Origin of the sequence: Pontibacterium sp. (genome assembly GCF_964228735.1) — a bacterium.
Taxonomy (GTDB): domain Bacteria; phylum Pseudomonadota; class Gammaproteobacteria; order Pseudomonadales; family Balneatricaceae; genus Pontibacterium.
The window spans coordinates 1-48,091 of the sequence record NZ_CAXRBQ010000038.1 but is presented as its reverse complement, the minus strand read 5'-3'; the positions used below and the strand labels follow the sequence as shown (position 1 = coordinate 48,091).

At 53.6% G+C, this 48,091-nt stretch carries 40 protein-coding genes; 17 read left to right on the top strand and 23 right to left on the bottom strand.

Going from position 1 to position 48,091, the window contains the following annotated elements:
- The 5 genes from ACEQ15_RS03930 to ACEQ15_RS03910 form a co-directional block, all read left to right on the top strand.
- The coding region (locus tag ACEQ15_RS03930; protein WP_370277746.1) for a hypothetical protein at positions 1–190 on the top strand (190 nt) is incomplete at its 5' end.
- 737 nt (positions 191–927) lie between these two features.
- Entirely contained in the window at positions 928–2,196 is a 1,269-nt protein-coding gene (locus ACEQ15_RS03925) for an NAD(P)/FAD-dependent oxidoreductase (protein WP_370277745.1), read from the top strand.
- A gap of 13 nt (positions 2,197–2,209) precedes the next feature.
- Positions 2,210–4,705 carry a nitrite reductase large subunit NirB gene (gene nirB / locus ACEQ15_RS03920; protein WP_370277744.1) on the top strand — a complete coding sequence of 832 codons (2,496 nt, stop codon included), beginning with the start codon at positions 2,210–2,212 and terminating at the stop codon, positions 4,703–4,705.
- A gap of 34 nt (positions 4,706–4,739) precedes the next feature.
- A complete protein-coding gene (gene nirD / locus ACEQ15_RS03915) occupies positions 4,740–5,087 on the top strand; it encodes a nitrite reductase small subunit NirD (protein WP_370277743.1) in 348 nt (115 codons plus the stop codon).
- A 310-nt stretch (positions 5,088–5,397) separates the two neighbouring features.
- Entirely contained in the window at positions 5,398–5,871 is a 474-nt protein-coding gene (locus tag ACEQ15_RS03910) for a hypothetical protein (RefSeq protein ID WP_370277741.1), read from the top strand.
- On the opposite strand, the gene ACEQ15_RS03905 is transcribed toward ACEQ15_RS03910, so the two are convergent.
- Both ACEQ15_RS03905 and ACEQ15_RS03900 read right to left on the bottom strand, forming a co-directional pair.
- Positions 5,868–6,440: a type II secretion system protein gene (locus ACEQ15_RS03905; protein ID WP_370277740.1), complete on the bottom strand. Its 573-nt coding sequence runs from the start codon at positions 6,438–6,440 to the stop codon at positions 5,868–5,870. The genes ACEQ15_RS03910 and ACEQ15_RS03905 overlap by 4 nt on opposite strands.
- Positions 6,441–6,839: 399 nt before the next feature.
- A complete protein-coding gene (locus ACEQ15_RS03900) occupies positions 6,840–8,621 on the bottom strand; it encodes a TolC family outer membrane protein (RefSeq protein WP_370277739.1) in 1,782 nt (593 codons plus the stop codon).
- Between the two features lie 313 nt (positions 8,622–8,934).
- Between ACEQ15_RS03900 and ACEQ15_RS03895 the strand changes: the two genes are divergently transcribed.
- Positions 8,935–9,624, top strand: a complete 690-nt coding sequence (locus tag ACEQ15_RS03895; protein WP_370277738.1) for a transglutaminase-like cysteine peptidase — start codon at positions 8,935–8,937, stop codon at positions 9,622–9,624.
- A 45-nt stretch (positions 9,625–9,669) separates the two neighbouring features.
- On the opposite strand, the gene ACEQ15_RS03890 is transcribed toward ACEQ15_RS03895, so the two are convergent.
- The 5 genes from ACEQ15_RS03890 to ACEQ15_RS03870 form a co-directional block, all read right to left on the bottom strand.
- Entirely contained in the window at positions 9,670–13,764 is a 4,095-nt protein-coding gene (locus ACEQ15_RS03890; protein WP_370277737.1) for a retention module-containing protein, read from the bottom strand.
- Positions 13,765–14,185: 421 nt separating this feature from the next.
- Positions 14,186–18,097, bottom strand: coding sequence for a retention module-containing protein (locus ACEQ15_RS03885; protein WP_370277736.1), 3,912 nt, complete (start codon positions 18,095–18,097; stop codon positions 14,186–14,188).
- A 254-nt stretch (positions 18,098–18,351) separates the two neighbouring features.
- Positions 18,352–18,975, bottom strand: a complete 624-nt coding sequence (locus ACEQ15_RS03880; protein WP_370277735.1) for a response regulator transcription factor — start codon at positions 18,973–18,975, stop codon at positions 18,352–18,354.
- 3 nt (positions 18,976–18,978) lie between these two features.
- Positions 18,979–20,355, bottom strand: a complete 1,377-nt coding sequence (locus ACEQ15_RS03875; protein ID WP_370277734.1) for an HlyD family type I secretion periplasmic adaptor subunit — start codon at positions 20,353–20,355, stop codon at positions 18,979–18,981.
- Complete coding sequence (locus ACEQ15_RS03870) at positions 20,352–22,481, bottom strand: type I secretion system permease/ATPase (RefSeq protein WP_370277733.1); 2,130 nt, start codon at positions 22,479–22,481, stop codon at positions 20,352–20,354. Before ACEQ15_RS03870 ends, ACEQ15_RS03875 begins: the two co-directional genes overlap by 4 nt.
- A gap of 308 nt (positions 22,482–22,789) precedes the next feature.
- Here ACEQ15_RS03870 and ACEQ15_RS03865 point away from each other — a divergent pair, with 308 nt between their 5' ends.
- Positions 22,790–23,530 (top strand): glutathione peroxidase, encoded by a 741-nt coding sequence (locus ACEQ15_RS03865; protein ID WP_370277732.1) that lies wholly within the window; start codon positions 22,790–22,792, stop codon positions 23,528–23,530.
- Positions 23,531–23,608: 78 nt separating this feature from the next.
- Here ACEQ15_RS03865 and ACEQ15_RS03860 read toward each other — a convergent pair whose 3' ends face one another.
- A complete protein-coding gene (locus ACEQ15_RS03860) occupies positions 23,609–24,277 on the bottom strand; it encodes an endonuclease (protein WP_370277731.1) in 669 nt (222 codons plus the stop codon).
- A gap of 179 nt (positions 24,278–24,456) precedes the next feature.
- Between ACEQ15_RS03860 and ACEQ15_RS03855 the strand changes: the two genes are divergently transcribed.
- Positions 24,457–24,864 carry a YacL family protein gene (locus ACEQ15_RS03855; RefSeq protein ID WP_370277730.1) on the top strand — a complete coding sequence of 136 codons (408 nt, stop codon included), beginning with the start codon at positions 24,457–24,459 and terminating at the stop codon, positions 24,862–24,864.
- 12 nt (positions 24,865–24,876) lie between these two features.
- Here the strand turns inward: ACEQ15_RS03855 and ACEQ15_RS03850 are convergent, their stop codons facing one another.
- Positions 24,877–25,425: a DUF1285 domain-containing protein gene (locus ACEQ15_RS03850; RefSeq protein ID WP_370277748.1), complete on the bottom strand. Its 549-nt coding sequence runs from the start codon at positions 25,423–25,425 to the stop codon at positions 24,877–24,879.
- Between the two features lie 205 nt (positions 25,426–25,630).
- Here ACEQ15_RS03850 and ACEQ15_RS03845 point away from each other — a divergent pair, with 205 nt between their 5' ends.
- On the top strand, positions 25,631–26,584 hold the full coding sequence (locus ACEQ15_RS03845; RefSeq protein ID WP_370277729.1) for a methylenetetrahydrofolate reductase: 954 nt from the start codon (positions 25,631–25,633) through the stop codon (positions 26,582–26,584).
- A 71-nt stretch (positions 26,585–26,655) separates the two neighbouring features.
- Here ACEQ15_RS03845 and ACEQ15_RS03840 read toward each other — a convergent pair whose 3' ends face one another.
- The 4 genes from ACEQ15_RS03840 to ACEQ15_RS03825 all read right to left on the bottom strand — a co-directional run bounded on the left by ACEQ15_RS03840 (position 26,656) and on the right by ACEQ15_RS03825 (position 29,414).
- A complete protein-coding gene (locus tag ACEQ15_RS03840) occupies positions 26,656–27,390 on the bottom strand; it encodes a TIGR02281 family clan AA aspartic protease (protein ID WP_370277728.1) in 735 nt (244 codons plus the stop codon).
- 164 nt (positions 27,391–27,554) lie between these two features.
- The gene (locus ACEQ15_RS03835) at positions 27,555–27,683 is read right to left on the bottom strand and encodes a hypothetical protein (RefSeq protein WP_370277727.1); all 129 of its coding nucleotides are present in this window, start codon (positions 27,681–27,683) and stop codon (positions 27,555–27,557) included.
- 3 nt (positions 27,684–27,686) lie between these two features.
- Complete coding sequence (locus tag ACEQ15_RS03830) at positions 27,687–28,061, bottom strand: translation initiation factor Sui1 (protein WP_370277726.1); 375 nt, start codon at positions 28,059–28,061, stop codon at positions 27,687–27,689.
- A 33-nt stretch (positions 28,062–28,094) separates the two neighbouring features.
- Complete coding sequence (locus ACEQ15_RS03825; RefSeq protein ID WP_370277724.1) at positions 28,095–29,414, bottom strand: deoxyguanosinetriphosphate triphosphohydrolase; 1,320 nt, start codon at positions 29,412–29,414, stop codon at positions 28,095–28,097.
- A gap of 260 nt (positions 29,415–29,674) precedes the next feature.
- Here ACEQ15_RS03825 and ACEQ15_RS03820 point away from each other — a divergent pair, with 260 nt between their 5' ends.
- The 3 genes from ACEQ15_RS03820 (at position 29,675) to ACEQ15_RS03810 (ending at position 33,037) form a co-directional block, all read left to right on the top strand.
- Positions 29,675–30,346 carry a hypothetical protein gene (locus ACEQ15_RS03820; protein WP_370277723.1) on the top strand — a complete coding sequence of 224 codons (672 nt, stop codon included), beginning with the start codon at positions 29,675–29,677 and terminating at the stop codon, positions 30,344–30,346.
- 7 nt (positions 30,347–30,353) lie between these two features.
- Positions 30,354–30,572: a GDCCVxC domain-containing (seleno)protein gene (locus tag ACEQ15_RS03815; RefSeq protein ID WP_370277722.1), complete on the top strand. Its 219-nt coding sequence runs from the start codon at positions 30,354–30,356 to the stop codon at positions 30,570–30,572.
- Positions 30,573–30,637: 65 nt separating this feature from the next.
- Entirely contained in the window at positions 30,638–33,037 is a 2,400-nt protein-coding gene (locus tag ACEQ15_RS03810) for a thioredoxin domain-containing protein (RefSeq protein ID WP_370277721.1), read from the top strand.
- Positions 33,038–33,050: 13 nt separating this feature from the next.
- Here the strand turns inward: ACEQ15_RS03810 and ACEQ15_RS03805 are convergent, their stop codons facing one another.
- Together ACEQ15_RS03805 and ACEQ15_RS03800 are read right to left on the bottom strand one after the other, a co-directional pair.
- A complete protein-coding gene (locus ACEQ15_RS03805) occupies positions 33,051–34,739 on the bottom strand; it encodes a methyl-accepting chemotaxis protein (RefSeq protein WP_370277720.1) in 1,689 nt (562 codons plus the stop codon).
- Positions 34,740–34,807: 68 nt separating this feature from the next.
- A complete protein-coding gene (locus ACEQ15_RS03800; protein WP_370277719.1) occupies positions 34,808–35,194 on the bottom strand; it encodes a VOC family protein in 387 nt (128 codons plus the stop codon).
- A 192-nt stretch (positions 35,195–35,386) separates the two neighbouring features.
- Here ACEQ15_RS03800 and ACEQ15_RS03795 point away from each other — a divergent pair, with 192 nt between their 5' ends.
- Complete coding sequence (locus ACEQ15_RS03795) at positions 35,387–35,953, top strand: peptidylprolyl isomerase (protein WP_370277718.1); 567 nt, start codon at positions 35,387–35,389, stop codon at positions 35,951–35,953.
- Positions 35,954–36,170: 217 nt separating this feature from the next.
- On the opposite strand, the gene ACEQ15_RS03790 is transcribed toward ACEQ15_RS03795, so the two are convergent.
- The 5 genes from ACEQ15_RS03790 to ACEQ15_RS03770 are packed head-to-tail and all read right to left on the bottom strand — an operon-like array spanning position 36,171 to position 39,754.
- A complete protein-coding gene (locus ACEQ15_RS03790; RefSeq protein WP_370277717.1) occupies positions 36,171–36,635 on the bottom strand; it encodes a YiiD C-terminal domain-containing protein in 465 nt (154 codons plus the stop codon).
- Between the two features lies 1 nt (position 36,636).
- Positions 36,637–37,194, bottom strand: coding sequence for a nitroreductase family protein (locus ACEQ15_RS03785; protein WP_370277716.1), 558 nt, complete (start codon positions 37,192–37,194; stop codon positions 36,637–36,639).
- 33 nt (positions 37,195–37,227) lie between these two features.
- A complete protein-coding gene (queF, locus tag ACEQ15_RS03780) occupies positions 37,228–38,052 on the bottom strand; it encodes an NADPH-dependent 7-cyano-7-deazaguanine reductase QueF (RefSeq protein WP_370277715.1) in 825 nt (274 codons plus the stop codon).
- Positions 38,052–38,825, bottom strand: coding sequence for an ABC transporter permease (locus tag ACEQ15_RS03775; protein ID WP_370277714.1), 774 nt, complete (start codon positions 38,823–38,825; stop codon positions 38,052–38,054). Before ACEQ15_RS03775 ends, queF begins: the two co-directional genes overlap by 1 nt.
- Complete coding sequence (locus tag ACEQ15_RS03770) at positions 38,822–39,754, bottom strand: ABC transporter ATP-binding protein (RefSeq protein ID WP_370277713.1); 933 nt, start codon at positions 39,752–39,754, stop codon at positions 38,822–38,824. Before ACEQ15_RS03770 ends, ACEQ15_RS03775 begins: the two co-directional genes overlap by 4 nt.
- A gap of 265 nt (positions 39,755–40,019) precedes the next feature.
- On the opposite strand from ACEQ15_RS03770, the gene ACEQ15_RS03765 reads away from it, so the two are divergent.
- The 4 genes from ACEQ15_RS03765 to ACEQ15_RS03750 all read left to right on the top strand — a co-directional run bounded on the left by ACEQ15_RS03765 (position 40,020) and on the right by ACEQ15_RS03750 (position 43,277).
- A complete protein-coding gene (locus ACEQ15_RS03765) occupies positions 40,020–40,415 on the top strand; it encodes a PA2817 family protein (RefSeq protein WP_370277712.1) in 396 nt (131 codons plus the stop codon).
- Between the two features lie 156 nt (positions 40,416–40,571).
- On the top strand, positions 40,572–41,153 hold the full coding sequence (locus ACEQ15_RS03760; RefSeq protein ID WP_370277711.1) for a PepSY domain-containing protein: 582 nt from the start codon (positions 40,572–40,574) through the stop codon (positions 41,151–41,153).
- Between the two features lie 70 nt (positions 41,154–41,223).
- Positions 41,224–41,907, top strand: a complete 684-nt coding sequence (locus ACEQ15_RS03755) for a response regulator transcription factor (RefSeq protein WP_370277710.1) — start codon at positions 41,224–41,226, stop codon at positions 41,905–41,907.
- A gap of 5 nt (positions 41,908–41,912) precedes the next feature.
- On the top strand, positions 41,913–43,277 hold the full coding sequence (locus ACEQ15_RS03750; protein WP_370277747.1) for a sensor histidine kinase: 1,365 nt from the start codon (positions 41,913–41,915) through the stop codon (positions 43,275–43,277).
- A gap of 68 nt (positions 43,278–43,345) precedes the next feature.
- On the opposite strand, the gene ACEQ15_RS03745 is transcribed toward ACEQ15_RS03750, so the two are convergent.
- From ACEQ15_RS03745 to ACEQ15_RS03735, 3 genes are read right to left on the bottom strand one after another with little or no spacing between them, the layout of a single operon-like run.
- Positions 43,346–46,219: an EAL domain-containing protein gene (locus ACEQ15_RS03745; RefSeq protein ID WP_370277709.1), complete on the bottom strand. Its 2,874-nt coding sequence runs from the start codon at positions 46,217–46,219 to the stop codon at positions 43,346–43,348.
- Positions 46,220–46,224: 5 nt separating this feature from the next.
- Positions 46,225–47,454 carry a hypothetical protein gene (locus ACEQ15_RS03740; protein WP_370277707.1) on the bottom strand — a complete coding sequence of 410 codons (1,230 nt, stop codon included), beginning with the start codon at positions 47,452–47,454 and terminating at the stop codon, positions 46,225–46,227.
- Complete coding sequence (locus ACEQ15_RS03735) at positions 47,420–47,842, bottom strand: hypothetical protein (protein WP_370277706.1); 423 nt, start codon at positions 47,840–47,842, stop codon at positions 47,420–47,422. The genes ACEQ15_RS03740 and ACEQ15_RS03735 overlap by 35 nt, the downstream gene beginning before the upstream one ends.
- Between the last annotated feature and the right edge of the window lie 249 nt (positions 47,843–48,091).

Below are 48,091 nucleotides of genomic sequence, written 5' to 3'. Positions count from 1 at the left end.
TACGAGTCGGTCTGATCCACTCGGCTTAACTCACCTCGTTCAACCGCCAAGCCACAAAGCGCCATGCATGGCAGGATGTTTTGTGGTTCCCGATAGCATTCAGAGCAAAAAAACGTCGGAGAAGACGGTGAATGATGCTGCTGTAGCGCAGATGCGGCGGCAGAATCCGGATAAGATCGAGCGGTGTTAAAGAATGTGGTTATATTCAATGCGGTGGCACGGCAATAGCAGATGAATTCACTGATTCAGGTTAAAAGCATTACAAAAACTACAAACTTTCGCATGCTGATGCAGCGTATTTCGACAAAATGGGCACGTTTGCATTACTTAACTATTCCTTGTTTTTCCTGCGATTACTAACTTCTAACCTTGCAAGTTGCGTATTGGGCTTGTCTTAGAACTGTCGGGGAGATAACCAATAAGCCAATCCATCGCCTAATGAAACGCATCCCAAAGCAACACAAGGCTATTGTGGCAATAACCTATCAGCAATGCTACGAACAGACAATAAGGATTAGCTGTGGCAGCTTTGTGCCGAAAGCGGACGTTACCGAGCCCGCTTAAACACTCCCCACCACCTTCGCACAATCTGGTGCATCCCCTCCATAACAGTGCACACTTTTAGTTCACCCCGCTCCTCCCTCACTGACTAAAATCCATCCCAAAACACGACACAAAACAAAATACACATTTAATTTCAATAACTTAAAAAAGTTGGCACCACTTCTGCTAACTACCTAAGCAAAAATAAAAACAAGAACACCCGGTTAAGACAGTTAGCGCTACTCCCGCTGACCCTTAAGCCAAAAATAAAAATAAAATCTCACTCACTCATGAACAACGGCGTTCATCCACCCCCGGCTTTCCCGACCGGTAGGTAGATGAGCGCCTTTTTTTTGGCCGCAAACAGAAGGTTTGAGCGAATCAATGAAAAAAGAGCATCTGGTAATTATCGGCAACGGCATGGCGACCGGGCGACTGCTCAGCGAAATTACAGCGCTGGATGCAGACCGTTACGCCATCACGGTGTTCGATCAGGAACCACACGGAAGTTATAACCGGATCATGCTCTCGCCTGTTCTCGCCGAGGAGATGACGGCCAAGGAAATTGTGATCCACCCAACGGCTTGGTTTGCGCGCAATAACATCACACTGCATACGGACGATCCGGTAATCAGCATTGATCGTGACCACCAGTGTGTGACCAGCCTGCGCGGTGAAGTGGCCTATTACGACAAATTGGTTATCGCGACCGGATCGGAACCTGCACTACCAGCTGCGGCACGCGACTGCGAGCTTGAGGGCATTCTCAGCTTCCGCAATATGCGCGATGTAAAACGTATCAAAGAGCAGGCCAATACCAGTGAACATGCCCTGGTGATTGGCGGTGGTTTGCTGGGGTTGGAAGCAGCATACGGTCTGCGCAAACAGGGTATCGAGGTGACCGTTCTGCATCGCGGCGAATGGTTACTGAACCGCCAGCTGGACGAAGCGGCAGGCAAACTGCTGCAGGCAGAGCTGGAGAGCCGTGGTATCCACGTGCTTCTGGACAAGGAGGCATTGGCATTTAAGGGTGACAGTCATATCTCTTCTGTCCTGCTATCTGATGGCAGCGAACTGCAGGTTCAACAGGTGGTGATCGCCATCGGCATCGTGCCACATGCCGAACTGGCGGAGGCTGCGGGCCTGGATTGTCAGCGTGGTGTGCATGTGAACAACCGTATGCAGACCAGCGACCCGTTGATCTACGCACTGGGTGAATGCTGCCAGTACGGCGACGACACCTTCGGCCTGGTCGCACCGATCTGGGATCAGGTGCAGGTATTAGGCAACGTGCTCTGCGACGACGGCAGCCACCGATTCGCGGTCAATCCGACCGCTACCAAACTCAAGATCTCCGGCATCGATCTTTACTCTGCCGGGGAGTATCTGGACAGCGACGACACCGATGCAGTGGTCTTCAAGGACCGCTTCAACGGGACCTACAAGAAACTCCTGTTCCGCAAAGACCGCATGGTAGGCGCGGTGATGTACGGCGACGTGCAGGACGGTAACTGGTACTTCGACCTGATCCAGGAACAACAGACTATCCGGGCAATCCGCCCACATATCATTTTTGGCCGCGCTTTCTGCGAAAAAAAGAGTGCCGACGCAGGCACCGAAACAGAGCGCACAACCATTGCGGCAGCATCTTAAGAGGACCTCTCCCATGAGCAAACAGAAATTAGTTGTTATCGGTAACGGAATGGTGGGTCACCACTATCTGGAAAATCTGGTGGAGTCCGGTTTCGCCGAGCAGTACGAAATCACCGTGTTCTGTGAAGAACCCCGTCTGGCCTACGACCGTGTGCACCTGAGCGCCTACTTTGATGGCTCCAGTGCTGACGATCTGGCAATGGGCACGCCAGCCCAGTACGAGAGCTGGGGCCTGAACGTACGGGTTGGCGAAAAAGCCGTCGCAATTGACCGCGACAACAAAACTGTCACCGCCGCAAACGGTGACCTGCTGAGTTACGACAAACTGGTACTGTCCACCGGATCTTACCCGTTTGTCCCACCGGTTCCTGGCCATGATCGGGAAAACTGCCTTGTCTACCGCACCATCGAGGATTTAGAGGCTATTGAAGCCGCTGCCAAGGGATCCAAAGTGGGCGTAGTAGTCGGTGGCGGTTTGCTTGGCCTGGAAGCGGCAAAAGCCCTGCGTGATCTTGGAATGGAAACCCACGTAGTGGAGTTTGCCCCCCGTCTGATGGCTGTACAGCTGGATGAAGACGGTGGTCAGCTTCTGCGCAGCAAGATCGAAGGCCTGGGTGTAAAAGTACATACCAATAAAAATACCCAGCTGATCGATGATGGCGAATCCGCAATGCACCGTATGAATTTCGCGGACGGTGAAAAGCTGGAGACGGACCTGATCCTGTTCTCCGCCGGTATTCGCCCCCAGGACGAACTTGCCCGTCAGAGTGGACTCGAGATAGGCGAGCGCGGCGGTATCGTAGTGAACAATCACTGCCAGACCTCCGATGAAAACATCTACGCCATCGGCGAGTGCGCCCTGTGGAATAATCGAATCTTCGGTCTTGTTGCGCCGGGCTATACCATGGCCAAGACAGCTGTCTCCCACATGCTGGGTGGCACTGAAGAATTTACCGGTGCTGATATGAGCACCAAGCTGAAACTACTGGGTGTGGACGTAGGCTCCATCGGTGATGCCCACGGTATGACCCCTGGCGCAATCAGCTACAAATACGCTGACGATGCAGCGGAAAGCTACAAGCGCATCATCGTTTCTGAAGACAAGAAACACCTGCTGGGTGCGGTACTGGTCGGCGATTGCAGCGAGTACGACACCCTGCTGCAGTACGCGCTGAACGGTATCGAGCTGCCAGCTCACCCGGAAAGCCTGATCCTGCCATCCCTGGACGGTGCAGCTGCTCCGGCACTGGGCCCGGATGCACTGCCGGAAACCGCCACCATCTGTTCGTGCCTGAACGTGACCAAGGGCCAGATCTGCTGCTCCATTGATGAAGGCGCAACTGATGTCGGCATGGTGAAGGATGCCACCAAAGCAGCATCCGGTTGTGGTGGTTGTGCCGCCCTACTGAAGAGCGTGGTGGACAACGAGCTGGAGAAGCGTGGTGTTGAAGTCAGCACCGATATCTGTGAGCACTTCCCGCATACCCGAGAAGAGATCTACCACATCATCCGCGTGGAAGGGATCCGCAGCTTCGGTGAACTGCTGAAGAAACACGGTAAAGGTCTGGGCTGTGACATCTGTAAGCCTACAGTGGGCAACATGCTGGCGTCCTGCTGGAACGAACTGATCACCAAGGAAGAGCACGTTCACCTGCAGGACACCAACGACACCTTCATGGCGAACATGCAGAAGAACGGCACCTACTCCATCGTGCCACGTATCGCCGGTGGTGAGATCACCCCTGACAAGCTGATCGTACTGGGTGAAGTGGCGAAGAAATACAACCTCTACACCAAGATCACCGGTGGTCAGCGTGTCGACCTGTTCGGCGCACAGCTGCACGAACTGCCGCTGATCTGGGAAGAGCTGATCGCTGCAGGCTTCGAAACCGGTCACGCCTACGGTAAGTCAGTACGTACCGTGAAATCCTGTGTCGGCAGCACCTGGTGCCGCTATGGCGTGAAGGACAGTGTGGGCATGGCGATCAACATCGAAAACCGCTACAAGGGCCTGCGTTCACCGCACAAACTGAAGTTCGCCGTGTCCGGTTGTACCCGTGAGTGTGCCGAAGCCCAGAGTAAGGATATCGGCGTCATCGCCACTGAAAACGGCTGGAACCTCTACGTGTGTGGTAACGGCGGTATGAAACCACGTCACGCTGACCTGTTCGCCACCGACCTGGATGACGAAACCCTGATCAAGTACATCGACCGCGTGCTGATGTTCTACATCAAAACCGGTGACCGCCTGCAGCGTACCTCCGTCTGGATGGACAACATGGAAGGCGGCCTGGACTACCTGCGCGATGTAGTGATCAACGACTCCCTGGGACTGGCCGAAGAGCTGGAAAATCAGATGGCCCACATCGTGGAAACCTACGAGTGTGAATGGAAAGCCACCATCAGCGACGAAGAGAAACTGAAGCGTTTCCGCACCTTCGTTAACGAAGAGGGCGGCGACCCACAGATCATCAACATCATTGAACGTGATCAGATCCGTCCGGCCTGATCCGGACTGAGCAAACTTTAGAAGGAGATTTCAGATGAACAGTGCAACTCATATCGATTGGAAAACCCTCTGCTCCCTTAGCGATCTGGTGCCGTTCTCCGGTGTCGCGGCCAAGATGGGTGAAGCGCAGATTGCCCTCTTCTACCTGCCGGGTCAGGAGAAGAGCCTGTTTGCGGTGTGCAACCACGACCCGGTCAGCAACGCCAACGTCATCGCACGTGGCATCATCGGCGACCTGAACGGCGAACCGGTGGTGGCCTCCCCCCTGTATAAGCAGCACTATGCCCTGAAAAGCGGCGTGTGTCTGGAAGACGAGTCCCTCTCACTGCGCACCTTCCCAGTGCGCTTGAATGGCGAACATGTGGAAATCATGAACGCCTGACAATAACAAATAGCAATGTCCCCCATTTTTCACGGCCGTCTTTTGACGGCTCTTTTTTGTGTGTCACCAACAGAGTGACGCAGTTGTAGGTTGGCCATCGCAGAGCGATGCCCAACATGTCGTCTCAAAATGGCCACTGAAGTGTTGGGCATCGCTTCGCGATGGCCAACCTACGTATTTTCTATGTAATTCGGATCGCTCGGCAGCCCGTCGTTAAACCGAGAAGAGATACCCTCTCGACCCATTGCACCTCAAACACCCAGACCGCTACCATACCCACCAACAGTAAACGCGTCAGGAGTAGAAGCACGTGATCAAAACCATGGGCGCCGCCAGCGCTTCGCTAACCTTGTACCTGCCTAATCCACCCACTGAGATTCCACCGGGAATGGATCTGGCCCTGCCTGACATCGCCCAGCTTACCGACCTGAATGGAAACCATTGGCGCAAGATTTTCACCATTCTGGCCAAGCTTGCCGCACCCGACGACAACTGGCGTGAATATCGCGACCAGCAACTACTGCAGCACGCAGAACAGATCAGTTTTGCAGACACACTGGCAGAGCGTGAGGGGTGGCATCTAGTGGCAGGGAAAGCAAGCTGGCAACGACTGGGCTTTGCTGACGAAGCGGGAGTGCCGCATCAGATGCACCCCGTCGATGAAGAAGGAAGAGTGTTTATTAAGGATCAGATTGTATTGGTGCCCTACCCTGACTATCGCCAGTTTCCCAATCAGCTGATTGAGAAGCTTAGACAGCGGCTACACAGGTCAGACATGGTCTAACAACCGGTAAGTACGCTGCCCACCGTCGGGTCGTCTCCGTTGGCGGGGTTATAGTAATACGCGTAGCAGAGATCAGAGAGTTTCATCCCTTCAGGCCATACCAATACCAGCCCTCGACCGGACACGGTGATCGGTAATCCGGGGGCGCTACGTTGATTGCCCACACCACAAAATGCATTTGCGGTGCAGGTACTGTTGGTGCGGGTATATCCGATCTCTTTGCCAATATTCATAGCGTAACGCCAAGCCTTGTTCCAATGGCCGGTTATATAGCCACTGGATACCGATATGTTCTGCCCATCCACCACTATGTTTCCAGTATCAATGCCTTGCGTGATCGCTTGAGCTGCCACCATGGTGGAAGTCGAAGCCATTGCGGCTTCGACGCCTTTGATGGAGGCACGGCGGGCATCATCCGCGAGATCTAAAAAACGGGGTAAGGCGACAGCGGCCAGAATGCCGAGTAAGGCGATCACAATCACCAGCTCGACCAATGTGAAACCCCGACCAGCGGAGAACTCTGCGTTGGAAATCGGACGGTTAAAGCGTGAAAGGCTCTCGGTTCGCATACTGACATTCCTGTTACTTCAAGGAAGCTCGTACATTGCACGTACAATGACGAATCGATAGCTCTAGATAATAAAAGACCCTCTGTTAAAAAATCAGATTCAAACATCCGTTTTAAAGCAGTATTTCACCTTAAAGGCCAAATCTGGTGAAAACCGGGAAGAAGCGATCCTATTTTTTATAGACGAAACACATCACTGGTTTTGTGAATAGAGAAGCGTAGGTTGGTCTTCGCAACGCGAAGCCCAACAGCTAAGGGGCAACTGTATGTCAACGTGTTGGGCATCGCTTCGCGATGGCCAACCAACAATCAACTCACACTGTCGGCACTGACGATGAAGCATAAAAAAGCCCGCCTTGATATCAAGACGGGCAGTACAGGAGAGCCATGTTCCCTAACGCTATTTAGGCTTGTCTACCACCATATCTACACGGCGGTTGAGTCGCCTGCCATCCGATGTTTTGTTGCTCGCCATTGGCTGGCTTTCACCGTAACCAACTACTTTCAAGCGAGACGGATCCACACCATGATTGTTAACCAGACGATCATGCACTGCCTTGGCACGTCGTTCAGACAGCCACTGGTTGTACTCATCAGTGCCGGTTGAATCGGTATGGCCCGCAATCACTGCATCGGTTTCTGGATTATCAGCCAGATACTGCGCCGCATCTTCAATGTCTTTGTCATAGGTGTTGACCAGTTCCGAAGAGTTCAGCGCAAACTTCACATCCATACGGAAAGCGAGCTTGTTACCTTCGATTTCACGGAAGCGGGTATCCTTCTCAAGCAGACCGGCGATCAGGGCGTCCTTATCGATAGTGTGCTGAACTGGAACTTCTGGCGGGCAGCGACCAAAGGCATCAGCTTCCGGATCACGCTCCATCATTACGTTGGCACCGTCTGTACCAGACACATCAAAGGATGAAACCAGCTGTCCCATTGCGGCCAGGGTACGCGCCTGCGCCAGCTTGAGGTTGTGTACGGTATTCACATAGGTGCGCTGTACTTCGAAGTATTCGTTTTCGGTATCCAGCAAATCCAACAGGGTGCGCTGACCGATATCAAACTGCTTACGGTAAGCATCCCGCGCCTTGCCGATCGACGCCTGGTTACGATTCAGGTACTGCTCCTGCTCGGTCAGAGTTCGGATATCGTTGTGCGCAATAACAACCTGCTGACGCACGTCCCGGCACACTTTACGACGCTGGTGATAAGCGGAATCGATCAGGCGATCAAACTGGCGCTGGCGAGCACTGTCTGAACCACCGTTATAGAGGTTGTAACGCAAGAGCAGCTCGATCGCTTCTTCGTCACGCTCAACATTGACACCGTCGGTGTAATCCTCGATCTCTTTGCGCAAACGCAGATCCAGGCGTGGCAACATCGCCGCGTCTTTGTTTTTACGTGCCGCATGGGCGGCCAGCATATTTTCCTCGGCCGCGCTGATGTCAGGATGCGTGACGTAAGCGGTATTCAGTGCATCGATGCGGGTAGCCGGAATCAGCTCCAGGTTAAGGGCCGGATCTTGCAGCTGTTCCATCGGCAACACACCGATAACACGCTGGAAACGTGCAGTCACATCGTGCAGGTTGGTCGCTTCCGTCAGCAGGTTTGATTCTGCCAGGGCCAGGCGTGCGGTCGCCTGCTCAAAATCGACACGACGTCCTATACCTGCATCGGTACGGCGCTTGATGTCGTCATACACATCGCGGTGTTCGACGTAGTTTTGTTTCGCCAGCTCCACCAGCCTCTGGTAGCGCAATACATCGAGATACGCGCGGGTGGTTTCGAGCGCAACGTCTTCGGATGTTTTTCGGAATTCGTAGAACCGGACCTTGCTGATGTGGTCCAGACGATCCACTTCGTTCTTGGTGGCAAACCCATCAAACAACATCTGGGTTAAGCTCAAGCGGACGTTCCATGGGTCGTAAGAAAATGCGGGCTGATCATCCCTGTCCAAGCGCTCATGTCCGATCTGTCCTTCCAGATCTACACGAGGATAGTAGCCGCCCTTACCGACGCGCTTTTCTTCTTTTGATGCTTCAAAGTTATACCAGCTGGCTTTCACCTCAGGGTTACTTTCAACCGAACGCTGAATAGCCTCGTTGAGAGAACCGATAGGCTCCGCCCATGCTGGGGCTGCGACTACTACCAATGCAGCCAGAAAGAGACGATAGTTCATTTTCCAACCTGCCTTTAAGTATCAACTCCCCAACAACTGTTCACAGATTGAACAGATGATCGTATTTATCAAGGTAGTCGACAGCTGACTGTAAAGATAGGTTTACACCTAAATAATTGAGGACTATTTATTCAAGAACCGCTAGAATCGGCCGATAAATGAACAGCAGTTACACCAAGGCCGTATACTGATTGTTTAAAAGCAAAGAAACTAATGTTTGTTTTTTAAACGATTTTTCATTCAGTTTTGTAGTCAGTACCACAATTTCGACTGTTTCAGCTTGCTGAAGGAATTTAAGTCAGGGGTAGTATTTGTGCGTCAGAAAATCGGACGATGGGCCGCGGTTCTTTTTATTCCGCTGTTAGGGTTCTGCACGAGCGGATCTGTTTTAGCTACACAAACTCACAGTGCGTTAAGCCAACTTTTAAATCTACAAGAAATTGCAGAAACCCGTTACGGACTACCGGCTGCGGATTCTGTATATCGCTGGCGCAGTCTGCTGGATGCCAGCTCCGGCCTGCCTGAGCAGGAAAAACTCAAGCGTATCAACCAGTTCTTCAACCTTCACGTTTATTACGATGAAGACAAGCGTATCTGGCAAAAAGCCGATTATTGGGCGACACCGCTGGAAACCCTCGTGCAGGCACGGGGAGATTGCGAAGACTATACAATCGCCAAATATATCTCCCTGCGCTTATTGGATATTCCGGAAGATAAACTCAAACTGACCTACGTAAATCTGTATCCGGTGATCGGAGATAACAGCACAAAACAGGCACACATGGTTTTGGCCTATTATCCGGACGAACAATCCGAACCGTTGTATCTCGATAATTTGCAGGGGCAGATTTTACCGGCATCAAAACGCCCGGAGTTAAAACCGGTGTTCAGTTTTAATGACAGCGCAATGTGGGTAAATGGCGAAAAAACCAATGTAAAGCCATCTGTACAACTCAGCCGTTGGCGTGATGTATTAAATCGAATGCACAATGACGGCATGTAAGGCACATGCCGTCATTGTTTTCCTGCACTCACTCAGCTATCCCTGTTACACATCGGTTATCAACGTACCGTTAGTCACCAGATCCTGGATCAGTGATGATTGATCAACCACATTGTTCACGGTGTAGGCACTCACCAGGTCCACGTTTTCCATCACGATCACCTGCTCCACGTCACCGGCATTGTAGCCTCCGGCAAAATCACCGTCCGTGCTGATATGCAGTTCGGTATCGCCATCCCCGTTTAGCTCGAAATGAAGGAAGTGGGTCAGGTCGCCGCCATCCTCACCAACAAGCAGCTCACTAAGATCCAGTACGTCACCGCCGCTGGCAGGCAGGCTGGAATCAAAATCAGTGATCACATCGTTGGCCGGTGTGCCCGCAGCACCACCGTCATTGAGCATCCAGACAAAGGTATCTGAGCCCAAACCACCGATCAGCGTGTCGTTGCCTGTGCCGCCAATCAGCGTATCATCGCCGTCGTTACCGGACAGTTGGTCATCGCCGGCCAGACCACTGAGGGTGTTGGCGTCTTCATTGCCACCCAATGCATTGTTATCACCGTCACCGGTCAGATCATCCAGGGTACCGCTCACGTTGATATTGATGGTATCGGTGGCCGTATCCTGATCGCTGTCGGTCACGTTGAATTCACTGCTGATACTGAAGTCCTGCGCCTCTGTCAGGTAGTCGACCGTCAGCTGTTCCGGTATCAACTTGTATTCGCCACTGTCCGCTTCGAACACGATGAAGGTGAACTCGTCCAATCCCAGATCCGAGGCGTTGATCTCCAGGGTGTCATTATTGGACATGGTCACAACATTGCTGATGCCACCTGCCGGCAATGAGGTATAGGTAAAGCCATCCATACCAAGATCTGCCAGTTCAGACGGTTTCAGGCTGTACACCGTGTAGCGCAGATCTGCCGTACCATTACCTGTGATGGCGACCTGCAGACTCAGGCTGGTCACGTTCTGATCAAAGTGCAGCAGCAGTTGGTCCTCTTCGTTGGTATCCGAGTCAACATCCTGACCGGTACCCACACCCATGCTGTTTGCGCTGGTATTTACCGTGCTGCGCACGTAAGCACCGACGCCATCGTCATATTCATAGCCGTAGAATAGAGTCTGGATCGGGTCTTCCAGCGCACCATTGGAGGAGAGACGGAAGCTGCTGGTATTACCACCGGTCAAGTTGGCGGTGATACCGACATCATTCACCTCGGTCTGTACCGCCATGTACTGGTGATAGGTATAGGTCGTCAGATCATCGTTCAGGGTCAGGGTGAAGACGGTTGTATCGTCTGCCAGTTTACCGGTCACCGTTTTCGTCGCGTCATCGGAGGTGATGATGATCGGCTCGCCATTGGCAAACAACTCAACGCTGGTGCCGACGGCCCCCCAACTGAAGCTTTCCGGGCTATCCGCAGATGAATCCACACTGATCGCACCGAGTATCTGCCCTACGCCGTTCAGGCCGGAGCCATCAGAGACAGACAGAATCTCTGGCTTATCATCGATCTGGCTGATGGTCAGTGAACCCGGTGCCGATACGTCACCATCGGTATCGGTTGCGGTCACGACGAAGGATACGCTGTCGATATCACTGCCCGGGTCATGGTCAACGGGGTTCAGCAAGGAATAGCTGTAGGACACATCCCCGGTACCGGCGTTGTAACCGGTGAGCACCAGCTCTTCATTTGCGTTGCTAACCACCGTCAGCGGTGAGATTACGGACGCCGCAGCCAACTGAGCGGCGGTAAAGGTCACACCTGCAATGGTCAGCGATGCCAAGCCATCCTGGGCAATCACTTTGAAGCTACCGTTCGCGGTTTCACTGGTATCCGCGACGGAAAGCAGGCCTACATCGTAGACAGTGCCTTCACTGCCGGTGAAGTCCAGCGTCACGCCAAAGTCTTCATCAACACCAATGGTCACAGTGGCGACGTTGGATTCCAGGCCAGTCGCGTCTTTAACGGTGTAGGTAAAGCTATCAGGACCGAAGTAGTCCGCATCCGGGGTGTAACGAACTTCGCCCGTTACCGGATCCACACTCACGGAACCGTTACTTGGACCGGACTGGATAACCACGGTGGTCGGATCGATATCGTTTTCCGGATCGCTATCGTTGCTCAGGACATCGATATCAACAAAGCTGTTTCCCTTAACATTGGCGCTATCATCAGCAGCAACAGGCGGATCAGCCACCGGATCAACGGTGATATTTACCGTTGCCACATTGGATTCAAGGCCTGTGGCATCTTTTACGGTATAGGTGAAGCTATCCGGCCCGTTGTAGTTCAGATCAGGTGTATAGGTCACTTCACCGGTGACCGGATCCACGGCCACAGAGCCGTTGCTAGGACCGGACTGGATCACCACAGTGGTCGGATCGATATCGTTTTCCGGATCGGTATCGTTTGCCAGCACATCAATGGCGATTGCCACGTCTTCATCGGTGATCACGTTGTCATCCGCGGCAACCGGTTTGTCGGCTACCGGTTCAACAGTGATATTCACCGTCGCCACGTTGGACTCAAGTCCGGTGGCATCTTTCACAGTGTAAGTGAAGCTGTCCGGACCGTTGTAATCACCATCCGGGGTGTAGGTTACTTCGCCGGTGACCGGATCTACAGAAACCGACCCGTTGGATGGACCAGACTGGATCATCACCGTAGTCGGATCGATATCGTTTTCTGGATCGGTATCGTTCGCCAGCACGTCGATGGTAATCGCCACGTCTTCATCGGTGGTCACATTGTCATCAGCCGCCACCGGTTTGTCCGCTACCGGTTCGACGGTGATATTGACGGTCGCCACGTTGGACTCAAGACCGGTGGCATCTTTCACTGTGTAGGTAAAGCTATCTGGACCGTTGTAGTCACCATCGGGGGTGTAGGTCACTTCACCGGTAACCGGATCGACAGCCACGGAACCTTTGGATGGACCGGACTGGATCATCACCGTAGTCGGATCAATATCGTTGTCCGGATCGGAGTCATTCGCCAGCACATCGATGGTGATCGCCACGTCTTCATCGGTAGTTACATTGTCATCCGCGGCAACCGGCGTATCTGCGACAGGTTCAACGTTGATACTCACGGTGGCAGGTGCGGATGTATTACCTTCATCATCCTGCACGGTGTACTGGAAGCTGTCTGGCCCGTTGTAATCCGGGTCAGGGGTGTAGGTCACCACACCGGTAATTGGATCAACAGTTACAGAGCCATTTTCCGGTGGATCGGTGATGGTCACGGTGGTTGGATCGATCTCCCCGTCCGGATCTTCATCATTGGCCAGTACATCTATCTCAACGGCATTGTCCTCGTTGGTGCTGACTTCATCGTCCAACGCAATCGGTGGTTCAGCCACGGGGTTAACATCAATGGATACACTTGCCGGCTCGGACGTATTCCCCTCTTCATCCTGCACGGTGTATTCAAAGCTGTCCGGACCGTTGTAGTTTTCATTCGGTGTATAAGTAACCGCACCGGTCACCGGATCAACAGTCACTGTGCCATTGGATGGCGGAGATACGATAGTGACAGTGGATGGATCCAGGTCGCCATCAGGATCGCTGTCATTCGCCAGGACATCGATCACAACGCTACTGTCTTCATCCACACTGACAGAATCAGGCAAGGCAACGGGAGGGCCCGGTTCATCCTGTTCCAGCAGATCTGGTGTTACAAAATTAAGCTGAATGGCATCAAACCCTGCGCCACCGAACTCAACGCCCTCTACCGATTCCACGATCCTCGCCAGGCGCACAAAGCTATGCCCTTCGTCCGCTGCTCCGGCACCGGCTGCCGGTGCTGGCAAAACTTGCGTTGGATCCTGACCTGCTTCCAATGCACTTAACACTGCCGCCACTGAGGGATCTGAAATGCTTTCCTCTTCCGCCAGGACTGTCTGGTCTGTAAGCATCTCCCGTGTCAGAGTTACTTCTACCGGATCATCGAAGCTCATCGGTGTGCCGTCAGCCATCACCAGATCGACGCTGCCGGTGGATGAAGGCAGTATGACATCACCTTCCATCAGTTGATCACCCACTTCCAGTTGCCGTAAACGACCGTCGCTGTCACGGACTGTCACTTCACCCGTAACGGCTGAAACTGTTGCTATGGGGGTATGGTTTGCCATGGTGTCGCACTCCCCTATCACGCGTAATTAACCTTAACCCAAAGGCCTGAAAACGCTGCGGAATGCGCGTATGAAAGGTGCTCTACTCAATACAAAAACTGAAAGTATCCATCGTCCCTAATCCCTGTAGATTGTTCGCTAAATCAGTGAATGGCTAAGCGGTGGCCTGGCATTCCGAGATCTGATTCCAGTAGCATTAACAGGCATAGTCATCTTAGAAACGGGGCAATTTTGATGCATTGTACCTGCGGTACAATATGATCATTTTTCATACATCAGTACACTGACTCATCGCGATCAAATTAAAGGCCAAAAGTCAGGGAGTTAGATGAAGCGAGGGGTTATTAGGCAGGCTGGTCGACTACAAAAAACATTTGCGATGGGAATAAACAGCAGACAACGGATCAGTTAGCTGATGCGCTCAGACATCGGTGACTAAGGTACCATTGGTCACCAAGTCTGAAATCAATGCAGACTGATCAACCACACCACCTGAGGTGTAAGCGGTTACCAGATCCACGCCTTCCTGCACGATAACCTGCTCAACATCGCTTTCGCTGAAACCACCGGCAAAGTCCCCATCGGTGCTGATCTTGATCACTGTGTCACCGCTGCCGTCGAGTTCAAAGTGCAGGAAGTGGGTCAGATCCCCGCCGTCTTCGCCAACAAGGAGACTGCTGAGATCGAGTTTATCGCCACCACTGGCGGGGGCGGTGCTATCAAAATCGGTGATGGTATCGGTGGCGGGAGTACCTGCGGCGCCACCGTCATTCAGCTGCCACACGAAGGTGTCCGACCCCAGTCCACCCACGAGGGTATCGTCACCGCTACCACCAATCAGCGTATCGTCTCCGGCATTACCGGAAAGCTGATCGTCACCGGCCTGACCGTCAAGGGTGTTGGCCAGTTCATCACCGCCCAGCGCATTACCGTTGACATCCCCGGTCAGGTCAGAGAGCGTCGCACTGATATTGATGTCGATGGAGTCGGAATCAACATCCTGGTCATTGTCCGTCACATTGATTCCGGCGCTGATGCTGAAATCCTGACTATCGGACTCATAATCCACCGTCAGTTGATCAGCAACCAGCTTGTAGTCACCGTCATCCGCTTCAAACACAATGAAGGTAAAGGCCCCAAGTCCAAAGTCGGAAGCGTTAATTGTCAGCGTATCGTCACCGGAAACTGTTACGACATTGGAGTGACCACCCGCTGGCAGCGCAGTATAGGTAAAGCCATCCACGCCCAGATTGGCCAGCTCGGCAGGTCGGTCGGTATACACGGTGTATCTCAGGTCAGCCGTACCCACACCGCTGATATCCACCTGCAGGCTTAAGCTTTTGACGTTCTTGTCAAAATCGAGCAGCAGCTGGTCTTCCTTGTTGTTGTCTGCATCAATATCCTGACCTGTACCTACCCCCAACTTGTTTGCACTCATGCTCACAGTACTGCGGGCATAGGCGCTATCACCCGAACTGTACTCATAGCCATAAAACAGAGTCTGAATTGGGTCGCCCGCCAGACCATTAGAAGATTCACGATAGTCGCTGTTGTTGTTGCCAGTCATACCAGCGGTAATGCCTATATCCTCGGCATTTGTATCGATCGCCATAAACTGCTGGTAGGTGTAGGTGCTCAGGTTGGCATCCAGCGTCAGCGTGAAAACGGTGGTGTCGTCGGCCAGCTTACCAGTCACGGTTTTGCTCGCGTCATCGGTGCTGATAATGACCGCTTCCCCACCCACATACAGATTCACACTGGTGGTCACCGAACCCCAGCTGAAACTCTCAGCGGTATCGGCGGAGGAATCCAGATCGATCGCCCCCAGAATCTGCCCTACGCCGTTGAGACCAGAAGCGCCAGCAACTGACAGGATTTCCGGCGCATCATCTTCCTGACTGATAATCAGTGATCCAGCCGCTGAGGTATCACCGTCGGTGTCGGTGGCAGTAACTACAAAGGAAACACTGTCGGTATCACTGCCCACCGCGTGATCAACGGGATTCAACAGGGTGTAGCTGTAGGACACATTGCCGGTACCAGCATCATAACCGGTGATCACCAGCTCCTCGTCGGCATTGCTTACAACGGTCAGCGGTGAAATGCCCGTTGCGGCTGCCAATTGCGCTGCGGTAAACGTGATACCGGCAATCGTCAGGGAGGCCAATCCGTCCTGGGCAACCACCTTAAAGCTGCTGTTGACAGTTTCACTGGTATCCCCAACTGACAACAGGCCCACATCGTAAACCGTAGCGCCACTGCTGGCAGTGAAGTCCAGGGTTACCCCGTGATCTTCGGTCACATCGATGATGACGGTTGCCGTATTAGAGACTTCGCCGGAGTCATCCTTGATGGTGTAGGTAAAGCTGTCCTGCCCGATAAAGGTGCCGTTTGGCGTGTATACAAAGGTGCCATCCAGAGTCTGGGTCACGGTGCCCTGGGCAGGTTGGGTAAATCCATCAATATCAATCGGATCACTTTCCGGATCTGAGTCGTTTGCCATTACGTCGATAGTAATCGCCGTATTCTGATCCGTTGTTTCACTGTCGTTCACCGCCACTGGTGCATCATTTACCGGATTGACGGTCAGGCTGACGGTGGCCGGGCTGGAGGTGTTGCCCGCCAGGTCATCGACGGTGTAGCTGAAGCTGTCGGCGCCGTGGTAGTCGGCATCCGGGGTGTAGGTCACCACGCCGGTGGTCGGATTCACCGACACCGACCCGTGGCTCGGCCCGGCGGTAATCACCACCGAGGTCGGGTCCAGATCGCCGTCCACGTCGCTGTCGTTGGCCAAGACATCGATCGCCACCGCCACGTCTTCGTTGGTGCTGGCGCTGTCGTTCACCGTCACCGGATCGTCCGCCACCGGATTGACGGTCAGGCTGACGGTGGCCGGACTGGAGGTGTTGCCGGCCAGGTCATCCACGGTGTAGCTGAAGCTGTCGGCGCCGTTGTAGTCAGCATCCGGGGTGTAGGTCACCACACCGGTGGTCGGGTTGACGGCGACGGAGCCGTTGCTTGGGCCGGAGGTGATCACCACAGAGGTCGGATCCAGGTCGCCGTCGACGTCGCTGTCGTTGGCCAGCACATCAATGGCCACCGCCACGTCCTCGTTGGTGCTGGCGGCATCATTCACGCTGACCGGATCGTCCGCCACCGGATTGACGGTCAGGATGACGATGGCCGGGCTGGACGTATTGCCCGCCAGATCATCCACGGTGTAGCTGAAGCTGTCGGCGCCGTTGTAGTCGGCGTCCGGGGTGTAGGTCACCACACCGGTGGTCGGGTTCACCGACACTGAACCGTTGCTTGGATCAGCCGTAATCACCACAGAGGTTGGATCCAGGTCACCGTCCACGTCGCTGTCGTTGGCCAAGACATCGATCGCCACCGCCACGTCCTCGTTGGTGCTGTCGCTGTCGTTCACGCTGACCGGGTCGTCCGCCACCGGATTGACGGTCAGGCTGACGCTGGCCGGACTGGAGGTGTTGCCGGCCAGGTCATCGACGGTGTAAGTGAAGCTGTCGGCCCCGTGGTAGTCGGCATCCGGGGTGTAGGTCACCACGCCCGTGGTCGGGTTGACGGAGACTGAACCGTTGCTCGGGCCGCTGGTGATGGTGACGCTGGTCGGATCCAGATCACCGTCGACGTCGCTGTCGTTGACCAAGACATCGATCGCCACCGCCACGTCTTCGTTGGTGCTGTCTGAATCGTTTGCCACAAAAGGTGCACTGGCTACAGGTTCGGGATCGGGCGCTGAAGTACTTTGTTGAGCTGCAGCGGCATTCTCTTCACTACTGCTATCACTCTGCAAAAACAGCTCTGTTAAATCAAAGCTCAGCTCACTGCGTACCTGTTTCAGGAGTTCGTGGATTTCAGCTCTCAACGGATCAAAAAAGCTGGTGATTCCTTGTGCATCAAAAGTCAGTTCATTGATGCTTTCTTCTATTCGGTTCAACACCGTAAAACTGCGACCGCCATGTCCTTCAGGACCGGCTGCGGGAGGCTGTATAACGTCGAAAGGATCCTGGCCTGATTCCAGAGCCTGCAAAACGGCTGTGACGGTGGAGTCCACGATGCTGTTGTCTTCCACAACAGTAAACCGATCTACGAGCATGTCTTGGTTCAATGCGATCTCTACAGGATCGGTGAAAGCCAGTTCAGCCCCGTCTGTCATCACCAAATCGACACGCCCACCTTCTGAAGGCAGGATTGCATCCCCCTCCTGTAGGTGCTGCCCCACATCCAGTGCGCGCAATTGATCCGAACTGTCACGGATAAATGCCTCACCGGTAATTGCAGCTACTGTAGCGATAGGTGTTTGATCAGCCATGTGCTCTTCCCTTCAAGACAGAATGAATAATCTCTCGAGGGCCGATAGCACGATATGAATGTGCTCTATGGACTGCTTAACTCAAAAAACACGTATTTGCGGTAACTCCCTGTAGCGTCCTAGCTTGCTCGATTTTTGATTTATCGAGCGGCATCCGTTCAAAAGAACAAATACTTATGTGCTAACAGGCTTGTAGAAGATTAGGAGGGGTGGCAATCAGAAGTACTGTACCCAAAGTACAATATGATTATTATTCATACAGTTGACGAGGCGATGTGATTTAGCCTCAAGACCAGCTGAATCCGATCACGTGCGCCCGTCTTCGCAAAGATCGATGCCAGATGCGCCTTCACCGTGCGTTCAGTGATCTCCAGCGAACTTGCGATCTCTTTGTTGGTGGCTCCACGCGCAACCTCGCGCGCGACCATCATTTCACGCTCGGTCAGCAGCTCGGAATAGGGGCACTCTTCTGGTGCAGGCACCTGAGAGAGTTTGTCGGCACTTAGCTGCAGGACTTTTTCGATGAAGGACGAACCCACCCAGTAGCCACCGTGCTCAACCACCAGTGCAACCTCTTGCAACTGCTGTGCTGCAGCCAACACGTGACAGTACCCACAGGCACCAGCGCTGAACACATGCACCGCTTCGTCATCATTGGGTACATTAGACAGCACCACCACCGGGCATTTGAGTGCTTTGGCCTGCTCCAGCCACAGCTGCCGGTCTACCGGTTTCAGGCAGGTAAAATCCAGCCAGACACATCCCTTGCCCCGTGCCACAGCAGAGGCCTCATCCGGCGTCCGTACTGTGATCGCATCGGGAAAAGCCTGATGCCAACGCACAGGCGACAGTGGTTTCTGGCTTACAAATACATGCATAGTCTATCGCTCCGTCAACGCGTACTCTTTGGCTCTAAGTACCGGTTTCAGCAGATAACTAAGGATGCTCTTTTTCCCCGTCAGGATATCCACCTGGGCAACCATCCCCGGAATAATCGGTTTCCCCTCGCCCAGACTGGATTTTAAAGTGCGTACCCTAACGATATAGAACGGATTGCCCTTATCATCCAGTACGGTATCAGCACTGATATGCTCCACCGTCGCGTCCAACCCGCCGTAAATAACGAAGTCATAGGCGGTGAATTTCACCAGTGCATCCTGACCGGGACGCAGGAATGCGATGTCGCGGTGGCTTACTTTTGCCTCCAGCAACAAGGCATCATCGAGTGGCACCACTTCCACAATTTCACGCCCCGGCAGCACCACCCCACCAATGGTGTTGTAGTACAGGCGCTTGACCGTACCTTTCACGGGAGAGCGCACCGCGGTTTGCTCAACCCGGTCAGAAAGACCCCGCCCACTTTCCGTCAGCGTATTGATGCGGGCCGTGGTACGTGACAGCTCTTCGCGAATTGTGTTCTTAAAATCCAGCTCCACTTCCGACAGCTTGTCTTTGGCCTCGGCGATCGCTGCGTTGATTCGCTGAATCTTGGCACTCGCTTGCTGGCGTTCTCCGCGAAGACGCGACACTTCACGTCGCAGTTTCAGCAGATCAATGGGTGATACGGCACCGGAATCAAGCAATGGCTCGCTGGCATTCAATTCCTCGACGGCAAAATCGTAACCCCGGTCCAGCTGCGCTTTCAGCGCCCGGGTTTCCTGTCGTTCCTGCTCCCGCTGACGCAACTGTTTGACGGCAATATTCTTCGCGGCTTCCAGCTCGGCCTGACTGGATTGGTAGAGTGTCATCTCCTGCTGCACCACACGCGGCGCTTCCCGGCGCAACTCTTCGGACGGATCAAATACAGTTTCTTCCGCCACCGCACGTAATCGCACCGCTTTGATCTGCAATGCGGTCAGCTCCGCGCGGTTCTCACGAAAACTCGCCACGGAACGGGTCGCGTCCAGCTTCACCAGCAGCTGCCCTGGTTCCACGGTCTGACCTTCTACCACCGCCAACTCCGTCACCACACCGCCATCCTGAGACTGGATGATCTGAACCTGTTTGGAAGGAATCACTTTGCCTTCCCCGCGCGTGACCTCATCAATCTTGGCATAGGCCGACCAGGCAATCAGCACCGCAACAACCAACCCGATCATGTAAAGCAGCAGTCTGGCCTTGAGTGGGTTCTGCTCCAGCATGGCGCGATCGGCGTCCTCCAGCCAATCCAGGCTGGCCTGATCATCCACCGGCACACCCTGTTCAAACTCCCGTACCAGGTGCAACGTTTGCGGTTTCTGAGGGGTCTGTTCTCTCATAGCGCCCTCCCGATCCGGCCTTTACGCAACGCATCCATCACTTTGTCTTTTGGCCCATCGGCGACCACCTGACCACGATCCAGCACGATAATCCGATCGACCAGCTCCAGCAGTGAGGTACGGTGGGTGGTCAACAGCATGGTTTTGCCTTGAGCGTATTCACGCAACTGCGCCTGGATCACTGCTTCCGAGGTGTGATCCATCGATCCGGTTGCTTCATCCAGCAACAGCAACGGAGGATCATGAATCACGGCCCTGGCCAAGGCGACGGCTTTACGCTGCCCTCCCGACAGAAACTCGCCACGTTCACCGACGTTCATGTCATACCCCTGCGGATGCCCATTGATGAACTCGCTCAGATCCGCAAGCTGAACGGCCTGATCTATCTCGTGTTGTGTCGCCTGGGGTTTTGCCAGAATCAGATTCTCACGCAGGGTGCCATAGAAGAGGTTGGCCTCCTGTGGCACATAACCTATCTGGTGGCGTAGCTCTGCCGGATCGATCTGACGAATGTCTATGCCATCCACCAGCACCGCGCCGTCACTCGGTTGGTACAAGCCCATCAACAGACGGTTCAGGGTCGTTTTACCGGAACCAATCCGCCCCAGTATTGCGACCCGCTCCCCAGGCTGCAGGGCAAAACTCACATCGTTGAGCGTGGGTACCTCTGAGCCTGGATAGGTGAAAGAGACATGCTTGAACTCCACACCTCCCTGCAATGCAGAACGGGGGGAGAAGCGTTTATCAGCCGGACGCTCCACCGGCAGATCCATGATTTCGTTTAAAGCCGTCAATGCTGTGCGGGCGTTGTGATATTGTGTCAGCAGACCTGCGACCTGACTGATCGGCGCCATCGCCCGGTTACAAAGCATGGTTGCGGCAATGAGCCCCCCCAGGGTCAGCTCGCCAGCGGTGATCAGATACACCCCCAAAACAATGATGCTCACGCTGACCGACTGCTGCGCCCACAGGGCAACATTGAGGTTGGTTGACGCCAGCAAGCGCAGCTTGACGCCAACGCGATCCAGGAATGCAGCGGCTTTCTCCCAGCGACGCTGCATCATCCCTTCAGCGCCCATCGATTTCAGAGTATCCAGGCCCACCAGACTCTCAATCAGTACCGAGTTGCGCATCGAACTGGCGCGGTACATGGTTTCTGTCAACTGCCGCATCTTGCGCTGAGTAGTCAGTGCATAGAGCAGTACCACAACAATCCCCACCAACAACGGCACCACCATATAAGGGGCAATCCAGCCGATCACCAATACAAAGATCAGCGTAAACGGCAGATCGATGAGTGCGGTCAGGGATGCTGATGTGGTGAAGTCACGTACCGATTCATAGGATCTCAGGTTGGCGGCAAAGGCCCCCACCGACTGCGGCCGGTGCTCCATTTTCAGCCCCAGCACCTGCTCCATGATCCGCACGGAGAGCAGCAGATCGACCCGTTTGCCTGCCAGATCCAGAAAATAGCCACGCATTGTGCGTAACAACAGGTCGGCCAGCAAAACGATGCCGATACCAACCGCAAGCATCCACAGGGTTTCGATCGCATGGTTGGGCACCACACGGTCGTAAACATTCATCGCAAAGAGTGGCAGCGCCAAGGCAAAGAGGTTGATAAAGAACGCAGCCAACAGCACATCGCGGTAAAGACCAAGGTTCTCCCCCATTGCGCTCCAGAACCAGTGGCCACGCTTGGCGGTACTTACATTCTGGGTACGGGTATCGAAGAAGAAACGAGGTCGGGCGTAGATAAGTAAACCGGTGTAGCTCTCCTTTAACTGCGAGATTGGGATCTCTTCCACAGTTTCAGACAGCTCGGGAAAGATAACCTGGGCATGGCGTTTATCGGCACTCCATCCCATCAGGACACAGGCTTCATCGCCTTCCAGCAGCAGAATTGCAGGTAGTGCACGTTTGCGTACACGGCCCAGCGGCTTGCTCAGCACTTTAGTGACAAGCCCGGCACGTGCAGCCGCCCGCCCAAACAGAGAGGGCGTTAGGTGCGCTTGCTCGAGGGGTAAACCAGATACCAGAGACTCACGGTTTACGTTTTCACCGTGAAATGCGCTCAGGACCAGCAGACACTCGAGCAAAGGATCAATATCCGTCTTCGCGTCCATAGCCACTCCTGTTTCAGTGGCTGCGTTTCCTGTACCCCTCTATTGCAGCCACTTTCTTCAATCTAGTTGAAAAACCACGAAATAAAAGATGGTGGCGAAAGAAACTGCCCGTTTGGAATTGCATCCTCAACCGCGCCGAACTTCAACCAGCACAAAGACCGATCAGCCCACACCTGTTTGAAATCCTGCTCCACACGAAATCATAGCTTTAAACAATCAAAAGCATATTTTTGTTTAATTTTATCAAAAACACCTCTTTTATTAGTATTTCCCTATCGAAACGAACAACACCACGGAGATCAAAAAACATGTTCCAGAATCGCGAAGGTCAGGCAGTCCCACAGGTAAGTTTTCCGGTACGTGAAGGCAATGATTGGAAAACCCTCACCACCGACCAGCTGTTCAAAGGCAAAACAGTGATCGTTTTTGCCCTGCCAGGTGCGTTCACCCCAACCTGTTCCAGCACCCACCTGCCACGTTACAACGAACTGGCAGCGGTATTTAAAGCGAACGGTGTAGACGACATCATCTGTCTGTCAGTGAACGATACCTTCGTCATGAACGCTTGGGCGGAAGACCAGAACGCTGAGAACATCACCTTCCTGCCAGACGGCAACGGTGACTTCAGCGAAGGCATGGGCATGCTGGTCGAGAAAAACGACCTGGGTTTCGGCAAGCGTAGCTGGCGTTATTCCATGCTGGTGAAAGACGGCGTGATCGAGAAGCAATTTATCGAGCCAGACCTGCCGGGCGACCCGTTTGAAGTATCCGATGCAGATACCATGCTGGAGTACATCAACCCGAACGCCGAGCAGCCAAAGCGTATCACCATGATCACCAAACCAGGTTGCGGACATTGCACCCGTGCCAAGAACGCACTGAACGCACGTGGCCTGAAATTTGAAGAGATCGAATTGGGCACCAATGGTGTGAGCTACAGCACGCTGACCGCGATCTCCGGTCAGGGCACCACACCACAAGTCTTCATCGACGGTAGCCACGTGGGTGGCGCTGATGAGCTGGAAGACTGGTTGGCAGCAAGCGCGTAAACCGTTTACCGCACTCAATAGTAGATAGGGTTTTGGGAGAGCATATTGCTCTCCCTTTTTTATGTAGCCTTGTCAGCGTTACTCGACATAAGGATTGCGATTCCCCTGTTTAACCTCAATCATCCAATTACGCGTGCGCTCCCACTCATCCACCGGGTCCTGCTTAGCCCAGGCTTCAAACAAACGGCGCTGCTGTTTGCTCAGGCGAACACCGTAGATATCTGCCATGTAAAAGTAAGTACGCGCGATATCACCACGTAACGCCGGTGCGGGCTCCGCTTTGCGTGCCTTAAAATCGATCTCTACATCGCAGGCGCCGTAGGCTCTACGCTCACCTTCCAGCATGCCGTAACGGAAGTTGGAACGGTCGCCATTTACCTCGCCCACGGCAGGCACCAGGTTGTGCATATCCGCTTCCATCTGCTTAAAGTCAGGATTCTTGCGGCAGTTCTTGCGTCCGCCTTCCTGCCAGCACTGTAGCTGATGACCAAAGGCCCAGGCCGGCATCACGTGTTCCCATTCAATGCGCTTGGCACGCTTGGCATTTTTACGTGGATCGTAGCCACAACTATCCAGGTCCGGCACCAATTTCTTACCCTGCTTTTTATAGTCACAGCCACAGTAGAAACTCACCGGTTGCTCGGCATAGATCTCAGCCAGGATGCGTTTGGATTTACTAAAAGAAGGTTGCGCCGCCTGCGCTACGTTTAACGTGAAAATCAGTACCAGAAGTGTGCGTACCAGCATATGAGTTTCCAGACATACACCGGCATTCCCTTGCCTAAACAGATCACCCTACTCCCTGATCAACCACACTGATGGCAATCCCGGGTGAACAACAGAGCCCCAGCGTACGCAACAATTCCTTGCCACCCGCTGAATGGCGCTATGATACCTCTTTTTGAATGAACAATCGGTGGTATAGTGTGCGCCCTTTTCAGCACACAGAGCGAGACCGCACAACCATGGAATACGAGTTCAGTCAGGATTTCACCGGCCCGGAAGCCCGCTTTTCGATGGGGCACGAAGCTTTTGGTTACTGGCTGACCCAGGAGATCGGTGCACGAAAGGACAAGCTCGCCGGGGTTTTCAAAGCCCTGAATAAGCTCACCCAAGGCACCGCGTGGGATGCTGAAATAACGGGGTTTGAATACGACCTGCTATTGAGTCGGGATGAAGCGATGGTCCGCGCACATGCGCTATCCGCTGGTGATGACCTTGATCTGGAAGAGGATATGGATTTCTACGACTCTGAATCCTCAGCCCGTTGCGGGCTGGAGGACTTTGCTGAATTGATCGATAAGTGGGCAGGATTTATCGGATATCACGGGTAACAACCGACATAACTATTCAGTTAGCGTTCCCAATGAGAATAGCTCGCCCTGACTCTCGATAACCAGATGGGCTGCACCATCAATCTCACGCTCTTCCGCCAGCTCTACCAGTTCATAAAACACGTTGCGGGCGATCAGGCCCTCCATGCCAAAGCGCACGGCAATATAAGGTGACGGCTCTCCGGTGTCTGCGCAGTGCTCCACCCGGATCGGATGTTCCACCCCGGCAACTACGACATCATCGGTCTTGCTGGTAAACACCAGCTCTGTGCCCTGCTCCCCTTCCCGCTGTTCCACAGCGATCATCAGAAACGGCACATCGTCCACCTCAATACCGACTTTTTCCACCGGGGTTTTCAGGAAGTATTTTCCCTCTTCCTTCCAGAGTACACGGGAGAAGAGCTTGACCATCGCCGGACGCCCAATCGGTGTGCCGTTGTAAAACCAGCTGCCATCGCGCTTGATATGCATATCGATATCACCGCAGAACTCCGGGTTCCACTTCTCCAGTGGTGGCAATTGTTCGCCCTGTGCCTGGATCTCCTTACTGGCGGCGGTCAGATCAAAGCCCTTCTTGGTCACACACATACTCCTGCTATACATACAGTTATCTGATACTTCTCATGCTAGTGATTCTATATCTTTCAAGCCACATTAAATTCACTCAACTTTGTTCTAAAAACTTTCATCTTATAACCTAAACACATGAAAAAGATTAATTGTTAGAATGGTCCGTACTTAAAAAGAGCCCAAAACGAAAAAAATCATGAAACAGGATCTAAGAGCAAAATTCGCAGACAAGAATCGCGGCGTGTACCTGGTAGGCACCTGCCCTCCTAAGGATGGTACCTCTGCTGAACAGGCAAGCGAGATCGCGACCAAGTTGCTGGCCCGTCTGGGTCAGATCGATTATGACGGCCTGATTGTGTACGACATTCAGGATGAGAGCAGCCGTACCGACGTACCGCGCCCATTCCCGTTTATGCGTACCTTAGATCCTCGAATGTATTCCAAACTGGTCCGTGAGATCTCCGAGCACCCGGTAATCACCTACAAGAGTGTCTCCCAGCGGGACCGCGAAGACTTCAGCAACTGGCTGGACGATGCGTGGGATCAGTATGATGTGCGCGATATGGTGATGGTGGGTAGCCCGTCTGCTGACGGTGAGATCAAACTGTCACTGAACGATGCATACGAAGTGTTGGGTGATCACAACCGCGACTATCAGCTGGGTGGTGTGACCATCGCTGAACGTCACGCCAAGAAAGGTGACGAGCACCTGCGCCTGCTGGACAAGTCCGCTAAAGGTTGTGAGTTCTTCGTATCCCAGGCGGTATACAACGCCCAGGCTACAATCGACATGCTAACCAGCTACGCCCGTGAGTGCCGTATCCGCGGTGAAGAGCCAAAACGTATCATCCTGACCTTCACACCGTGTGGCAGTGCGAAGACCCTGGAGTTTATGGAGTGGTTGGGTATTTCGGTACCGGAAGGCAGCCGCTGGCGTATTCTGGATTCCGCCAACCCACTGGCAGAATCGATCCGTATCTGCCGCAGCAATCTGGAACAGATTCTGGATGCGGTAATCGACCTGGATCTGCCACTGGGCCTGAACATTGAGTCCCTGACAAACCGTAAGGACGAGATCGACGCGTCGATCCGTCTGTACAAGCTACTGAAAGCCACGATGGATCTGCGTCTGGCCGAAAAACAGCTCTGATTTTCAGCAACCCCTTCCGCTGATGGTCTCGGCCCCGCCCATGTGCGGGGCTTTTTTATGCGCCTACGGGATTAATTTAATCCCAGTTCAACGCGACGCTTTTTCAGCTCAATCTCGGATTCCAGATCCGCCTTCAGGATTTGAAGTTCAGCGTAGAGCGCAGGCTCCCAGATAATGCGCTTCCCTTCCATATCCAACTCGTAAGGTGCGCGACTCAGGAAATCCATACCCAGCAAGCCTTGCGCACCAGCCGCACCCACTGGATTTTCCAGCACCAGGGTTTTCACCTGCTCCGCTTCGTACGGGCCAATCACAACCTTATCAAGGGTCAGTTTTTTGGCGGGTACACGGTTGCCATCCGCCAGCTGTATACTGCCCGCCTTACGGAACTTGGTTTGCAGAGGGTTCAGCGCATGCTGATACACAACGGTGGACGATGCACCGGTATCCAATACCAGCTTGAGTTTCACCGAGCGGCGCCCGAAGTACATCTTCACCGGCGCAATCACCAGATTGTTTTTGACGCTGACTGGCATCTCCAACTCGCGAAGCTGCTTTACAACTGATTTGTAGTCCGCTTCGAGACTGTCTTCGCTATTGACGTTTGCAGGAAGAGCGACCAGGGATTTGCCGGCGGCCGGTGCGCGTTCCTCTCGCACCTGCACCTGGTCACGGAATTGTGGGGGGACCCGACGAATGCTGTCGACGTAAACCTTACGTCCTTCGGCATTCTCGTAGTGATAGATTCTGGCCTGTGCGGTGGGCCAACACAGAGTCAAACATAACAGAGTAATAAACCTACGCATGAGCACACATCCCTTTTGGCTTTCTGCACTGCTATTACCGTAATCTTTTTAAACGCCAGTCTTAATGATTAGCGCACCCACTGCTGCTTCACAGCCACAATTCAAACAGAATTCTGCCAGAAACGAGCGTCAAATGCATACGCCGAATGGCGTATTACGTGGGCTTAACCAAAAAAATTACTCAGTCCGTTAAACACAAAGATCGCAACAACCGCCAGGAAGGCCAGTCCGAAGCGCATCATCATGCAGAAACGACATACTTTTTTTGGTTTTTTAGCTGTGTTGTTCTGCACCGATCAGCCACCTGCCAGCTTAACTTTGAATCCCTCTTTCTCAAGCACGGCTTTGAGCTTGTCGCGGTGATCACCCTGAATTTCGATCACACCGTCTTTCAGTGCGCCACCGGTGCCACACACTTTCTTCAGTTTCTTCGCCAGTGTCTTCAGTTCATCTGCCGCCAATGGCACACCGGACACGGTGGTCACTCCTTTGCCTTTACGACCGGAGGTTTCACGGCGGATACGTACAATGCCATCCAAGCTGTCGATTCGCTGCTGATCGGCCAACTCATCGCAGATACAGCTGTCTTGTGGCTTGCCGCAATCCGGGCACATCGCCCCGTGTTCAGTGGAATAAACCAGCCCCTGCAGCTGATCGCGTAGTGAGGACATCAGACACTCCCAAAGTCGTTCTAAGTTCAGATATCAGACCAGACCACCAATCTGTCGGGCCAGATAAGAGGCGTAATTGTCCGTCATTCCGCCGATGAAATCGAGCGCACGCATGTAGGAATGGTAGAGTGGCTTGTCCTTGGATGGCGCATGAATCCCCATCAGACTGAGGATCTTCTCTGTCTGGTAGCTCAGGTTCTGCCCCTGCTGTTGGTGGTTGTCATACACCGCACGACAAAATGCATCCAGCAGCGCACCCAATGTGCGGTAGGCGCCCACTTCCAGCTCCGTCTTGCGGGTGTCAGGGAATACTCTGTCGCGTGCCAGTGTTTTAGCCCGCTGAATACCATCCCGTACACCGGGATCACCGTCCGAAACCAGCTCCCCTTTATACTCCCCCGCCATGATCTTCGGATAATGTTCCATAAAGGCACTCACGGCGGAGTTGATCATGTTCTCCATCGCCCTGCCCCGCAGCGCAGATATCTTGCGCCGGGCCGATGCTTCGGTGTTGAAGATCTCGTCATCAACCTCCAACACACCACACATCTCCAGCAGGATCGGCTTGATCTGATCGAAGCTCAGGATATTGAGTTCGATTGCATCCTCCAGGTCCAGAATGGCGTAACAGATATCATCCGCCGCCTCCAGCAGGTAGGCCAGTGGATGGCGGCACCAGAGATTGTCGTCCAGCTTAACCAACCCCAGCTCTTTGCCCAGTTTGTTGAGAATCTCAAGCTCGGTCTGAAAGCTGCTGAACTTGCCCCGATCACAGGCGTTCTCAACCCCCCAGGGGTATTTCAGTAATGTGCCAAGGGTTGGAAATGTCAGGCGCAAACCACCGTCAAACAGGTGGTTTTCAATCCGGGTCACCACGCGGAAGCCTTGTGCGTTGCCTTCGAACGTCTGCAGATCCAGGCGCTGACGGTCGCTCAGTGACGCCAGCAGGTACTGATTGCAATCACGCTTGAACCAGTCACGGATGGCGAACTCTCCCGCATGACCAAAGGGCGGGTTGCCGATATCGTGGGCCAGACAGGCGGCCTGAACAATCACGCCAATATCGTGGGGGGTAATCCACTCCGGCAGTTCGCCGTTCAGTAACTCCCCTACGCGAATCCCCAGGCTGCGCCCTACGCTGCCCACTTCGATGGAGTGGGTCAGCCGAGTGTGAATATGGTCGTTCAGGGCCAGTGGATGCACCTGTGTTTTACGCCCCAGGCGTCGGAACGCACTGGAGAACACGATACGGTCGTGATCTTTATGGAAATGACTGCGCCCGAGTTCCTGCGCGGACAGCGCTTCGTGGCCGTAGCGCTGCGATGTAAGCAAACGATCCCACTGCATGGACATGCTGATTCTCCTGAACTCCCGCCGGCCCAAGGGTTGCGCCGGTGTTTCCATACTTTCCATACTATTGCGCGTGCGTGACAGTCCTGCGTCAAACGCTCTCTGATCATTCTTCAACCACCGTGGCGACATTGCAAGTGAATCTACGGTAGCTATGCTTTCAAATATAGATAAGCACAACAGCGTGCCGCGAGGTATGCCTGTAATCAAGAATCCACCAGCAGAAAGGAATCCTGGTCGGCCAAACCAAGTGAGGCCTGCTTATGGATCATTATTCATCCCAGCACGTCCCCGGTTCAAACACCGAAGCTCAGCTATTGGCGTTGTATCCGATGGTGCACGAACTGGTGGGGGACGCCTACTTTCACCTGCTCAGTGAGACCTACGCCAACCATTACAACGAAGACAGTTCACCCGATCACTTCGGCGATCGATTTGGCCTACTGCTGTTGAAGCACTATATCGAACACCCCGAACTGGATAAGTTGGCGGTTCTGCCGGAGGTTGCGCGCCTGGAATGGCTGATGCATGACTCCGAGATGTCAAAGGACATCTATGTCCTGAACGCCGCTCAGCTGGATACAGTGCCTGTCGAAGCCCAGCCGCAGATTTGCTTCCACGCCTGCCCCAGCATCCGGTTGATGTACAGTCGTTGGCCATTGCATGCGATCTGGCAAGCATTTCAGCGTGGCGATATGAGCCATCTGTCACGCGAGGGTGGTGAAGAGTGGCTTTGCATCTATCAGGAACATATCAACCAGCAGGACAAGGTGACCGTCGAAACCCTGAACGATTCGATGGCCCAGCTATTGGGCGCAATCCTGAAAGGCTACACCCTCGAGCAGTTGTGCCAGTTGGACCTCGACGTACAACGCTACCTGCCGGTACTGGTACAGAAACACTGGCTGGATTACTTCACGCTGAAGGAAGCCTGATAAACCAATGGCGACAGAGGTAACACTCCAGACCCAAATACGTTGCCCACACTGTGGTGTCCAACAGCAGGAAACGATGCCGACAAATGCATGCATCTGGTACTGGCAATGTCCGCAGTGCCAAGCGCTGGTGACACCAAAAAAGGGGGATTGCTGCGTCTACTGTTCCTATGCAACGATGCCTTGTCCACCGGTACAGCTCGGTGCGCATTGCTGTGACGAGTAAGTACTGTGATGAGTCAGTGCTGTGACGAATATGCGTTGTAATGAACAATAGAGACAGGAAAGCAGATGGCAGCAAAGGGAGTTCATATATGGACGCGGCACCTGTGGTTTATCGCCCCGCTTTATCTACTGACGGTACTGCACGGTTTAAATCACGCCGCAGCCGAAACCCGCAGCGAGGTACTACCCATGACCCGCTACAGCCTGCCCATTGATGATGCCCTAAAGCAAACACTGCATACCGCGTTACAGGCCAAAGGCGAGGCTTACAGACCACGCACCCATCACCTGGATAAACAGAAGCAACCTCTGTTCACCAACCGCCTGATCCTTGAATCCTCCCCTTACCTGCTGCACCACGCCCACAATCCCGTGAACTGGCACCCCTGGGGTGAGGAAGCGCTCGCCACCGCCAAGGCCCAGAACAAGCCGATCTTTATCTCCATCGGTTATTCCACCTGCCATTGGTGCCATGTGATGGAGCGAGAGAGTTTCGAGAACATTGCGATTGCCGAGTTTCTCAATGACCATTTCATCAGTATCAAGGTCGACCGGGAACAGCGCCCCGACCTGGACGACATCTATATGATCGCAGCGCAGCTGATCAGCGGTCAGGGCGGCTGGCCCCTGAACGCCTTTCTGACACCTGACGGTAAACCTTTCTTTGCGGCGACCTATTTTCCCGCCGATCGTTTCCTGGTCTTGATGGATGAAGTCAGGCAGGTCTGGCAACAGGATCACGCGAAAGTCTTGGCGCAAGCCGCGCGAATTCACACCACCATTGAGGCAACCCTATCACCGGATAGCAGTGGCCAGTTGCCTGGGCATGAGCAAATTCAGGCTGCGCTGGACTACTTTCTGGGGCAGTACGATGAGTTTAACGGCGGCTTTTCTACCGCACCGAAGTTTCCCCAGGAAACCGTGCTGTTACTGCTGTTGGAACAGGCCTTACAGCAGCGGGATGAACAACTGCTCGGCACCGCAATTCACACCCTCGATGCCATGCAGCAGGGCGGCATCTACGATCAGGTCGGTGGGGGCTTCCACCGCTACGCAACCGATCCCGACTGGCTGATCCCCCACTTCGAAAAGATGCTCTATAACCAGGCGTTGCTGGCCGAGGTCTATCTGCGTGCCTGGCAACTGACCAACAATCCGCTATACAAACGCACGCTGAAACACACCCTGGATTATGTCCTACGCGAGCTGTACGCCGACGGCGGTGGATTCTACTCCGCCACCGATGCCGATAGCGAAGGCGAGGAGGGTCGCTTTTTTGTCTGGGACGAAGAAGAACTCAATGCGGTTCTGTCCAAAAAGGATCAAGCACTGGCGCGGGCACTGTTTAACACCAGTGCAACCGGTAACTTTGAGGGGCGTAACATCCTGCACCTGGAACTGTCGCTGCCCGAATTTGCCGAACAACAGGGGATGCCCTACTCAGACTTAGCTGAACAGATCGACCGCATCCGCGACCAGCTCTATAACGTGCGTAAAACCAGGGTCGCACCGGCACTGGACGACAAACTGATCACCGCCTGGAACGGTCTGATGATCCGCACCCTGGCACTGGCCGGACACGCCCTGCGTAATCCCCGCTACCTATCTGCTGCCTGGCAAAGTGCAGAACACCTCTGGCAACAGCATCGGGACGGCAACGGTAACCTATGGCGTGATACCCGGGAGGGCCAGCCGGGGGCTGCCGCCACCCAAGAAGATTATGCTGCGTTAGCCCGTGCCATGCTGGCACTCTATGACACCAGCGGCGGTGAGCTCTGGCTTGAGCGCGCCCAACACCTAACCGATACCATGCTGGAACAGTTCTGGGACGAGAAGAACGGCGGCTTTTTCCTTACCACAGCTGATACCCTGACACCGCTACGCAGCCGTTCGCTTGATGACGGCGCCCTGCCCTCCGGCACCTCTCAGGGCTACGCCCTATTGCAAGAGCTCGCCCAACGTACCGGCAATATCCACTATCAAACCCGTGCGACCGAGCTGATGCAGCAACTGGCAACACGCATAACCAAGTACCCCGCCAGCTTCAGTTACCTGCTGAGCCAATACGGACAAACATTAGAGCAACCGCTGGCAGCCATTCAGTTCGCTGCCCAAGGCGCGCTCAAAGCAGAGGTAAAGGCGAAAGAGGATGGATTTGAATTGCAGATCAATCTGCGGGAAGGCTGGCATATCAATGCCCAAGATCCAGGCGATAAGCGACTTATCGCAACGACGGTAGACGGTGACGGGTTATACGAAGTTCGCTACCCGGAAAGCAAACCGCTGAATGTTCAGTTCAGCAAGCACCCTATCGCGGTGTATTCCGGTGAGATCAAAATAAGCGGGCGGCAGCAGGAGATGAATACCCTGCTGCCGCCCCGGTTAAACTTTGCTTTCCAGGCGTGCAGCGACCGGATCTGCTTGCCACCCGAAAAGCTGGTGTTGCAGATACCGGCCACCCACTAAGCCGTGCCGTGCATCAGATGCGGAACTGCTGAACCAGTCCCAACAGGCGCTGTTCGATCGCGTTGAGTTCACGACTGGTTACCGCCAGTTGCTCGGCATCACCGTTGGACTTCTCGGCAATATCTGAGATGTGATGCACGCTGCGGCTTATCTCATCCGCCACACCGGTTTGCTGCTCAGCCGCCGTTGCAATCTGCGTGTTCATCTCACTGATGGTACCCACCGAGTAGGTGATCGACTCCAGAGATTCGCTCGCACTCTGTGCACGACGGATGGTTTCATTGGTGCTGTCACGGCTCGTGTTCATCACACTTACCGCCTGACGTGCCCCTACCTGAAGTTTTTCAATCATTGACTGAATCTCTTCGGTACTCTGCTGGGTACGGTTTGCCAGAGAACGTACTTCGTCTGCCACCACGGAGAAACCACGCCCCTGCTCACCGGCACGCGCTGCTTCAATCGCTGCGTTCAGGGCCAGCAAGTTGGTCTGATCGGCAATGTCCTTGATCACGTTGACCACCGTACCGATCTGGTCAGCATCGGTATGCAGTTTCTCGATGACGTCTGCCGAAGAGTTCACCCCGTTGGAAAGCTCGGTGATCGACTCAATGGTAGACGCCACCAGTTTGAGGCCTTCGTTCGCCGAAGAATCCGCTTCGCCAGCAGAGCCGGCAGCGCTACCGGCACTGTGAGCGACCTGCTGTACTGCCGTTGCCATTTCATGAATCGCCGCCGCAACCTGCTCGGTTTCGCCGTGCTGATCACTAACCCCTCTCTGGGTTCTGGCAACAACCTCTGACATATGGGTCGCGGCCGTAGACAGTTCATTTACCGCCTGCTTCACATCCCCTACCAGAGTGTGAATCTTATCCAGGAATCCGTTAAAGCCTTCGGCCAGGATGCCCACCTCATCGTTGGTTTTAACTTCCAGACGCTGGGTCAGATCACCATCGCCTTTACTCATATCCTGCAAGGCTTCGCTCACTTGGCTAAGCGGACGGGTCAGGCTGGTTGCAAACACGGACGCTACCACACCACAGATCAACACCAGCACGCCGCCAATACCCACAATAAACAGCAAGGTGGTTTGAATCTCTTCATCGACCTGACGCTCCATATCCAGCAAACGGTCCTCGATATCATCGATGTAGAAACCCGTACCCAACATCCAGCCCCACTTCTGCAGACCCACTGCATAGGAGAGTTTAGGTACCTTCATCTTTTTGGACGGTTTTTCCCAGATGTAAGAGACGTATCCGCCGCCGTTTTTGGCGGCATCGATCAGATCGGCAATCAGTGTTACACCGTTTGCATCCTTCAATCCGATCAGGTTTTTACCTTCCAGGGAAAGCTTGGCGCGCATCGCCAGGGCCGTGCCATCGTAGTCATACACAAAGACGTAGCCGTCCTTGTTTTCGCCATAGGCCAGACTGCGCAAAGTACTCAGGGCAGCCTGTTTCGCAGCTTCGTCATCAGTACCTGCCTGGTTATAGATCTCCTCGACGGAGGTTACCGCCAGGTCCATATATTCACGCAATGCAACGCGCTTGCTCTCCAGCATATGTTCCCGTGTCTGGGCAATTTCCTTCGCCCCCAGCTCTTGCAACTGCATCCGCGTAACCAGCATCACCACGATGATGATCAGTATTAGCGGCACGAGCGTTAATAAGAGGATCTTGTTTCTCAGCGTCAATTTACCCATGCTTGCACTCCGACTACCTCAGGTCCGGTAGCCATTTTTAGTAATAGTAATTTATGGTCTTTCGGCTGCTATTCCTGCAGCTCTTCTTTCAGCTCCACAACATTGCCATCGGGGTCTGATATGTAGAGCGAACGTCCCATTCCCTGGGCGCCATAACGTTGCTCCACATCCCCTACAGCATACGCCTGGAGAAATTTTTTGATACGAGCTGGATCAAAGGGCCTGATCCTCAGGCAAAAATGATCCATGTTCTGCGAACGGTGATCGGGACTGTCCGACGGTAGGAGGTCGATCAGCGCGCTTCCGGCACGAAGCTGCACCAATCCAATGGAAGGGACACGACGCTCTTCGGTACAACCCAAAATCTCCGAGTAGAAATGCAACGCGCGGTCCATGTCTTGCACACGCAGTACTACATGATCGAGTGCAACAAACTCAAAAGGAACTTGTGGCATAAGTTCATCCCCTCATTTATGCCTAAAATGCACTACAAACAATGATAGTTAGCGGCCTGCCTGGCCGAATCTTTACTACCTAAAAAGTACTACTCAATAACGACTGGGAATATGTACAAAGAGCAGCTAACCTATTGGCGATTAGCTCTGAATCAGCTTAGATCAATATCCATCACTTTTCAGGAGAACATTATGCACACCCGCACTTTTTATAGCCTCTGCTGTGCATTTCTACTTTCTTTTTCGGGACTGCTTCATGCAGCCACAACCCAGGTTATGCTGGAGACCAATCAGGGCGAAATCCTGCTGGAGCTGGATGGCGACAAAGCCCCGATCACCGTTGATAACTTTCTGAGCTACGTGGACGAGGGTTTCTACAACGGCACCATCTTCCACCGTGTGATCGCCGGTTTTATGATTCAGGGCGGTGGTTTCACCGAATCGATGGACAAAAAAACCACCAACGAAGCGATTAAGAACGAAGCCGATAACGGCCTGAACAATGAGCCGGGGACCATCGCTATGGCCCGCACCCGTCACCCGGACAGCGCCACTGCACAGTTTTTTATCAACACCGTGAACAACCGTTTCCTCAACCACGGTGCCCGCGGTGCTGGCTACGCGGTCTTTGGTAAAGTTGTAGAGGGTATGGATGTAGTGATGAAGATCAGCCGCCTGCCAACCACTTCCCAGGGCATGTATCAGGACGTACCCAAGGAGCCGGTAATTATCATCAAGGCGTACCGCGTGGCTCACTAGACGCTTCGCCTGCTCCAGACAAGAAAAGGCCGCTGCAGATTGATCTACAGCGGCCTTTTTCATGCTTTATCGTCAGATGGTACGAATTCGATAACGCGACTCGGTTGTAGGTTGGCCTTCGCAACGCGAAGCCCAACTTTAAAGGTCAACCTTGAGCCAACTTGTTGGGCATCGCTGCGCGATGGCCAACCTACGCTTTCAAATAACTCAGATCTGCTTAGCGCTTCTTTTCCAACGCGGTATAACTACCGGACAGACGCATCGCCACCTTATCGCCCTGACAGATCTCGATCACCAGATCCATTCGCGCACGCCCCTTCTCTTCCATCCGGGCATCAAAGCCAGCGACGGTTTCCGCATCCGGCAACGCGGTACGGGCGGTAAAATCATCAGTGACCGGCAACAGATATTCCAGATGGCTATCGCGAATCACCACATCGTCATCACGACCGTTTTCGCGCAGATGCAGGGTCACCATGCTCCAGCCACACAACGTAGCAACCGTCGCCAGCGAACCACCAAATCCGGTGCCTTTGTCATTAACGTTGGGTGCCAGCTCAGCCCCCATCTCAAGGCTCCGACCATCATATTTGAGCGGTTTAAAACCCATATGGTTGATCAGGGGAATCTGTCCCTTCAGCCAGGCAAGAAACTCATTGGCGGTCTGTTGATAGTCACTCATTTCATGCCACCCAGCGAGTTACATAAGGCGCGGTATCCACTTCCGGCGCCTGACGTACAACCTTTGGTGTTCCCAGATACAGGAAGCCTACAATCTCTTCATTCTCAGCCAAGCCAAGGCCTGCCATCACGGTCGGATGGTACGCCATCGGTCCTGTACGCCACATAGCCCCCACCCCCTGAGCGTGGGCCGCATAAAGCATCGCATGAGTAGCACAACCCACAGTGATAAGCTGTTCACTGAACGGCACCTTCGGATGTTCGGTTTTATGGGCAACCGCCACCACCACAACCGGCGCACGTAGCGGTGCGTTACGCAGCTTGGTTTGTTTGGCTTCTGTCAGCTCCGGATCATCTTCAAGGCCTGCCTTCAGGTAGATCTCCCCCAGCGCATCGCGCTGCTCACCCTCTACCACCAGGAAGCGGCTCGGGCGCAGGGCGGCATGATCCGGTGCACGCAACGCGGCCTTGAAGAGGTTATCCATCTGCTCGGCAGTAGGTGCGGGTTCCAGCAATAGCGGACAGGAAACACGGTTGTGCAGTAACTCAAGAGCGTCCATGGGCGGTTAAAACTCCGATGAAGTAGATTCTGGTTATTGGCGGCTGAGGCGCAGGTTGTCGATATCGTCCATCTCGCTGCTGCGGAACGGGTTGATATCCAATCCACCGCGGCGTACATAGCGAGCGTACACACTCAGACTCTCCGGCTGACACTGCTGCCAGATATCCATGAAGATATTTTCAACACACTGCTCGTGGAAATCGCCATGCTCGCGGTAGGAGATCAGGTATTTCAGCAGACCTTCACGGTCGATCTCCTGCCCCTTATAACTGATACCGATGGTGGCCCAGTCCGGCTGACCGGTAACGGGGCAGTTGGATTTCAGCAGGTGGCTGTACAGCACCTCTTCCACCACATCGTGGTCGCTGCTCAGCAGACCGGCATCCGGGCTGTAGCTATCAATCTCAACGTCCTGATTATCCAGGCAGAATCCGGTGAACTGACCGAAGGCAGGCGCTTTGTCCGGGTGATACATGATCACCTGCACCTGGCCACCCGCCGCTTCACTCAGGTCGGCTTCCATACGTTCAACCACTTCCGCTTCGGTCTCAAAACGGCTGAGGTTGAAGGAGTTCAGGTACAGCTTGAACGACTTGGATTCGATGATGCACTTGGAATCCGCAGGGATACGGATCTCCGCCAGGCGCACATTGGGTCTACCCTTGGTATTCAGCCAGGAGATCTCGTAGGCATTCCAGATATCCACACCCTTAAACGGCAGATCGGCCCGGTTGATGTCACGCTCAGCCCACTTGAGGTCACGTTGAATCGGGAACAGCAACGATGGATCGTAGCTGTTCACATACTGGGTGTCCTGCCCCAGTGGGGAGCTGGTGAGTAATTCGTCTTGCTTCATTAACTTCTGATACCTTTTCCGCTTTTCAGCAGGTGCAGTGATACGCTAAACAGTATCACGATAAACAGTAAAATCATGCTGTACGCAAAGCCGACATTGATGTCGCTTACCCCCAGAATACCGTATCTGAAGGTGTTCACCATATACAGGATCGGGTTCAGCATCGATACGCCCTGCCAGAAATCGGGTAGCAGCGAGATCGAATAGAACACTCCACCCAGATAGGTCAGCGGCGTCAGGATGAAGGTCGGCACGATAGAGATGTCGTCGAACGAGTTGGCAAACACCGCGTTGATAAAGCCACCCAGCGAGAACAGTACTGCTGTCAGGAAGACGATGCTGACGGTAATCGCGATGTTGTTGATCGCCAGATCGGTAAAGAACAGCGACAGCACCGTTACGATCAGGCCCACCGCCAAACCACGGGAAACCCCGCCAATCACGTAACCACAGAGAATCACCCAGTGCGGGATCGGTGATACCAGCAGCTCTTCAATATTGCGCTGAAACTTGGTGCTGTAGAAGGATGACACCACGTTGCCGTAGGAATTGGTGATCACGGACATCATGATCAGACCCGGCACGATATATTCCATGTAGTTGAATCCGCCCATTTCACCAATGCGGGAACCGATCAGGTTACCGAAGATGATGAAATAGAGCGTCATGGTGATCGCAGGCGGCAGCAGGGTTTGTCCCCAGATACGGGTAAAGCGACGCACCTCTTTTGTGACGATCGTCCAGAAAGCTACAAACAGTTGTGATGAGGTCATGCTTTTTCCTGCTCCAGATTTTGTTCCACCAGAGATACGAACAGCTCTTCCAGACGGTTCGCCTTGTTACGCATGCTGGATACCTGAATATTCTGCGCTTCCAATGCCTGGAAGATCGCGTTCATACCCTGCTCACGTTCCACTTCCACCTGCAGGGTGTGGTCATCCACTAGCTCGGAACGATAGCCGTTCAGTTGCGGCGCCTGTTGCTGCGGAGGAGTGATATCCAGGATGAAGGTTTCGGTGTTCAGCTGCGCCAGCAATTCTCGCATGCTGGTATCCTGCACAATGGTGCCATGATCGATGATGGCGATATTGCGGCAGAGGCTTTCCGCCTCTTCCAGATAATGGGTGGTCAGGATAATCGTGGTACCCGCTTCGTTGATCTCCTGCAGGAAATCCCACATGGAGCGACGCAGTTCGATATCCACACCGGCAGTTGGCTCGTCAAGAATCAGCAAGCGCGGGTTATGGACCAGCGCACGGGCAATCATCAAACGGCGCTTCATACCCCCGGACAGCATCCGGGCACGCTCATTACGCTTTTCCCACAGGCCCAGTTTGCGCAGGTAGAACTCGGCACGTTCACTCGCCACTTTCAGTGGGATACCGTAGTAACCCGCCTGGGTCAGCACGATATCGATCACCTTCTCGAACATGTTGAAGTTGAACTCCTGGGGCACAACGCCCAGGCACATTTTGGCCTTGGAGAGTTCACGTTCAAGGTCGTGGCCGAACACGGAAACCGAACCTTCGGTTTTGTTCACCAGGGAAGATACGATGCCCAAGGTGGTGGATTTACCCGCTCCATTGGGTCCGAGCAGGGCAAAGAAATCCCCCTCTTCAACTTGCAATGAGATCCCTTTCAGGGCCTCAAAGCCGTTGCCGTATACTTTTCGCAGATTGTTTATTGATAACGCAGTGGTCATGAATTGGTCCTGATTGGCTGGTGTCAGCATAGTGTGGGCAATATGGTCCGCATTCAACGGCTGCAACACTGTTTTCCATTTGGCGTTGCTTGTTCGAAAAGTGGTTGACCCACTACCAGCAGGAGGCGCACATTATACCGTTCAGGGTGACACTTTTGCGCATAAAGCCCGCTTTTTTCATCACTGTTGTAATTGGGATTTTTGCCCCCATCTCTACCTGTAGCCCCTGGCTGTACAATGAAGTTGATTATCCACGGAGAAATGCATGACCCCTTATCAGATTCACCACCTGAATTTTCTGAAAATTGCCTATAACAACTTCATTAAGAACGACCCTTTTACGCGTGAAGATCTGGCAACAGATGATGAGCAGTTCATCCACGACCTGAAGAACCTGATTGAGGACTTTGAGGCCGGTACGGGTGACATTCGTTCAGAAGGTCAGGATGTGATTGACCGTGCATTCCGCATGTACCCAGAGTTGGCACACCTGATCGCGCGTGACTTGCTTTGGTACTTCGGAGGCTCCTGTTTACACAACATGCCTGAAGACGAAATCGAGAAGTTCCAACGCCTGGATGAGATGAGCTTTGAAGCCGAAGAGGAAGGAAAAGACTTCGATTACCTCGCTGCTCGCTCCAATGTCTTTGGTACTAACTGATACCCTTTTTCTTTACTACATACCCTAAGAATCGCAGCCGCCGGTTGCGATTCTTTGCCAACATGAACAATTTGTAATCTTCCCTTTAGAGTAGCGACAGCTCGTCCCTTTAATCTCTTTTCCCAGATAACGCACTCACGTTTCAGGAGAGAGATCATGAAAAAAGCACTGGTTCTGGCCACCGCCCTGTTTAGCACCACCCTTTTCTCAGGCCCCCTGCTGGCCCATGACAGCAACTCAACCGCTCATCCTAAGCACACCGATATCGTTGTTGAGCAATCCGAGCAGTTACTCAGCATCAGCGAAGCTTTGCGTATTGCCTCCGAAATTGCACCGGCAACCTACAACAATATCGAGTTACTGCCCGGTAAAGCAGACCACGTCTACTACCTGATCGAAGGCCTCGACAACGGCCAGGAACGCTTTGTGATCCTTAATGCTAAAACTGGCACGGATGTCACCCAGCGATTGACCCAACCTCAAAGCAGCTTGAGCGATGCCGTGAGTACTGTTGAACGCCGCTGTGCAGGTAAGGTGGTTGAGGCCTCCCTGGACTTTGAACCCGACTATGAAGCGGTCTATTCGGTGATCGTTGAGAACGACGATAGCTACCTGCATGTGATGCTCGATAGCGATTCTCTGAAAGTTATCGCAGTAGAAACGCTGGAAGAAGAGATGGATGATGAGTCACTTGCCGCCATCGAGTACTCAGATTATTCAGAATCTGCCGATTACTAATATCGGAGCGGCGCGTAGCCAGATGTTTGTCTGCGCGCTGGCCCATCGTTAAGTACACAGAAGGGATGCCATGAAGGCACTGATTATCGAGGACATCACCGATCAGGCTGAGTTTATCAGCCAGAGCCTCAACGCCGCTGGTCACCAGACCGATATCGCTACCGATGGACAAGAGGGTCTGCTCTGCGCCCTGCAAACCGAATACGACCTGATTATTACCGACCGCATGATGCCCCGCATGGACGGTCTGCAATTTATCAAGGCACTGCGGGCAACCGGCAACACCACACCGGTGATGATTGTCAGCGCCTTGGACAGCGTGGATGAACGCGTGCGCGGCCTGCGCAGTGGCGGGGACGATTACCTGGTCAAGCCGTTTGCGTTCAGCGAGCTGCTTGCCCGGGCCGAAATCCTGGCGCGCCGTACTCCGATCCAGAAAGACGACAGCGACCATCTGCGTCAGCTCGACACCCTGACCCTGGACCTGCTGTCACGCAAAGCCAGCCGCGGTGACGAAGCGATTGAGCTCAACAACCGCGAGTTTCAGATTCTCGAGTATTTCATTAGCAACCCTGGGCGGGTGATTACCCGTGCCATGCTGCTGGAGCGGGTCTGGAACCACCACTTTGATCCACAAACCAACGTGATCGATGTCCACATCAGCCGCCTGCGCAAAAAGGTCGATTTGGGTGGACACAAGCCTCTGCTGCACACGGTGCGTGGTGCAGGGTATATCATGGAGGTTCGCCCTTGAACTGGATGCGCGACCCGTTTCGCAGCTTCCTGATTGTCTACGGTGCACTGGTTGTAATCGCCATACTCCTGCTGCTTGTCACCCGACAAACGATGAACGACTGGTATTTGGAAGAAGCCACGCTTCCCCTGCTGGAGGGGGAAGCGGTCACCATCGAGGAGACCTGGGACGAGGATGGCAAATCCGCGGTAGAACGCTGGATCAAAGAGAACGAGGATGATCTCTTTCAGTACCGTTTGCGACCTGTTACCGATCCCGAACTGATCCGTAAGCTCAACCTCGAACAGCAAGAGCTTGAGTTTAACGATGAGGAGTCCCAGATCGATTGGGAAGCCCGTTATCTCGCCTTCGAGGAAGCGGACGGAGAGGAGATCGACAGTTTCTCCTCTGTCGAGCTGTACCTGAACGAAGAAGGTCGCTGGTATCTGGTCAGTATTGCGATCAACACCGATGCCTTTGCCGTTCAGCTCAACCTGTTTAATGCGCTGCTGTTCGCCGTCGCTGCAATTCTCTTTTTCGGATTGGCCTTCGCCTGGTGGGTTTTACGCCGAATCAGACGACGCCTGACGGATATCAACCAGGCCTCGGAACAGATCCGCAACGACGGAGATCTGAGCACCCGTATCCAGTATACAAACCTGTCCGGCCCTCTCGCGGAGACCATCGATCAGATCAATCAGACACTTTCAGAGATTGAGCAATCAGTCGATAAAACCCGGCAGCAGGCAAACAATATTGCCCATGATCTGCGCACGCCACTCACCGCTGTGTATCAGAAGGTCCAGCAAGCGGCACACAACAATTCAGAGCTGGAAGAACTGGAACAGATGCTGAGCCGCCTGTTGCACACCTTCAATCTGCTATTGCGTATCAACCGACTGGAGTCGAATGGCGAGCGCCCACCGCTTTCTGAGGTAACACTAAACGACGTTGTTGAGGACGCTGTAGATCTCTATCAACCCGCCTTTGAAGAGAAAGAGCAGCAATTAACGGTACAACTGCCAGATAACTGCAAAGTGTCGTGCAACCACGACCTGCTGTTTCAGGTGCTGTGCAACCTGCTGGATAACGCCAACAAGTACAACCCTGTGCACGGCGAGATTGCGATCCACGCTGACAAGGGGGAGCATGAAACCACGCTGACCGTCGTTGACCAGGGTGGCGGAGTCACTGAAAGCCACCTTCAGCAACTGTGCGATCGTTTCTACCGGGTCGACAGCAGCCGTCATCATCCGGGCAACGGGCTTGGGTTGAGTTTCGTAAAGGCAGCGATGCATCGGATGAACGGGACGCTGACAATGAGTAACACATCCCCGCCCAACCCTGCCGGACTTGTTGTAAAGCTGACGCTGCCCAACGTGAAAGCGTAGCCAAACGGAAATGAACTCCACAAAAAAGCCTCCATATCGGAGGCTTTATTCGCTGACCTAAATGCTTATTACGCTTGTTCCAGCTGACTCTGCCGGTCCAGTGCGAAAGTCAGCAGCTCCTGCGGCGGCAGTGGCTTACTGAAGTAATAGCCCTGAATAAGCGAACACTTATGATCCTGTAGGAACTGCAGCTGAGGATCGGTTTCCACACCTTCCGCCAGCACCTCAATACCAAGACTGTGGCACATCACGATGATTGCCTTAACAATCGATTCATCGTCTTTATCACTGCCAATATCGCGGATAAAGCTGCGGTCGATCTTCAGTGTATCGATCGGAAGTTTCTTCAGATAACTCAGGGAAGAGAATCCGGTACCGAAGTCATCCATCGAAATGGAGATCCCCTTCTCACGTAGCTTAAACAACTTCGGTACCAACAGCTCCGGCTGCTTGATCAGGAAATTCTCGGTAACCTCAAGATCCAGGAAGTGCGGATCAAGGCCGCTGATGCTCAACGCATTATCGACTGTCACCAGCAAATTCTCATGCATCATCTGTTGGCCAGCCAGGTTTACCCCCACTTTCACGTCGTGCAAACCCTGAGACTGCCAATGCTTCATCTGACGACAGGCTTCGTACAATACCCACTCACCGATCTCTACAATCAGTCCCTGCTCCTCAGCCAGCGGTATAAAGCGGACCGGAGAAATGGTACCCGCTACGGGGTGCTCCCAACGGATCAGTGCCTCGACACCTACTAGACGGCCGGTGGCAGCGTCTACCTGAGGTTGATAGTGCAGGTGCAGCTCGTTGCGATCCAAAGCCTTGTGCAGATCATTCACCAGCGAGAAGCGCTCATCGCGGGCCACGCCCATCATCTCGCTGAACATCCGGCAACAGTTTTTACCGGAGTCCTTGGCATGGAACAGGGCAACATCCGCATTTTTGGTTAGCGCCGTAAAGTCTGTACCGTGTTCCGGATACATACTGATCCCCACACTCAAGGTGGTGTAGATCTCAAATCCGTCCACGTAAAACGGCTCACGGAACGCCTGCAAGAGCGGTTCTGCAAACTGCTGAATATTTTCTTCTGCAATCATGTCGCTCTTAACGATGACAAACTCATCACCACCCAGGCGGGACAGCATATCTTTGTCGCCAACATGGAACTTCAGGCGCTCAGCCGCTTGGCGCAACAGATCGTCACCCACTACATGTCCCATGGAGTCGTTAACATCCTTGAAGCCGTCGATGTCACAAATCATCACAGCAATGGAGTTGCCGTTTCGATGCGCTGTGCGGATGTTCTCCTCCAACTGGCTCTTAAACAGCAGTCGGTTCGGCAACGACGTCAGAACATCATGGTTGGCCAGCCAGTACAGCTGACGCTCCGCAAATTTACGTTCGGTAATATCGATGCCGACAGTCAGCAGGGCTGGTGCATTCTCAGACAAGGTGGTCAGGCGGGAATGCATCCAGGCCACCTCCCGTCGTTCAGAGAACTTGTCCAGTACCTGGGTCTCACCCTGTACCTGGGAGCAATGGCCTTTTTCGATACGTTCCAGCTGCTGCTGGTGTTCCAGCCAGGTCTCTTTTGTGTGCCCCAATTCAGAAAAACGTATCTGCCCCAACTGTTCGTCGGTAATACCCAGCAGGTCCTGACCGCAGCTGTTAAGGGTCATAATCCGACCGTCAACGTCCTGCGTCAAAATGATCGCCTGTGCCGTATCCAGCAGGTTGTTTACGAAATCACGCTCCCGTTCGAGGGCGTCGGATCGGTCCTGCAGCTTCTGGGTACGCTCGAGGATCGACACTTCCAGTCGCTGCAGCTGGTTGGTCAGGTCCAGCGTACTGTCACAAAGCACATCCAACTCATCGTAATGATGTCCTTTGGTCAGTGTTGTATCCTTCAGCTCTTCACGCACCTCGTCGTAGGAGCTTTCCGCCAGTTTTGGCAGCTGCTTGGCGATACGCGACAGGTGATTCATCGGGTTACGCAGCACGGTCAGCTGCAATACGGCAGCGACCAGCAAGCCTGCTGCGGCCAACAGTAGGCTGGAGAAGAACTGTCGATACAGCGCCTGCCGGTCATCAGTCAGGTCTTCCACCAAAACCCAGAATGCCACATCGTTAGCCACCCCGTCGGGTACCCTCAGTACCACTTCATAGGTGCGGTCGTTCAGTTCAACCTGATACATGCCACCTGCAGAGGAGTACGGATGCTGAGCCACCAGGGCCTGCAACACCTGAATGTTCAGCCCTTTTTGAGTGAGATACTTGAAGCTCAATCCCCACTCAGGCAGTTCACTGCTATGCCGAGGCATCCGGAACGCAAGCCCGATATCCCGGCCTCGCTGGCGATTAAAGGATAAAACCACGTCGATCAGGGTACGGCCGACAACCATCACCCCCATATTGTCTCCACGGAACTGGATAGGCAGCGCCACATAGCGCAAACAGTCCACCGAGCAATACATGTTACGAATTGGCTTTTCTGTAATGATCACTTCCTGAACGACAGACTTGGGCAGCGCCAGTGTCATGCCCCGCCCTTCAATAAGACGTGCCTGATCGTCGTACAGGTAGATAGAATCGATAGAGCCGTTCAGCGAGAAACGATCGAAGTTGAGGTTGATTGTCTGACTAAGCGCAACCAGCGGATCAGAATCTTCAGAATACTGATCAATCGCCATCAGGGAGAGCACCTCCCCCAGTTCCAGCAAGCGTTGATAGGAAGATGAGACCAGTCCCTCCAACACAGCCACATCACGCGTGTTGAGTCGGTCCCGCTCCATCTGGAACTGCTGCTCCTGCTGCTGATAGGCAATAAAGGAGTACGTGCAATGTACCACGAACAGCACAAGCACAAGCATGAGAAAGGTCTTCCAGCGTAAGCTGAAAAACCGTTTCTGCTTGTCGAGACTACCGACTTGATCTTCCATCTGTCTCAGAACCTATAGGTTGCCTGTAACGCGAACAAGTTCCAGTTTTTGCGCAATGCGTTCTGATCAGGGTTGTCTTGCTCTGGTAACCATGCAGTACCACGTACCTTGTGCCATTCAGCACGGAATAACCATTGTGGGTCAGGTTGCCAGCCAACCCCCAGGATCAGATCTTTTGCAAACTGAGTATGAGCAGGCTTGCCCAAAGTAGCCTCTGCCTGGCGACCGTCACGGTCTTCAATATCCAGATAAAGCTCTTCGTAACGTGCCATCAGAGTCCAATGCGGACTGATGCGGTACTCTGCCTGTAGATACCCGGACTCAAACCGGTTTTCCGGATCGGTGGCAAAAATACCGTCTAGTGTTCCCCAATTCACTTTCTGGCGCGACAGTTCAGCGGTGAAGCTCCAATGCTCGAGGTTATATTGCGCAGATAGCAGGTACGCATCGATATCGATGTGCCCATCCTGTGGCGCAACCATCTGCGTTAGCAGTGGCAACGCAGCCAGTGCGGCTTCATCAGCGTTGTACTCGAGATTAAAACGTCCCATTGTGAACCCCAAACGCCAGCGTTGATCACTTGTATTGTAGACAGTACGCCACATGAAGCCATTACTGTCGTTAAATTCTCCTGGCCAATCTTGACTCAGATAAGCATATTCAACGGTAGTTTCTGTGTTGGGCTTGCCAAACAACAGATCCATATCCAGCCAGCCATGCTCCATATAACGGGCGCCGTAGAAGGAAACACCGTCAGACGAGAGCAACAGATCACGTGCGTTGTCGAAATAAACTGCCTGCGCCAACAAAATGCTCGGCCGCGTAAACGCAACGTCACGGGTTTCATTATAGAAGCCAAATGGATTTTTGATTCTGCCTACCCGGATTCCTGCACGGCCATCTATGTTTTCAGCAAAGCGGTAATCAAGCAGAGCATAGTCCACCTGTGGACTACCGTCCTGTGCTTCACCTGCACGGCGGGACATCAACTGACCGGCAAAAAACAGATCATCTGTTGGTTGCCAGACGCCATTAACAGCCAGCTCCCTGAAGTCCAGGCTGCCATCTTCACTCTGGCCATAAATATTGTTGTGGTCTGAATAGAAGAAACCCTGAGTCGCAAATCCATTCACTTCCCAGTTATCGGCGCCGGACGCAGCAGCCCAATGCGGTAGCCACAGCATCGGGAGCACAAGCCACTTAATAAACTTTGAGCTGTTTAACACCTTGCTCACCCTCCAATTCCTTTGAGGTATACCCCACCGCTCCTTTCACTGTCCGGATGCGCTCCAGCATCTCCTCTTCGCTTTGCACTATATGTGGCGACTGACCGGAACCGGAAAATACTGCCCGATCCCAAATGTTTCTCAGCTGATAGGGAAAAATATGCAAAGACGATTTAACAAACCGGATGTGGTGAGGATTCTCATCCGGTAAAACAAACACCTGTATCGGCGTGCCATCGGGCCAGCGCTTTGTGCGCATAGCGAAGGCAGAGAGCAAAAACTGACGACTGACGGAGATCTCGCTCACACCGGTGTTCACGACCACACCACCAGCGTGCACATGGACGCTGGATAACAATATGATCGAAAGGAGAAACGGAACGCGAAGAAATTTCATGACCCAAGCACTTCCACTGTTGTAGCCGGCACATCCACCCTGATGGTTGAAGGAAAGGAACAAGCGCCCTGATGCGGATGCAACCACAACACGAAAGGACATTTTTAAGTTTAATGCAGAATTACGAAAAAGACTTCGCTTGGATCAAAGAATTCGAAAAAAAATACTGGGAAACAGAACGTTAGGAAGGAATGGCGTCCCATAGGGGGTTCGAACCCCTGTTACCGCCGTGACAGGGCGGTGTCCTAG

Coding starts and splice junctions, on each gene's coding strand:
- ACEQ15_RS03925 (WP_370277745.1), top strand. CDS start 928: ATGAAAAAAGAGCATCTGGTAATTATCGGCAACGGCATGGCGACCGGG.
- nirB (WP_370277744.1), top strand. CDS start 2,210: ATGAGCAAACAGAAATTAGTTGTTATCGGTAACGGAATGGTGGGTCAC.
- nirD (WP_370277743.1), top strand. CDS start 4,740: ATGAACAGTGCAACTCATATCGATTGGAAAACCCTCTGCTCCCTTAGC.
- ACEQ15_RS03905 (WP_370277740.1), bottom strand. CDS start 6,440: ATGCGAACCGAGAGCCTTTCACGCTTTAACCGTCCGATTTCCAACGCA.
- ACEQ15_RS03900 (WP_370277739.1), bottom strand. CDS start 8,621: ATGAACTATCGTCTCTTTCTGGCTGCATTGGTAGTAGTCGCAGCCCCA.
- ACEQ15_RS03890 (WP_370277737.1), bottom strand. CDS start 13,764: ATGGCAAACCATACCCCCATAGCAACAGTTTCAGCCGTTACGGGTGAA.
- ACEQ15_RS03885 (WP_370277736.1), bottom strand. CDS start 18,097: ATGGCTGATCAAACACCTATCGCTACAGTAGCTGCAATTACCGGTGAG.
- ACEQ15_RS03880 (WP_370277735.1), bottom strand. CDS start 18,975: ATGCATGTATTTGTAAGCCAGAAACCACTGTCGCCTGTGCGTTGGCAT.
- ACEQ15_RS03875 (WP_370277734.1), bottom strand. CDS start 20,355: ATGAGAGAACAGACCCCTCAGAAACCGCAAACGTTGCACCTGGTACGG.
- ACEQ15_RS03870 (WP_370277733.1), bottom strand. CDS start 22,481: ATGGACGCGAAGACGGATATTGATCCTTTGCTCGAGTGTCTGCTGGTC.
- ACEQ15_RS03865 (WP_370277732.1), top strand. CDS start 22,790: ATGTTCCAGAATCGCGAAGGTCAGGCAGTCCCACAGGTAAGTTTTCCG.
- ACEQ15_RS03860 (WP_370277731.1), bottom strand. CDS start 24,277: ATGCTGGTACGCACACTTCTGGTACTGATTTTCACGTTAAACGTAGCG.
- ACEQ15_RS03845 (WP_370277729.1), top strand. CDS start 25,631: ATGAAACAGGATCTAAGAGCAAAATTCGCAGACAAGAATCGCGGCGTG.
- ACEQ15_RS03840 (WP_370277728.1), bottom strand. CDS start 27,390: ATGCGTAGGTTTATTACTCTGTTATGTTTGACTCTGTGTTGGCCCACC.
- ACEQ15_RS03830 (WP_370277726.1), bottom strand. CDS start 28,061: ATGTCCTCACTACGCGATCAGCTGCAGGGGCTGGTTTATTCCACTGAA.
- ACEQ15_RS03825 (WP_370277724.1), bottom strand. CDS start 29,414: ATGTCCATGCAGTGGGATCGTTTGCTTACATCGCAGCGCTACGGCCAC.
- ACEQ15_RS03820 (WP_370277723.1), top strand. CDS start 29,675: ATGGATCATTATTCATCCCAGCACGTCCCCGGTTCAAACACCGAAGCT.
- ACEQ15_RS03815 (WP_370277722.1), top strand. CDS start 30,354: ATGGCGACAGAGGTAACACTCCAGACCCAAATACGTTGCCCACACTGT.
- ACEQ15_RS03810 (WP_370277721.1), top strand. CDS start 30,638: ATGGCAGCAAAGGGAGTTCATATATGGACGCGGCACCTGTGGTTTATC.
- ACEQ15_RS03805 (WP_370277720.1), bottom strand. CDS start 34,739: ATGGGTAAATTGACGCTGAGAAACAAGATCCTCTTATTAACGCTCGTG.
- ACEQ15_RS03800 (WP_370277719.1), bottom strand. CDS start 35,194: ATGCCACAAGTTCCTTTTGAGTTTGTTGCACTCGATCATGTAGTACTG.
- ACEQ15_RS03795 (WP_370277718.1), top strand. CDS start 35,387: ATGCACACCCGCACTTTTTATAGCCTCTGCTGTGCATTTCTACTTTCT.
- ACEQ15_RS03790 (WP_370277717.1), bottom strand. CDS start 36,635: ATGAGTGACTATCAACAGACCGCCAATGAGTTTCTTGCCTGGCTGAAG.
- ACEQ15_RS03785 (WP_370277716.1), bottom strand. CDS start 37,194: ATGGACGCTCTTGAGTTACTGCACAACCGTGTTTCCTGTCCGCTATTG.
- queF (WP_370277715.1), bottom strand. CDS start 38,052: ATGAAGCAAGACGAATTACTCACCAGCTCCCCACTGGGGCAGGACACC.
- ACEQ15_RS03775 (WP_370277714.1), bottom strand. CDS start 38,825: ATGACCTCATCACAACTGTTTGTAGCTTTCTGGACGATCGTCACAAAA.
- ACEQ15_RS03770 (WP_370277713.1), bottom strand. CDS start 39,754: ATGACCACTGCGTTATCAATAAACAATCTGCGAAAAGTATACGGCAAC.
- ACEQ15_RS03765 (WP_370277712.1), top strand. CDS start 40,020: ATGACCCCTTATCAGATTCACCACCTGAATTTTCTGAAAATTGCCTAT.
- ACEQ15_RS03760 (WP_370277711.1), top strand. CDS start 40,572: ATGAAAAAAGCACTGGTTCTGGCCACCGCCCTGTTTAGCACCACCCTT.
- ACEQ15_RS03755 (WP_370277710.1), top strand. CDS start 41,224: ATGAAGGCACTGATTATCGAGGACATCACCGATCAGGCTGAGTTTATC.
- ACEQ15_RS03750 (WP_370277747.1), top strand. CDS start 41,913: ATGCGCGACCCGTTTCGCAGCTTCCTGATTGTCTACGGTGCACTGGTT.
- ACEQ15_RS03745 (WP_370277709.1), bottom strand. CDS start 46,219: ATGGAAGATCAAGTCGGTAGTCTCGACAAGCAGAAACGGTTTTTCAGC.
- ACEQ15_RS03735 (WP_370277706.1), bottom strand. CDS start 47,842: ATGAAATTTCTTCGCGTTCCGTTTCTCCTTTCGATCATATTGTTATCC.